The sequence below is a fragment of the Mesorhizobium sp. M0598 genome (genome assembly GCF_040320865.1).
Taxonomy (GTDB): domain Bacteria; phylum Pseudomonadota; class Alphaproteobacteria; order Rhizobiales; family Rhizobiaceae; genus Mesorhizobium.
Map to the genome: position 1 here is coordinate 1 of NZ_JAMYQL010000037.1, position 52,562 is coordinate 52,562.

Genomic DNA, 52,562 nt, shown 5'->3' on the forward strand with positions numbered 1-52,562 from the left:
ATCGGATGCTCCTCTCAAGCTGAAGGTTGACACTTCATGCTCGGAGGCCGATGGCCGTCCGTCACCCCTGATCGATTAAAGCCTCACCGACGCTGCCAACGAACCTCACGCCTCAAACCCCGCGCCCCTCCCGCGAGCGGGTTCGTTCAATGGCGCAAATGTGCCGCCTCGGCCTGTTTGTTCGGATTGTCCGTTTTTAGGATGCGGCATCGGTTTGCTAAACGACCATTATGCACCGCAAAGCGGTCGTCCACGGCCCAAAGTATGGAAGTCGGCTCGGGGTCATGAGCGTGACTTCGGCCACTGGCCAACGAACTTCCGCCAAAGGGTCATCTTCCGCCGTGCCACACCGATACCAGTGTCGGATTTTTCCACTGGCCCACGACCGCAAGGTCAAAGCGCTCCAGCGTCCTTTGCACGTCCAAAGGACGCGCGGCGCTGTTGAGCAACCGCTTTGTCCCCCGAACTGTCCGCTTTGAACGCTTGAAGGGGCACTGTGGCTGTGCGATAGGCACTCCACAAAGCAGACAACCTTGCGGAGAGCGCTGACATGGCGGGTGGACGGGGCCTTATGGCCGGCAAGCGCGGCCTTATCCTTGGCATCGCCAACAATCGCTCGATCGCTTACGGCATCGCCAAGGCCTGTGTCGATCACGGCGCCGAGATCGCGCTGACCTATCAGGGCGAGGCGTTCAAGAAACGCGTCGAGCCGCTTGCCGCGGAACTGGGCGCGCATGTCGCCGGCCATTGCGATGTGACCGACCCGGCCAGCCTCGATGCGGTGTTCGCCGATATCGCCAGCCATTGGGGCAAGCTCGATTTCCTCGTCCACGCCATCGCGTTTTCCGACAAGGACGAGCTGACCGGCCGCTATGTCGAGACGACGCGCGACAATTTCCTGCGTACCATGGATATTTCGGTCTATTCCTTCACCACCATCGCCAAACGTGCCGAGGTGCTGATGACCGATGGTGGGTCGCTGCTGACGCTGACCTATTACGGCGCGGAAAAGGTGATGCCGCACTATAACGTCATGGGTGTTGCCAAGGCGGCACTCGAAGCCAGCGTGCGCTATCTGGCCGTCGATCTCGGCGCCAAGAAGATCCGTGTCAACGCGATCTCCGCCGGCCCGATCAAGACGCTTGCCGCATCCGGCATCGGCGATTTCCGCTATATCCTGAAGTGGAACGAATACAATTCGCCGTTGAAGCAGACGGTCACGCAGGAGGAGGTCGGCGATTCCGGCGTCTATTTCCTGTCCGACCTTTCGCGCGGCGTCACCGGCGAGATCCATCATGTCGATTCCGGCTATCATGTCGTCGGCATGAAGGCGGTCGACGCGCCGGATATTTCGACGGTCAAGGACTGACGCCACCGCCTGACCTCTTCCGGAAGACCTGATGTACCCGCTCGTCTATATCGTGCGCCACGGCCAGACGTCGTGGAACGCCGAGGCCCGGCTGCAGGGGCAGGCCGATACCGACCTCAACGAGCTTGGCCGCGAGCAGGCTAGCCGCAACGGGCGCAGGCTGGCCGAACTCATCGACAAGCCCCAAGATTTCGACTTTGTCGCCAGCCCGATGCGGCGCACGTGCGAGACGATGGAGCGCCTGCGCGCGGCGATGAAGCTCGATCCGCACACCTATCGTACCGAGCCGCTACTCGTAGAATTGAGCTTTGGCGACTGGCAGGGTTTCACCTTTGCCGAACTCGAGGCGAACAATCCCGGTTCGACCAGGCAACGCCGCCTCGATAAATGGAATTTCCAGCCGCCCGGCGAGGGCGCCGAAAGCTACCAGATGTTGCTCGAACGGGTGAAGCCGTGGTTCGACGCGCTCGATCGCCAGACGGTCTGCGTAACCCATGGTGGCATCATGCGCGTAATGTTCCGCTTGGTACTTGGGATGTCCGAACAAGATGCGGTCAGCATGGAAGTGCCGCAGGATCGCGTGCTCAGACTGGACGGCCGGCGCCTGGAGTGGCTCTGAGACCGATGACCTAGCGTATGTTGAGATCAGGTCGGGCCGGCATCAGCTGAATATCGACGCGTCCTACTCGGTCGATCCGGTGTCCGGCAGTTCCATGTCGGTGACGACGTTCTCGCCATTCGTAACGTCGTAGGCGAGGACGATGTCCATGCCTGGCTTCAGCGCATCGAGGTCGGTTTCGGCGTTCAGCTTGTAGGACTTGCCGTCGTCCAGCGTCAGCGTCAGCGCATCCTTGTCGACCTTCTTGATCAGGCCTTCGGTCTGGCCGGCGAAGGCGGCGGTGGAAATCAACAGCGTGGCGGCAACAGCGCCAATCAGGATACGCATCATCGTCCTCTTTAATCATTGCCGGTACAGCGGCTCGGTCCAACGGAACGGAACTGAGCAGAAACCAATCGAATGTGTCAAAACTAAATCCGCGGGATCACAGTTTGACCACTGTGGAAAACGCCAATAGAAGGCAGGCGACAGCGCCGCGCGTCCTCCTGGACGCGCAAGGGGCGCTGTAGCACTTTTGATTTTGTGCATGATCCTTTCCGAAAATCGCTCCGATTTTCGGGGTCATGCGCTGAGCCGGCTCCGACGCCGGCAGGGCTGGTTCCATGTCGCACAACACGTTCGGCCATCTTTTCCGCGTCACCACCTGGGGCGAAAGCCATGGGCCGGCGCTGGGCTGCGTCGTCGACGGCTGTCCGCCCGGCATCCGCTTCACTCGCGACGAGATCCAGGCCGAACTCGACAAGCGCCGCCCGGGCCAGTCACGTTTTGTGACGCAGCGTCGCGAACCTGACGAGGTCAAGGTCCTGTCCGGCTTCATTCTCGATGAGGACGGCGAGACGATGATCACCACCGGCACGCCGGTGTCGATGCTGATCGAGAATGTCGACCAGCGCTCCAAGGATTATGGCGACATCGCCCGTCAGTTCCGGCCGGGCCATGCCGATTACACTTACGAGGTCAAATACGGCCTGCGCGATTACCGCGGCGGCGGCCGCTCCTCGGCGCGTGAGACGGCGGCGCGGGTGGCGGCCGGAGCGCTTGCCCGCAAGGTCGTGCCCGGCATGGTGGTGCGCGGCGCGCTGGTGTCGATGGGCGATAAATCGATCGATCGCGCCAATTGGAACTGGAATTTCGTCGGCGACGCTGAAAACCCGTTCTTCACGCCTGATCCGGCGTCCGTCGCCGTCTTCACCAAATATCTGGACGGCATCCGCAAGGCGGGCTCCTCGGTCGGTGCGGTCATCGAGATCGTCGCCGACGGCGTTCCGGCGGGGCTTGGCGCGCCGATCTATGCCAAGCTCGACCAGGACATCGCCGCCGGCCTGATGTCGATCAACGCCGTCAAGGGCGTCGAGATCGGCAACGGTTTCGAGGCCGCCCGCATCACTGGCGAGGAGAATGCCGATGAGATGCGCATGGGCAATGACGGCAAGCCGGTCTTCCTATCCAACAATGCCGGCGGCATCCTCGGCGGCATCTCGACCGGCCAGGCGATCGTCGCGCGTTTCGCCGTCAAGCCGACCTCGTCGATCCTGACGCCGCGAAAGTCGATCGACAAGGACGGCAACGACGTCGAGATCATGACCAAGGGCCGCCACGATCCATGCGTCGGCATCCGCGCCGTACCGATCGGCGAGGCGATGGTTGCCTGCGCCATTGCCGATCATTATCTGCGTCATCGGGGACAGACAGGTAGGGGAGTAGGGGAGTAGGGGAGTAGGGGAGTAGGTTACGCAACTCCCACGACAGCATTTTTTCCTTTCCCCTACTCCCGTACTGCCCTACTCCCCTATTCCCTGCGAGCGAGCGAGCACTTATGCCTTACGACCAGAAGAAGATCGTTGAAGCCCTGCGCGCCTTCGAGCGCGGCGAGATCGTCGTCGTTATGGACGATGACGGCCGCGAGAACGAGGGCGACCTGATCGTCGCCGCCGTCCATTGCACGCCGGAAAAGATGGCGTTCATCGTTCGCAACACGTCGGGCATCGTCTGCACGCCGATGCCGCGCGAGGAAGCAAAGCGGCTCAACCTGTCGCCGATGGTGGCCGACAATGATTCCGCCCACACCACTGCCTTTACCGTCAGCGTCGACTTCAAGCACGGCACCACGACCGGCATTTCGGCGGACGACCGCACGCTGACGGTGCGCAATCTCGCCAACGGCAATGTCGGCGCGTCCGATTTCGTCCGCCCCGGCCACATCTTTCCGCTGATCGCGCGTGAAGGCGGCGTGCTGATGCGTTCGGGCCATACCGAAGCCGCTGTCGACCTCTGCAAGCTCGCCGGCCTGCCGCCGGTCGGCGTCATTTCCGAGCTGGTCAATGATGACGGCACCGTTATGCGTGGCCCGCAGGTGCAGGCTTTCGCCGAAAAGCACGGGTTGAAGCAGATCTCGGTTGCCGACCTTATCGGCTACCGGCAACGCAAGGAAACGCTGGTCGAGCGCGTCGCCTGTTCCGACATCGAGACGCCCGGCGGCAAGGCACAGGTCTTCACCTACACGCTGCCCTGGGATTCCATGCATCACGTGGCGGTCGTCTTTGGCGATATCCGCGACGGCGTCGAGGTGCCGGTGCGCCTTCATTCTGAAGATGTGGTCAGCGACGTCTTCGGCACCAGCCACCGGCTGGACGCCATCATGAAGGCGATGGGCGAGCGCCAGCGCGGCGTCATCGTCTATCTGCGCGAAGGCTCGGTCGGCGTCGCCCATCAGGAACGCAAGCGCCCGGCTGCCGGCGACCGCGAGGATCATGAAGAGGCGCGCCGGCGCGAGAACGAATGGCGCGAGATCGGCCTCGGCGCGCAAATCCTCAAGGATCTCGGCATTTCCTCGATTAATCTGATCGCCTCGCGCGAGCGCCATTATGTCGGCCTCGAAGGTTTTGGCATCCACATCGCCAAGACCGAGATTCTTTAGGCCATTCTCACGGTGCTGGTATGCGTCCGGCCCGGCGCGGGCCGGACGCACCGGAAACTATTCTGCAGCGACCGCGGCTGCGTCGCATGCAGCCATGTCGCAGCCCGGCGCGGCAAGGCTGCGCTGGCCGGCGAGCACGATGACCAGCGCGATTGTGCCCGATGCCACCGATACCCAGAACCCGTTCTGCGCGCCGAAAGCGTCCACCACCCAGCCGGCGGCGAACGAGCCGAGCGCCATGCCGATGCCGATGCCGGTCATCACCCAGGTCACGCCCTCGGTCAGCACCGCCTCGGGCACGCGCCGCTCGATCAGGCCGAATGCCGTGATGAAGGTCGGCGAGATTGCCACGCCGCTGACAAAGACGGCCAGTGCCAGCAGCGGCACGGTGTCGGCGACGAGCAGCGGCAGCGTGGTAAGCGCAATGATGGCGATTGCGATGGCAAGCTGAATCTGCAGCGGCACTTTCAGGTTCAGGGCGCCGATGATGATGCTGACGACGAACGATCCGAGCGCGTAGACGCCGATGACGAAGCTGGCGGCGCCCGGCTGGGCAAGCTCCTTGGTGATCGCCACGGTGCTCACCTCCGTGGTGGCAAAGGTCGCGCCGATGAAGATCAGGGCCAAGGTGATGATCTGGACCGGCCGCAGGCGGATTGCCGAGCCGCCTGAACCATGTTCCACCGGTCGGGCTCGCGGTTCGGTCGAGCGCTGCAGGATGAAGGCCGTCGAACCGAAGGCGAGGAACAATGTGCTCGCGAGCACTCCCGCTTCCGGGAAAAGCGCGACACTCAGTCCGACCGACAGCGATGCGCCGGCGATGTAGACCAGTTCGTCCGCCGCCGACTCGAAGGCGAACGCCGTGTTCAACTCGGGGCGGTTGCGAAAAATCTCGGTCCAGCGTGCGCGCACCATTGCCGGTATGCTGGGCATGACGGCGGCGAGCAGCGCCGAGACGAATAGCGTCCATATCGGCCAATGCTGATTGGCCGCTGCAGTCAGGATCGCGAAAGCGAGCGTGGAAATGATGGTGGTCGGCACCACAATCCGCGTCTGGCCGAGGCGGTCCACCAGTCGCGATACCTGCGGGGCGACGAAAGCGTTGGCCAGCGCATATGTCGCGGAGACGGCACCGGCCAGCCAGTATTCGCCATCGGTCTGCGACAGCATCGCGACGATCCCGATCGGAGCCATGGCCATCGGCAGCCGGGCAACGAAGCCGGCGGCGGCAAAGCCCTTGGCGCCCGGCGCGCGAAAGATCTGGGAATAGGGATTTTGCATGGTCTGGTTCCTCGACAACGGCCGGTTCGGCGATTACATACGTGGCGTATGAGTTTAAATAGATCATACGCGGCGTATGTCAATTGGCATACGAGACGTATGTTAATAGGGCCAGAGCATGCATAGACCACGCAAGGAGATGATTGCCGAAACCCGCGCCAAGCTGATTGCCGCGGCACGCCACGCCTTCGGTACGCTCGGCTATGCCGAAGCCTCGATGGACGATTTCACGGCATCGGCCGGGCTGACGCGCGGTGCGCTCTATCATCACTTCGGCGACAAGAAGGGCCTTCTCCAGGCGGTCATCGCCGAGATAGATGCCGAAATGTCGGCCCGGCTGAAGGTCGTTTCGGCCAAGCCGGACAATCTCTGGCAGGGCTTTGTCGACGAATGCACCGCCTATATCGAGATGGCGCTGGAGCCGGAGATCCAGCGTATCGTGCTTCGTGACGGGCCGGCGGTGCTCGGCGATCCATCGCAATGGCCAAGCCAGAGCACATGCATCCGCTCGATGACAGAGAGCCTGCAAAGACTGAGCGACGAGGGGACAATTCTCGCCGTCGATCCCGAAGCCGCGGCAAGGCTGGTCAGCGGCGCCTCGTTGCATGCGGCGCAGTGGATCGCAAATTCGAACGATCCCGAAGCGACGTCGAAGAAGGCAGTGAAGGCGTTCAAGGTTCTTCTGGAAGGGCTGCTCAATCGCACCGGCAAGCTGCCTCAGCCTGACCGACCGTCGGCGATGCAGCCCGAGGCTGACCGATCACCGGCCTGAGGTCATTCTTTCGTCGATCCCAGGCAGCTCGCGCCGGGCTCGGCCGAACCTCGGTTGCCTAAACCCTGTTGAACATCGCGTCACCAGCGCGCGAAAACATGGCCAAAGCGGCGAGGCGCGCCTATATCGGGGCATGGTCACGAGACTTTACACCCACCCGATTTTCCTCGAGCACATAACCCCGCCCGGTCATCCGGAGCGGCCGGACCGTTTGCGCGCCATAGAGCGTGTGCTTGACGACGAGGCCTTCGCGGCGCTCGATCGCGTCCAGGCGCCCGAAGGCGACGAGGCAACCATCCTCTACGCGCATCCGCCCGAATTCGTCGAACGTGTCCGCGCAGCGATTCCGGACACCGGCATCGCCCGTATCGACGCCGACACCACCGCCAGCCCAAAGAGCTGGCAGGCGGCCGTGACCGCGATCGGCGCTGCCAACGCCGCTGTCGACGACGTCTTCACCGGCCGTGCCGACAACGTCTTCGTCGCCGCGCGGCCGCCCGGCCATCATGCCGAAAAGACCACCTCCATGGGCTTTTGCCTGTTCAACACCGCGGCGATCGCCGCACGCTACGCGCAGAAGAATCATGGCGCCGACCGCGTCGCCGTCGTCGACTGGGATGTGCATCACGGCAACGGCACGCAGGACATTTTCTGGGACGATCCGTCGGTGCTCTATTGCTCGACACACCAGATGCCGCTTTACCCGGGAACCGGGGCCGTGAGCGAAACCGGCGCCGGCAACATCGTCAACGCGCCGCTGGCGCCGCAGAGCGGCAGCGACAGTTTCCGCGACGCCTTTCTGTCGCGCATCCTGCCGGCGCTCGACAATTTTGCGCCCGATCTCATCATCATCTCCGCCGGTTTCGACGCCCACCACCGCGATCCGCTGGCCGAGATCAACTTGACCGAGGATGATTTCGACTGGGCGACCGGCCAGTTGCTCGAACGAGCCGGTCGCCGTAGCCGCAACCGGCTCGTCAGCGTGCTCGAGGGCGGCTACGATCTGCAGGGACTGGCATTTTCAGTCGCCGCCCATGTCGGGCGGCTGATGAAGGGATAGATGATGGCTGGTGAGACTAACGAGGATGTCAAGGCGATGAGCTTCGAGCAGGCGCTCGAGGCGCTGGAGAGGATCGTCGACGATCTGGAGCGCGGCGACGTTCCGCTCGACCAGTCGATCCGCATCTACGAGCGCGGCGAGGCGCTGAAGGCGCATTGCGACCGGCTGCTGAAGGCGGCCGAGGACAAGGTCGAGAAAATCAGGCTGTCGCGTGACGGCAAGCCGGTGGGGACAGAGCCGTTGGACGCGGATTGAGGCGCGGCCTCGAACGACAATTTTGCTTACCGGCTTTGGACATCATCACGATTGAGGGTAAAACTCATCCCGTTTGAAACGGCTCCAGGACGAGAGGAGATTGCGAACGATGTGCAGAAACATCAAAACCCTGTTCAATTTCGACCCGCCGGCAACCAATGACGAGGTCCGCGATGCCGCGCTTCAGTTCGTCCGCAAGCTGAGCGGAACGACGCGGCCGTCGAAACAGAACCAGCATGCGTTCGACCATGCCGTCGAGGCCATTGCCGCCTCGGCGCGCGAATTGCTCGACAGCCTCGAGACGACGCAGCACCCGCGCAATCGCGAAGAGGTGGCGGCCAAGGCGAAGGCCAAATCTGCACTTCGCTTCGCCTGAGGGGACCGCGTGAGCTTCTTTCCCGGAAACGATCCGCAGATGGGCGATGCCTTCGCCAGCGATCAGATCGAACTGATGGTCATTCCGAACGCCAAAGATATTGGCGGATTTCAGGTTCGCCGCGCCTTGCCGACGGCCAGGCGCCGGCTGGTCGGACCCTTCATCTTCTTCGACCGCATGGGTCCAGCCGTTCTGCGAGCGGGCCAGGCGCTGGACGTGCGTCCGCACCCACATATCGGCCTGTCTACGGTGACTTACCTGTTCGATGGCAAGATCAGGCACCGCGATTCGCTCGGCACCGAGATGGTAATCCAGCCCGGGGACGTGAATTTGATGACCGCCGGCCGTGGCATCGTCCATTCGGAGCGGACGCCGGAAGAACTCCGCGGCGCGCCGATGTCGGTTTCCGGCCTGCAGACATGGCTGGCGCTGCCGGACGGCAAGGAAGAAGTCGCGCCGGTCTTCGAGAACACCCCGGCCCTGCGCCTGCCCGAAATCGATGCGGAGGGGGTTAGCGGCCGTGTGATCATCGGTGCGTTTTCCGGACTGCGCTCCCCGGTCGCCACCGCTTCGGACACGCTTTATGCCGATCTCAGGCTGGCGCCGGGTGCCAGCGTGAAAATCCCGGCCGATGCCGAGGAGCGCGCCATCTATACGCTGGAAGGCCAGGTTTCGATATCCGGTGACCGCTTCCCGGCCGAGCGGCTGCTGGTTTTCCGGCCCGGCGATGAGATCGTTGTCTCATCGGAACGCGGCGCCCATTTCATGCTTTTTGGCGGCGCTTCGCTCGGTTCGAAACGTTATATCTGGTGGAATTTCGTATCGTCCTCAAAGGAACGCATCGAGCAGGCGAAAGAAGAATGGAAGACGGGCCGCTTCGATATCGTTCCTGGAGACGAGCAAGAGTTCATCCCGCTGCCCGAAAGCTGATGCGCGTTACCGCCACATTTACATTCGCCGGCCAGCGGCATATTTCACGATGAACAGAAAATCTGACCAGGCTCGCAAACAGTGAACGCAAAGCCCGATACGCCGCTTCTCGACAAGGTCCGCGTCCCAGCCGATTTGCGCACGCTTGCCGAAGGCGACCTGCCGCAGCTGGCGTCAGAGCTTCGCGCCGAACTGATCGACGTCGTTTCCCACACCGGCGGCCATCTCGGCGCCGGCCTTGGCGTGGTCGAGTTGACCGTCGCGCTGCACTACGTCTTCAACACGCCGGACGACCGGCTGATCTGGGACGTCGGCCACCAGGCCTATCCGCACAAGATCCTGACCGGCCGCCGCGATCGCATCCGCACGCTGCGCCAGGAGGGCGGCCTGTCCGGCTTCACGCGTCGCGTCGAGAGCGAATACGATCCGTTCGGCGCAGCCCACTCCTCGACCTCGATTTCAGCCGGCCTCGGCATGGCGATGGCGCGCGATCTGTCCGATGGCCGCAACAATGTCATTGCCGTCATCGGCGACGGCGCCATGTCGGCCGGCATGGCCTATGAGGCGATGAACAATGCCGGCGCACTCGATGCCCGGCTGATCGTCATCTTGAACGACAACGATATGTCGATCGCTCCGCCGACCGGCGCAATGAGCGCCTATCTGGCCCGTCTGGCGTCGGGCAAGACCTATCTGGGCTTGCGCGATTTCGGCAAGAAGCTGACGTCGTATCTCGGCGAGCGCGCCGATCGCGCCATCAAGCGAGCGGTCGAGCATGCGCGCGGTTACGTCACCGGCGGCACGTTGTTCGAGGAAATGGGGTTCTACCACATCGGCCCGATCGACGGTCACAACCTCGAGCACCTGATCCCGGTGCTGAAGAACGTCCGCGACAATGCCGACGGCCCGGTGCTGATCCATGTCGTGACCCAGAAGGGCAAGGGCTACGCCCCGGCCGAGGCGGCGGCCGACAAATATCATGGCGTCAACAAATTCGACGTCATCACTGGCGCCCAGGCCAAGGCGCCCGCCAATGCGCCGAGCTACACCAAGGTGTTTGCCGAAAGCCTGATCCAGGAGGCCCGAGAGGACGACCGCATCGTCGCTATCACCGCCGCCATGCCGAACGGCACCGGGCTTGATCTGTTCGGCGAAGCGTTTCCGGCGAGGACCTTCGATGTCGGCATCGCCGAGCAACATGCGGTGACCTTCGCCGCCGGCCTTGCCACGGAAGGCTTCAAGCCTTTCGCGGCGATCTACTCGACCTTCCTGCAGCGCGCCTACGATCAGGTCGTCCACGACGTGGCGATCCAGAATTTGCCGGTGCGCTTTCCGATCGACCGCGCCGGCTTCGTCGGCGCCGATGGTGCCACCCATTGCGGCGCCTTCGACACGACCTTCCTGGCGACGCTGCCCGGTTTCGTCGTCATGGCCGCGGCCGATGAGGCCGAGCTGCGCCACATGGTACGCACCGCCGCAAGCTACGATGACGGCCCGATCGCGTTCCGCTACCCGCGCGGCAACGGCGTTGGCGTCGAGATGCCGCAACGTGGCTCGGTATTGGAGATCGGCAAGGGCCGGATCGTCAGGGAAGGCACTAAGGTTGCGCTGCTTTCCTTCGGCACCAGGCTGCAGGATTGCCTGGCCGCAGCCGAGGAGCTTGGCGCGGCCGGGCTTTCGACCACGGTCGCCGATGCCCGTTTTGCCAAGCCGCTCGACGAGGACCTGATCCGGCGGCTGGCCCGTTCACACGAGATACTGGTGACGGTGGAAGAGGGCGCGGTCGGCGGCTTCGCCAGCCATGTGCTGCAGTTCCTGGCCCATGAAGGGCTGCTGGAGAGCGGCTTGAAGGTGCGCCCGCTGGTGCTGCCCGACACATTTGTCGACCATGCCAAGCCGGAAAAGATGTATGCCGATGCCGGGCTGGACAGCGCCGGCATCGTGCGCACCGTGTTCGTGGCGCTGGGGCATACCGCGCAGGCCCAGCGCGCCTAGCTTTTAGACGCATTCCCGCGACGCCGACGCGATTCAACTTGGCTGCAAGATGCCAGTCTGAATCAAATTCTCAACTGCTTGAATAAAATTGCCGGCGGACGGTCGTAAGATGCTGTTTACGCTGCCGTTTGGTGATCTGCTTACCGTGTCCTTTGGCCGTTTTTCAACGCCGCCCTGCTAGAAGGCAACCAGGCAGCGGAAAGAAGACCAATGAGATCGCTTTTGGGCGGCATCGCGCTTGCGGCCATCTTCGTCTTGTCGGCTACAGCCGAAACGCGCTACGACCCCAAACTCGAAAAGGCGGTGATGGGCATCGTCGCCGGCAAGATCGGCGAAATCCGTGGCGGCTTTTCCTACAAGCAGGCGCCGCAATTCGTCGTCGTGCCAGATACCTTGCCGAAGGCGTCCAGTTCCGCTGACCGGCCGCGCACGCAGGTGTCCGGCGACAGCAGCGACGGTCTGACGCCGGCCGTCGAACGGCGGGCTTCGCGGACCATATTCTAACGCACGATCCCGAAGAGACTCTAGAAACTAGAACCACATGTCCCGCACACAGCGACCATCTCTCGGCAAATCCTCGAATGTATCGAGACCATCGAAATGGTCGATCGGGAGATCGGCGACGGCCTCGGGCGGCGCAAGCCTCACATTGACGGCGACGCGGTAGCGCCCAGCCGCATCGGGATGCAAACCGCGCCAGGCCAGGACGCAAGCGCAGGTTGGGCAGAAGAGAATCTCAAGCGAAGGATGAGCCTTTCCGACGCGCCGATAGGCGCTTACGGGCCCGGCAAGGCGGATGCGTTCGTCGACATAGTCGTAAGCCCAGAGCGTGCCGTAGCGACGGCAAAGTGTGCAACTGCAGGCAGTGATCGAACCGGGATCGCCCTCCAGGGTCCAGTGGGCTGCCCCGCAGTGGCAGGTTCCCGTCAGCATGTTCCTCCTCCACGTTTCGACGGCTAAACGGCATCTCTTTCTTAGCATTGCTTCGGGTCTCGTGCGAGGTTCGACAAACAGCGCAGTGGCTTGATGCGTTCACCGCCTTTCCAACTATGCCTTGTCTGATCGCAATCTCCTTGCCATCATCGTTGGCTTTCGCCATGAAGGCCGATGACTTCCCTTCCGCCAGCCAGCATACGCCAGCGGCTCGACGAATTGCTCGTCCAGCGCGGCCTGTTTGCCAGCCGCTCGCGTGCCCGCGACGCGGTCGAGCGCGGCACCGTGACGGTCGATGGCATCGTCGCCCTCAAGCCGGGCCAGGCCGTTCTGCCTGAGTGCAACATCGTCGTTGACGATCCGGCGCAAGGTTACGTGTCGCGCGCTGCACTGAAGCTGAACGCTGGTCTCGACCATTTCGCCCTCGACCCCACCGGCAGCGAAGCGCTCGATGTCGGCGCCTCGACCGGCGGCTTCACGCAGGTGCTGCTCGAACGCGGCGCGGCGCATGTCACGGCGATCGATGTGGGGCACGGCCAGATGCACTCCAACATCGCCGGCGATCCGCGCGTGACGGTAATTGAAGGCCTGAATGCGCGCGAACTGTCGGCCGCCGATCTCGGCGGCCGTGTGCCGGATTTCATCGTCTCGGATGTCAGCTTCATATCGCTGAAACTGGCGCTGCCGCCGGCGCTTGCCTTGGCCAGGAATGGCGCAAAAGCTGTGTTTCTGGTCAAGCCGCAATTCGAGGCCGGCCGCGAGGCGATCGGCAAGGGCGGCCTGCTGAAGGACCCCTATGATGCGGCGCGCATTGCCGGCCTGATGCAGGACTGGCTCGATGCCATTCCCGGCTGGCGCTCGCTGGGGCTTTATCTGTCACCGATAGAGGGCGGCGACGGCAACCGCGAGTTCCTGCTCGGCGGCATCAAGGACGTCGAGACCCAGAAGCGATGAGCACCCGTTTCACGATCGCAAGGTTGGGCTCGCAGGGCGACGGCATCGCCGAGACGGAAACCGGCGAGGTTTTCATTCCGTTCGCGCTGCCGGGAGAGGTCGTCACCGCCGCGCGGGAGAAAGATCGCGCCACCTTGATGTCGGTCCTTCAGGCTTCGCCGTTGCGGGTCGATCCGCCGTGCCGGCATTTCGGCGCGTGCGGCGGCTGCGCCGTCCAGCATCTCGAGACTGAAGCCTATCACCGGTGGAAGCGCGAAAAGGTCGTGCATGCGCTGAAGAGCAAGGGCATCGCTTGCGATCTCGGGGCGCTGGTGCCGTGCGCGCCGCACACGCGCCGCCGTGTCGTCTTCACCGCCCGGCGGAGCGAGGTGGGAATGCAGTTCGGCTTCGTTCGCGCGCTGTCATCCGAGATCATCTCGATCGAGGAATGCCCGATCTCGCTGCCGCAGATCGTCGCTGCGCTCGACCGTTTGAGGATGCTTGCCGGACTGATCTGCACCACGACCAAATCGTTCCACATGGCGGTGACGGTGACCGGTTCCGGCCTCGATGTCGCGGTTCACGATTCCGGCAAGCTCGGCGAGAACCAGCGCCGCGTCGCCTCCAACTTCGTCATCGCCGAGGGGCTAGCCAGACTGTCGGTCGACGGCGAGGTCATTATCGAACCAAAGAAACCGGTCGTCCTGTTTGGCGGCGTCGCCGTCGCAGTGCCTCCGGGCGCTTTCCTGCAGGCGACCGAGGCTGCCGAACAGGCGATGGCCAACATTGTCGGCCAGCATTTCGCGCGCGCCAAAAAGGTCGCCGATCTCTTCGCCGGCTGCGGCAGCTTCGCGCTGCGCCTGGCCGCAAGATCGGAGGTTCATGCGGTGGAAGGCGATGCGGCAGCACTCGCGGCGCTCGACCGGGCATTCCGTTTCGCCAGCGGCCTGAAGCGGGTGACCGGCGAACGTCGCGACCTGTTCCGGAGGCCGCTGACATTCAAGGAGTTGAATGCCTTTGACGGCGTTGTCTTCGACCCGCCTCGCGCCGGCGCCGAGGACCAGTCGAAGCAGATCGCGCGCTCCGACGTGCCGCTCGTCGCCGCGGTGTCTTGCAATCCGGTAACGCTGGCGCGGGACCTACGCATCCTCATGGACGGCGGCTACGCCCTGAAGAGCGTGACGCCGATCGACCAGTTCCTGTGGTCGCCGCATGTCGAGGCCGTGGCGCTGTTGGAGAAGCCGAGACGAAGGCGCTAGCAGCCAGGGCCTGAAACGCGCACCAAAAAAGCACATTTTTAGCGCACGTCGTTCAAACTGTGCCAGGAAATTGCCATGAGCACCGCAGCCTTCGAATTTCGGCATCGCGCTTCGGCGAGGAGCGGGCGCCGTTTCTCTCGCCAAGGCGGGTCGCTGAACTGCTAGGGGTCAATATGACAGAACTGGCGCGGCTGACCGGTCTCGCGCGCAACACGCTTGCCGCCAAGCCCGGTGCGCGCATGGTCGACGCCGCATTGAGTCCCATCGTCCGTATCCTGGCGATGGCCGGCGAGATGGCCGGTGATGAACATCGTGCGGCGATCTGGTTCAAGCATCAGCCGATCCCCGGTTGGGCCGGAAAGACCGCCTACGATCTGGTTCGCGAAGGCAAGACGGACAAGGTGCTTGCCTATCTGGAGGCGGTCCGCTCCGGCATCTATGCCTGAAACCAGGCTGACCCTGTGGCGCGCTTTTGTGCCGCGCTGGGCCGCTGTGAGCTGCTATGCTTCTTGCACGCGTTCGTATCCGGCCGCCTTCGCGGCCCTGACGAACTTGCGGTCAAAAGTCGCGAAGCCAGCGCAGTGAGCGGACTTGCCCAGATGCAGCGCATCAGCGAAATCCAACCCCTGTTCCGAGAGGTCGAGCGCGGACGACACGACCGCCCCGTCTTCCACCTCTACCGTGGGAAGCCCGCTAAACACCCGTAGCGTACGGGCGATTTCAAGAGGCGCAAAACCGTAGGCGCTGCGCAACACCCATTCGACTTCCAGCATCACCGTGACGGCGACAAAGACCGGCTGGCTATCGATCAGCGCCCGGGCGCGGGAAGACTGCGACGGGTGATCGCCCGTCAGGTAGCGGACGATCAGGTTGGTATCAATTGCGAGCATGGCGCCGCCGCGCTTCGGCGAGCACGCCCGCGTCCATTTCTTCCAACGTCTTCGGCCTGCCGCTATAGCGCAGCGATCCAAACACGTCCTCTGGCCGCGTCTCGGCGAAGACTGGCGCAGGCTTCAGTAGCACGCCCTCCGGGGTATCCTCGACCAGAAGGCGTGTGCCGGCATGCCATTCCCTCCGTTTCCGGATCGCGCTGGGCAGGATGACCTGTCCCTTGGTCGAGACCGTAGTTACGAGCTTCTCTGCGGCAGCCATCTCGGCACGTCCTTAGGTGTAAGACGAATGTAAGATAGTCGAAGCTCTCGGCAAATTCAAGGCGCAAGCTACTCCTACTTAAAGCGATGACAAGGCAGTGGGCGGCGGGGATTGGTTGTTCCGGAGCGGCGATAATTCGACATCAACTCCATCAAACCCTGGTGCCGCCGACTGTCATCTGGTTCATCCTGAGATGCGGCTGGCCGACGCCGACCGGCACGCCCTGTCCGGCCTTGCCGCACATGCCGATGCCGGTGTCGAGCTTAATGTCGTTGCCGATCATCGCCACACGATGCATGGCATCCGGCCCGTTGCCGATCAGCATGGCGCCCTTGATCGGTTGCGTCACCTTGCCGTTCTCGATCATGTAGGCTTCGGTGCAGCCGAACACGAACTTGCCCGAAGTGATGTCGACCTGGCCGCCACCGAACGACACGGCATAGATGCCGTTCTTGACCGAGGCGATGATCTCGTCCGGCTCCATGTCGCCTGCTGTCATGTAGGTGTTGGTCATGCGCGGCATAGGCTCGTGCGCGTAACCTTGGCGTCGTCCGTTGCCCGTGGCTTTCATGCCCATCAACCGGGCGTTCTGGCGGTCCTGCATGTAGCCGACCAGCTTGCCATCGTCGATCAGCACGTTATGGGCCGATGGCGTGCCCTCATCGTCGACGGTAAGCGAGCCACGCCGCTCGGGCAGGGTGCCGTCATCAACGACGGTGACGCCTTTCGCTGCCACCTGCTGGCCAAGCAGGCCGGCGAAGGCCGACGTCTTCTTGCGGTTGAAATCGCCTTCCAGCCCGTGGCCGACCGCCTCGTGCAACATGACGCCCGGCCAGCCGCTCGACAGCACGATGTCGAAAGTGCCGGCAGGTGCTGGAACCGCTTCGAGATTGACCAGCGCTTGCCGCAATGCCTCCTTGGCCGCGTGCCGCCAGCTGTCCTCGATCAGGAATTCACCAAAATCCTTGCGGCCTCCCATGCCGTAGGAGCCGCTCTCCTGGCGGTCGCCGTCGCCGACCACCACCGACACGTTGATCCTGACCAGCGGACGGATGTCGCGCACCATCTGGCCGTCGGCGCGCACGATCTCGACATGCTGCCAGGAGGCGGCGAGCGACGCCGTCACCTGCCTGACGCGCGGATCCTCGGCCCGCAGCCATGCATCGATTTCCTGAAGCAGCTTGGCCTTGGCTTCGAAGGAAGGTGAGGGGATAGGGTTTCCGTCGCCGTAGAGATGGCGGTTGGTGCGGGCAGGCGCTGCGGCAAGCGTGCCGGAATAGCCGCTCTTCACCGTCGAAACGGCATCGGCGGCGCGCAGCAGCGAGGCTTCGGAGAGATCGCTGGAATGGGCGTAGCCGCTGGCTTCGCCGGCGACGGCGCGCAGGCCGAAACCCTGGTCGGTGTTGAAATTCGCGGTCTTCAGCTTGCCATTGTCGAACATCAGCGATTCGCTTTCGCTATATTCGAGAAACAGTTCGCCGTCGTCGGCGCCGTTAATAGTCTCGGCAACGATTTGCTTGATGCGATCGTCGGAAATGTCAAATTGGCCGATCAGGCTGTTCATGGCAGGTCCATTCGCAGGAGGATTGTTTCCCACGATGTAGGCGCGAAGGCCCTCACAGACAATCTGAAATGAGATTTGCCCTGACCCGGCCGGTCAACATCACTGGATCGTGCTACAAGACCCAGTCTCAAGGCAGGGCGGCGAAGCCGTCGGCGAAACCCTTGAGGTCGACGGGAATGCCGATGCCCTCTTCCGGCGTCTGGAAGACGATGAAGGTCGCCGACGTACCGGTCTTCAGCGTGTCGAGCAGCGGCTTTTCCAGGATGACCTCGGCATAGCAGCCGTCCTGGAAACAGCGCACGAAATAGGCGCGGCCGATATCCTTGCCGTCGACATTGAGGCCGAGGCCGTTGGGCAACAGCACGCCGAGCGGCGCCAGCACACGCAGGATTTCGGCCTTGTTGTCGGCTGTGCGCAGCACGACGACGGAAAGCCCCATTTCCGGGCGGTCCTCGGCGACGACGTTCTGCATCATCACGCATTGTTCGGATGTAGCACCGGCCGGCGTATCGCAGATGATCGACCACGCCCCATGCGTCGACTTCACCGTGCCGCTTGGCTGCGCGGCATTGGCCAGGCCGGCGCCGGACAAGGCTATTGCGGCGGCAACAAAGATGACCTTCGCCAAGGTTCTCGAAAGCCAAGGGTTCATGACGGCTCCATTGCGAATCACGGCACTTTAAGCCGCACTAAACCCAAGTAAAGGACGAGACCCCGGCGATCTGCCCCGACACAGGCGACAATGCGCTTTTCAGTGCCAATTTCGCCCTAATTGCGACGGCTCCCCACGCCGCGCGGCTCATTCTACCCGGATGCCGCTCTGGTGATTCGCGGCAAGCAGTCACCGCACGAAGCCACAGCCGCGCTTGCGCGCAAAAATGCCGCACGGGTTCCGGCGCTCCTTTCTTGCGGAGGCAAATAGAGTATGGTTTGAACCAGCCTTGAATTGTCCGGGATTCCCGTCCCGGCATTGTTCGACATTCTTGCGGTCCGATCGCGAGGAACTGGGAGATGACGAGGGCGATGAGAAAATTCCTGGCAACCGCCAAAATCGTAGCTAGTGCCGCCGCCACGTTGTTTGCCGCTGCATCCGCTCATGCAGCCCAGCCCCAACCTTGGGAAACCAGTTTTCAGCCTCCGGCGACCGACATTATGCGGCAGATCGAGTGGTTCGGGAACTACTCGTTCGCGTTCATCATTGTGATCACCGCCTTGGTGCTTTTCCTGATTGCCTACTGCATTTTGCGGTTCCGGGCGAGCGTCAACCCGACGCCGTCGCGCACCAGCCACAACACGCTGATCGAGGTCATCTGGACTGTCGGTCCCGTGGTCATCCTGCTCTGTCTCGCCATTCCCTCGTTCCAGCTGCTGACCGCGCAATACACGCCGCCGGAAGAAGCCAAGCTGACCGTCAAGGCGACCGGCAATCAGTGGAACTGGGACTACGAATACCAGGTCGACAACACGCTTTCCTTTAATTCCGCGATCCTTCAGGATGCCGACAGGGCTGCTGCCGGCAAGGAAGATCGCGCCGCGTATCCGCGCCTGCTCGCCGTCGACAATGAGATGGTGGTGCCGGTCAACACCATGACCCGGGTGCTGGTGACGGCGACCGACGTCATTCACGCCTTTGCCATGCCGTCCTTCGGCATCAAGACCGATGCGGTGCCGGGCCGCATCAACGAGGTCTGGTTCAAGGCGGACAAGGAAGGCCTCTATTACGGCCAGTGCTCGGAACTCTGCGGCAAGGACCACGCCTTCATGCCGATCGCCATTCGCGTCGTCTCCGATGCACAATACAAGACCTGGCTGGCGGCAGCCAAGACCGACCTTCCCGGCGCCAACAAAGCGCTGATGGCCGAGGTCGATGGCACGAACAAGGTAGCGGCCGCCGGCAATTGATGCCGCGACCAGAAAAGATTCAGGGAACGGAGCCGACCATGGCGAACGCTGCAGCTCACGACGACCACGACCACAAGCCGTATCATGGCTGGGTCCGGTGGGTGTATTCGACCAACCACAAGGACATCGGTACGCTTTATCTGATCTTCGCGATCATGGCGGGCTGCATCGGTGGCGCCTTGTCGGTCGTCATGCGCATGGAATTGCAGGAGCCGGGCATCCAGATCTTCACTGGCCTGGCGCAGATGGTCTACGGCATGAACGGCGACGCCGCCATCGACGGGGGCAAGAGCATGTACAATGCTTTCACCACCGCGCATGCGCTGATCATGATCTTCTTCATGGTGATGCCGGCGCTGATCGGCGGCTTTGCCAACTGGATGGTGCCGATCATGATCGGCGCGCCGGATATGGCCTTCCCGCGCATGAACAACGTCTCGTTCTGGCTGCTGCCGCCGGCTTTTATCCTGCTGATTTTCTCGGCCTTCGTCCCGAGTGCGCCCGGCGCCTACGGCGTCGGCGGCGGCTGGACGCTTTACCCGCCGCTGTCGACATCGGGCCAGCCTGGACCAGCCATGGATCTGGCGATCCTGTCAATCCACATCGCCGGCGCCTCCTCGATTCTTGGCGCCATCAACTTCATCACCACCATCTTCAACATGCGCGCGCCCGGCATGACCATGCACAAGATGCCGCTTTTCGCCTGGTCGGTGCTGATTACCGCCTTCCTGCTGCTGCTGTCGTTGCCGGTGCTGGCCGGCGGCATCACCATGCTTTTGACCGACCGCAATTTCGGCACCACCTTCTTCGCCCCGGACGGCGGCGGCGATCCGATCCTGTTCCAGCACCTGTTCTGGTTCTTCGGCCATCCGGAGGTCTACATTCTGATCCTGCCGGGTTTCGGTATCATCAGCCATATCATCTCGACCTTTTCGAGGAAGCCGGTGTTTGGCTATCTCGGCATGGCCTATGCGATGGTTGCCATCGGCGCGGTGGGCTTCATCGTCTGGGCCCACCACATGTACACGACGGGCCTATCGCTCGACACCCAGCGCTATTTCGTCTTCGCCACCATGGTCATCGCGGTGCCGACGGGTGTGAAGATCTTCTCGTGGATCGCCACTATGTGGGGCGGGTCGATTTCGCTCAAGACCCCGATGCTGTGGGCGATCGGCTTCATCTTCCTGTTCACTGTTGGCGGCGTCACCGGTGTGCAGCTGGCCAATGCCGGCCTCGACCGCCCGCTGCACGACACCTATTTCGTGGTCGCGCACTTCCACTACGTGCTGTCGCTGGGCGCGGTCTTCGCGATCTTCGCCGGCTGGTACTACTGGTTCCCGAAGATGACCGGCTACATGTATTCGCCGGTGATCGCCAACACCCACTTCTGGGTCACTTTCGTCGGCGTCAACCTGGTCTTTTTCCCGCAGCACTTCCTCGGCCTTTCCGGTATGCCGCGTCGCTATATCGACTATCCGGATGCCTTCGCCGGCTGGAATATGGTGTCGTCCTACGGCTCGTACATCTCGGCTGTCGGCGTCGTCATCTTCCTGTTCGGCGTCTTCGAGGCGTTCCAGAAGAAGCGGGTCGCCGGCGCCAATCCTTGGGGCGAGGGTGCGACCACGCTGGAATGGCAGCTGCCTTCGCCGCCGCCGTTCCACCAGTGGGAACAGTTGCCGAAGATCAAGTAGGCGGTTGCCTCCTTAATACGGAACCGCCGGCCGGCCGGCGGTTTTGGCCAACGGAATGATGGACTTTAAGTACGCATGGCCCTTGCCGAAGACAGACTGATTGACGAGCCGGGCTTCCGCATGTCGGAAGCGACGGCGGGCGATTTCTTCGCCCTGCTGAAGCCGCGCGTCATGTCGCTGGTGGTGTTCACTGCGTTTGTCGGCATGGTCGCCGCCCCGGTGACCATCAATCCGCTGCTGGCGGTGATCGCGATCCTGGCTATTGCCATTGGCGCCGGCGCGTCCGGTGCGCTCAACATGTGGTACGACGCAGACATCGATGCGGTGATGACGCGCACCGCCGGCCGTCCCGTGCCGGCCGGCCGCATCCGGCCAGGCGAGGCATTGAGTTTCGGGTTGGTGCTGTCGGTTCTGTCGGTGATGACGCTCGGCGTGCTGGTCAACTGGTTGGCAGCGTCGCTTCTGGCCTTCACCATCTTTTTCTATGCCGTCATCTATACGATGTGGCTAAAGCGCTGGACGCCTCAGAACATCGTCATCGGCGGGGCTGCCGGTGCCATTCCGCCGGTCATAGGCTGGGCGGCGGTAACCGGATCGGTCAGCCTCGAAAGCTTGGTGCTGTTCCTGGTCATCTTCCTGTGGACGCCGCCACATTTCTGGGCGCTCGCGCTCTTCAAGTCGGAGGACTATGCGAAGGCAGGCATTCCGATGATGCCGAATGTCGCCGGCCAGGCCTCGACCAGACGCCAGATCTTTGCCTATGCGCTGGTCCTCGCGCCGGTTGGCGTGCTGCCCTGGGTTCTCGGGTTCACCACGCCGGCCTATGGCATCGTTGCATTGCTGCTCGGCGCCGGCTTCGTCTGGTATGCGTGGAAGGTGCTGCAAATGGCCGATGACGACCGGGCGATGAAGCCGGCCAAGGCCTTGTTCGGCTATTCGCTGCTCTATCTCTTCGCCATCTTCGCCGCCTACCTTGGCGATTGCGTCGTCGCGCGCGCGCTGACCATCGGTGGAGCATGAGCATGATCGAAAAGAAGCTTGAACTGGTCACGCTGACCGAACGTCAGCAGAAGGCCCGCCGCAATCGCTCGGCCGCAATCGGTTTCGCGCTGGCGGCGCTGGTCGTCATATTCTACGTCGCGACCATCGTGAAATTTGGTCACAGTTTCCCCGGCTCGATGTGAGCTCACAATGACCAGGCAAACAGTCACCGATCCTAAGAAGAAGAATACGAACCGCGTCGTCGCCGGCGTCTGCATCGCGTTCTTCGGCGGCATGATCGGCATGGCCTACGCCGCGGTACCGCTCTACGCGATGTTCTGCCAGGCGACAGGCTACGGCGGTACCGTCAAACGGGCGACCCAGCAATATGCCGATCGGGTGCTCGATCGCGACATCACCATCCGCTTCGACGCCAACACCGCCGGCGTTCCCTGGCAATTCCAGCCGGTCGCCCGCTCGATCACCATCAAGATCGGCGAGACCGCCGAAGCGCATTTCAGCGCGACGAACAAATTCAGCCGGCCCATTACCGGACGCGCCACCTTCAATGTACAGCCTGAACTGGCCGGACCTTACTTCAACAAGGTCGAGTGTTTCTGCTTCACCGACACGACACTGAAGCCGGGGGAGACACTGGACATGCCGGTCGTGTTCTATGTCGATCCCGATATCGTCAACGCGCCGGAACTGAAGGATTTGAGGACGATTACCCTGTCCTACACGATGTTCCCGGTCGACAAGACCAAGCCGGTCGCATCATCGGTGCCGGCCGACGGCCGCCGCAACAAGATTTCAGATACCGAAGCAAGCCTCGGGGGTTGATATGGCAGACGCACACGCAAAACCACAACATGACTACCACCTCGTCGACCCGAGCCCGTGGCCTTTCCTGGGCTCCGTCGGGGCGCTGGTGACCGCGTTCGGCGGCGTCTGTTACATGCAATATCTCAAGGGCGGCGATTTCCCGATCTTCGGTTTCAACATCGCTAATCCATGGTTGTTCTTCATCGGCCTGCTGATCGTCATCTACACGATGTTCGCCTGGTGGTCGGATACGATCAAGGAGGCGCATGAGGGACACCACACCCGTGTCGTGTCGCTGCATCTGCGCTACGGCATGATCATGTTCATCGCCTCCGAGGTGATGTTCTTCGTCGCCTGGTTCTGGGCCTTCTTCGACGCCAGCCTGTTTCCGGGCGAGGTCCATCAATACGCCCGTACCGCCTTCACCGGCGGCGTCTGGCCACCCAAGGGCCTCGAAGTTCTCGACCCCTTCCATCTGCCGCTCTACAACACCGTCATCCTGCTTCTGTCGGGTACCACGGTGACCTGGGCGCACCACTCGCTCATCCACGGCGACCGCAAGGGCCTGATCAATGGCTTGGTGCTGACCGTCGGCCTCGGCATGCTGTTCACCATGGTGCAGGCCTACGAGTACATGCATGCGCCGTTCGGCTTCAGGGATTCCATCTACGGCGCCACCTTCTTCATGGCGACCGGCTTCCATGGTTTCCACGTCATCATCGGCACGATCTTCCTGCTGGTCTGCCTGATCCGCGCCATGAAGGGCGACTTCACGCCCAAGCAGCATTTCGGCTTCGAGGCCGCCGCCTGGTATTGGCACTTCGTCGACGTGGTGTGGCTGTTCCTGTTTGCCTCGATCTACGTCTGGGCGTCGAACGGTGCGATGATCGAACCACACTGACATTCGCCTCAGGAAATTGAGGCCCGAGGAATTGGGGTCTCAGGAAATCGACAAGGCGGCTGCGGCGACGTGGCCGCCTTATCTTTTGCGGCAAATGCTCCTAGGATGACCTCATGAGCGACGACAAGGCGATCTGGCCACCAATCGATCCGATCTCGGCCGGCCTGCATGGCCGCTGCCCCCGCTGTGGCGAGGGCAAGCTGTTCTCCGGGTTCCTCACGGTCGGTGATCGCTGCTCCAATTGCGGCCTCGATTATTCCTTCGCCGATGCCGGCGACGGGCCGGCGGTGTTCGTTATCCTAATCATCGGCTTTATCGTCGTTGGCCTGGCGTTGTGGATGGAGGTGACGCTCAATCCGCCGCTCTGGCTGCATCTGCTGCTGTGGATTCCGCTGACGCTGGTGCTTTGCCTGGCGGCGCTCCGGCTGATCAAGGGCGTGCTGCTGACGCTGCAATACCGCAACAAGGCGGCCGAGGGCCGGCTGGACCGCGGCGAATGAGCGAGGCATCCGGTTCGGTGGCCGGCCGGTCGCGGCCGAAGCGCGCATTGGCACTCGGCCTGGGTATCGTCGTGTTTTTGATCCTGCTGGCGCTCGGCACCTGGCAGGTTCAGCGCCTGCACTGGAAAGAGGGCCTTCTCCAGACGATAGACCAGCGCACGCATTCGGCGCCTGTGCCATTGGCCGAGCTCGAAAAGCGGTTTGCTGCCGCCGGCGACGTGGACTACACGCCGGTGATAGTGACCGGCACTTTCCTGCATCAAGACGAGCGGCATTTCCTCGCCACCTGGGAAGGCCAGTCCGGTTTCGACGTCTTCACGCCGCTACGGCTCGACGATGGCCGTTTCGTGCTGATCAACCGCGGCTTCGTGCCTTACGATTTCAAGGATCCAGCCAAGCGGCCGCAGGGACAGGTAACGGGCAAAGTGACGGTGACGGGGCTCGCCCGCAACCCGCTGCCGGCCAAGCCCTCGATGATGCTTCCCGACAACGATCCGCAGAAGAATATCTTCTACTGGAAAGATCGTGACGCGATGGCCTCGAGCGCCGGCCTGCCGACAGGTGCGGCGCTGGTGCCGATCTTCATCGATGCGAACGCCACCCCCAACCCCGGCGGGCTGCCGGTTGGCGGTGTCACCGTCATCGACCTGCCGAACAGCCATCTGCAATATGCGATAACCTGGTACGGCCTTGCCGCCGCCCTTGCCGGCGTCCTGATCTCCTGGCTCCGCCGCCCGGCGAAAGACCAATGATCGCCGCCACTACCCTTGACAGGGCAGGGCCGCGCACCTCATTTCCCGCCTTGAGCTCAGAAGTCATAGTCCGATCAACCGGCCTACAATCAGCGTAAGATGCAATCATGCTTCACACAAAGCCGCCGCTGACCATCCGGCTCTGCCAGCCCCGCGGTTTCTGTGCGGGCGTTGACCGTGCCATCCAGATCGTCGTGCTGGCGCTGAAGAAATACGGCGCGCCGGTCTATGTCCGCCACGAGATCGTGCACAACCGCTACGTCGTCGAAGGGCTGCAAAGCCTCGGCGCGGTGTTCATCGAGGAGCTCTCCGAGATCCCGCCCGAGCATCGCCAGAGCCCGGTCGTCTTTTCGGCGCATGGCGTGCCGAAATCGGTGCCGGCCGACGCCCAGTCCCGCAACCTGTTCTATCTCGACGCGACTTGCCCGCTGGTCTCGAAAGTCCATAAGCAGGCGATGCGCCATCAGCGGCTTGGCCGCCACGTGCTCTTGATCGGCCATGCCGGGCATCCGGAGGTCATCGGCACAATGGGCCAGTTGCCGGACGGCGCGGTCACTCTGATCGAGACCGAGGCCGACGCCGCAAGCTTCGTGCCTGCAGACCCGCAAGCGCTCGGCTTCGTCACCCAGACGACGCTGTCGGTCGAGGACACCGCCGGTATCATCCGCGCCCTGCAGCAGCGTTTTCCCGAGCTGCACGCGCCGGCGGCGGAATCGATCTGTTATGCCACCACCAATCGCCAGGAAGCGGTCAAGGAAACAGCGGCCGGCGCCGATCTCTTCCTGGTTGTCGGCGCACCTAACTCCTCCAACTCGCGGCGCCTGGTCGAAGTGGCCGAGCGCGCCGGCGCCTCGATGTCGCTTCTCGTGCAGCGCGCCTCCGAAATTCCGTGGGATGAGATTGCCGGCATTTCGACGCTCGGCCTGTCGGCGGGCGCCTCGGCGCCGGAGATCATCGTCGACGAGATCGTCGATGCGTTCAGGCAGCGCTTCGACGTGACCATCGAGCTGGCCGTGACGGCGACGGAGACGGAGGACTTTCCGGTGATGCGGGTGTTGCGCGATGTCGAACTGACGGCTGCCGACATGGCCTTCGTCAACGGGGCCGCGTAGCAACGATGGCGGTCTACACCGACGTCAACGAGGGCGAGCTCGGCGCATTCCTCAGGAACTATCCGGTCGGCGACCTCTTGTCCTACAAGGGCATCGCCGAAGGCACCGAAAACTCGAATTTTCTGCTGCACACCAGCAGCGGCTCCTACATACTGACGCTTTACGAGAAGCGCGTCGACAAGGCTGACCTGCCGTTCTTTCTCGGCCTTATGGCCCACCTCGCCAGAAAGGGCATTTCGTGCCCGCTCCCGGTCACCGCACATGATGGTGGTGTGATCGGAACACTTGCCGGCCGGCCGGCGGTCATCATCACCTTTCTCGAAGGCCTGTCGCTGAGGCGGCCGACGGCTGCGCATTGCGGCGAGGTCGGCAAGGCGCTGGCGGCACTGCATCTCGCCGGCGCGGATTTTCCGATGACCCGCCCCAACGCCCTTGCCATCGATGGCTGGCGCAAGCTGTGGAATGCCGCCCGCGCCCGCGCCGACGAGGTCGAGCCGGGACTGGCGGCCGAGGTCGATGCCGATTTCGCCGATTTCGAGCGGAACTGGCCGAACGGTCTGCCGCAAGGCATCATCCATGCCGATCTTTTCCCGGACAATGTGTTCTTCCTCGGCGAGAAACTGTCCGGGCTGATCGACTTCTATTTCGCCTGCAACGACCTCTACGCCTATGACGTTGCCACGTGCCTGAACGCCTGGTGCTTCGAGAAGGACTTTTCCTTCAATCTGACCAAGGGCACGGTGCTGCTTGCCGGCTACCAAAGCGTGCGGCCGTTGAGCAGTGAAGAGAAAGCTGCGCTGCCGATGCTGGCGCGCGGCTCTGCGCTGCGCTTCATGCTGACCCGGCTCTACGACTGGCTGACGGTCCCGGACGGCGGGCTGGTGATGAAACGCGACCCGACCGAGTATATCCGCCGGATGCGCTTCCACCGGGCGATCAACTCTCCTTCCGAATATGGACTGACATGACCAAGCGCGTTGAAATCTTCACCGATGGTGCCTGTTCGGGCAATCCCGGGCCTGGCGGCTGGGGCGCAATCCTGCGCTTCAACGGCGCAATCAAGGAGCTCCATGGTGGCGAGGCTCTGACCACCAACAACCGCATGGAGTTGTTGGCGGCCATCTCGGCGCTCAATGCGCTCAAGGAGCCTTGCGTCGTCGACCTTTATACCGACAGCAACTACGTCAAGGACGGCATTTTCGGCTGGATTGATGGCTGGAAACGCAACGGCTGGAAGACCGCCGCCCGGCAGCCGGTGAAGAATGCCGAGCTGTGGCAGCAGCTCGACGCGGCGCGTAACCGCCATCAGGTCACCTGGCATTGGGTCAAGGGCCATGCCGGCCATCCCGAGAACGAGCGCGCCGACGAATTGGCGCGGCTCGGCATGGCGCCATTCAAGACTAAGTCGGCGAAACCCGTGCTCGCGTCCGTGCCGCCGAAGGAAGGCACCCAGTCCAGGCAATCGGCGGCCAAGAAGGTTCGGCGCTCGACCCAGAGTTATTGATCCGGTTGAACTGGCGTGTCAGCGGATCAGAAGGGCGGTGCCGAACAGTCCGATGGCAAACACCGTATGCGACACAAGATTGAGGGCGCGGACCTGCATGGGATTGGGGCGCCTCGAAGCGGCCCAGCCGGCGCCCATGCCGGGCGCCAGCAGAAACCACCCGGCGCCGACAGTGACGATGCCGAGCATAAAAGCCGGCAGAAAGGTCGGCGCGGTGAGCCAGGCCGTTCCGGCCAGCACGACCAGCATGACGCCGTAGACAATGCCGACAGCATAATGAAAGGCCCAGCCAAGTACTGATTCATGCGCGTAGGGCGAGGCCTCGCCAATGTCGTCATGGAAGACCTTGCCTTCCCTGAGATGCCAGACCCAGCGGCCGACCAGCCCCCAGTTCGGTCGCGGTTGGGCAAAGGCCTTGTTCAGGAAAATCGCCCAGACATCCATAAGCGCGGTTGCGCCGATGCCGATCGCGACGCTGCGCCACAAGATGTCGGACATAATCGAGGTCCCCAAAAGCAAGCAGTCCCGAAGGGCCGACACATGGCCCCGAAAACCGGGTCGGCTTTCGGAAGGATCATGCGCCGATGCAAAAGTCAGCGTCCTTTGGACGTTGAGCGCTCGAAGGCGCCCTTTGCCGTCCCTGGCCTATGCTGTCGCCAGGACGGAAAGCTGTCCGAGAATGTGAGCAGCGCCGGATTCGTCGACGCCGGGCTTTGTCTCGACATTGAGCGCGGTGACCTTGCCGTCATCGACGATCATCGAAAAACGCCTCGAGCGCAGCCCCATGCCGCCGCCGGAGAGGTCGGCGTCGAGACCGACCGATTTGGCGAAATCGCCATTGCCATCGGCAAGATAAAGGATTTTGCCTTCACCGCCGCTGAAGCGGGCCCAGGCCCCCATGACGTGAACATCGTTGACCGAGACGACGGCGATAGTGTCGACGCCGCGCGCCAGGATGGCGTCGTAATTATCCAGGTAGCCCGGCAGATGATTGTTGCTGCAGGTCGGCGTGAAGGCGCCTGGAACGCCAAACAGCACGACCTTCTTTCCTGAGAATATCTCGCCCGTCGTGATCGGCCTTGCACCGTCGGCGGTCATTGTCTTGAAGGTCGCATCGGGCAGTTTATCGCCAACGGAGATCGTCATGATGGTCCTCGCTTGAGAATGGAAAGGGAGTGTCCTTGCGATAGCGAACTAAGGCGCGCCCGGCAACCGTCCAGACGTTGGCATCACGGAAAAGGCAGCAGGCCTTCGACCGCGCCAGCGGCACTTGTCAGTGTGTAGTGCAGGCCGCCATCGGTTGGCGTTGTCGACGGCCTGTCGAGGATCGGCACAGTAAAGATCAGCTTGCCATCCTTTTCGCTGCGTGCCGGGGCACCGAACATGTAGTCGCGTTCGCCGGCAACGAAGAAGTCGGCGCCCTCGGGGCTGCCCGGAAAGCTCGCTTCGACAATCAGCGTTTCGTGGTCGCCCGGCAGTACGTTTATGCCGAAATCGGGCGTTGCCGTGGCGGGCAGGGTGGCAAGGCCTGCCTTGACCAGTGCCGCGTCCTCGGCGTTGTCCGGATCGGCGCCGGGATCGACGGTCAGCCTTGTCTGCACCGGGATGCAGATAGTTTCGCAAATGCCGAGGAAGATGTCCGCATCGATGACGGCCGGCTGGCCGGGCGCGGCAAGCGTGAACGTCACCGGCAACGAAACCGGGTGGTTGTAGCCGGCCCATTTGCCATAACCGTCATCGTGGCGCTGCGGCGGCGGAAACGAAAGCGTCGCGTCGGCAATGTTGGTGCTGGCCGAGACGTCGATCTGTGGCGGCACGCCCGCATCGCCCGGATCGCGCCAATAGGTCTTCCAGCCGGGCTTCAGCGCAATGTCGAGGACGCCCTGGAGACGCCCGGCCTCATCGGCCTTGCCGCTCGTCACCAGCCGCACCCTGCCGCCTTCGCTATTGTACCAGGCCGATGAGGAGGCTGAGGCGGGGAGGCCGGTCGCCGATCCAATGGCCACGCTAAGCAGCAGGATTTTCAAGCTTTGCATGCCGGTGATTTGATCGTCCGTTGATGGCGGCACAATGATTTCATGACGCCGCCGGCATCATATTTGCGTGACCTTCGATTTACGAGCCTGATCAAATCGGGCGCCGCCCATCTTTTCGACGCCCCGGAAACGCGTTACGCTGTGGCCATGGATTTGTTGCGCCATAAAAGGACGGCCGCAGGACCCGGCTTTCTCGACGACCAGTTCCTGATTGCCATGCCCGGCATGAAGGACGACCGCTTCACGCGCTCCGTCATCTACATTTGCGCGCACAGCGACGAAGGCGCGATGGGGCTGATCATCAACCAGACGCAGCAGATGCTGTTTCCGGACCTGCTCGTGCAACTCGGCATCATGAACGAGCTGGAGGCAATTCGCCTGCCGCCGCCGGCGCGCGACTTCGTCGTGCGCAATGGCGGACCGGTGGATCGTAGCCGCGGCTTCGTTCTGCATTCGGGCGACTACCGGGTGGAATCCTCGCTCGCCGTGTCCGACGATGTCTGTCTGACCGCGACCGTCGACATATTGCGCGCCATCTCCTCCGGCCGCGGACCCCGGCGGGCTCTGATGGCGCTCGGCTATGCCGGCTGGGGTGCGGGCCAGCTTGAAAACGAGATCGTCGAGAATGGCTGGCTGACTTGCCCGGCAAGTGCCGAGCTTCTGTTCGACGCCGACATCGATCGCAAATATGACCGGATCCTCGCCTCGATCGGCATCGATCTCGCGCATCTCAGCCTAGCTGCCGGTCACGCCTGAACTCATTACGTCCTGAAACTTGTCACGCTTGGGTCAACGGATACTGTTCCTTCAGCGTCTTCAGCACCTGGTCGCCCGGCATCGGCGCGCCGAACATGAAGCTCTGCACGTATTCGCAGCCCATCTGCCGCAACTCCAGCGCATCGCTCTCGTCCGAAATGCCTTCGGCAACGACCGACAGGCCGAGCTCATGTGCCATGTTGACCATTGATTTGAGCAGCACCGCGCGTTTCGGCGTCGCGTCGTCGACGAAGCTCTTGTCGATCTTGATGGTGTCGAACGGAAAGCGCGTCAGATAGGCCAGCGATGAATAGCCGGTGCCGAAATCATCCAGCGACAGGCCGATGCCAAGCTGCTTCAGCTTGGTCAGCACATGGGCGGTCTGCTCGGGATTGTCCATCACCAGCGATTCGGTGAGTTCAAGCCGGAAGCAGCGCGGTTTCAGATTGGCCCGTGCGATCACCGAGCGGACGTCGCTGACCAGGTCGCGGCGGATGAGCTGACGGCTGGACAAATTGACCGAGACCGACAGCGGCGCATCGCCGATCTGCTTTTGCCATCCCGCCAGGTCTTCGGCAGCCTGTTGCATGGCAAACAGGCCAAGCTGCACGATCAGGCCGCAGTTTTCGGCGACCGGAATGAAATCCGCCGGCGGGATCATGCCGCGACGCGGATGGTCCCAGCGCAGCAGCGCTTCGAAGCCTGCGACGCTGCCGTCCTCCAGCCGCACGATCGGCTGGTAGGCAAGCGTGAATTCGCGTCGTTCGATGGCGCGGCGCAGATCGGACTCGAACTGCAGCCGGTCGGTGCCGACGGTGCGGAAGGCGGGACGGAATGGCTCGATCCGGTCGCCGCCGAAGCGCTTGGCCTGATGCATGGCAAGCTCGGCATCCTTGACCATGTCCTCGGCCGAGGTCTGCGTGGCGGTCCAGGTGATCAGCCCGATCGAGGCCGTCAGCACGATCTCGCGCTTGGCGAAGGTGATCGGGTTGTTGATGGCGTGCTTGATGGCATCGGCAATGCCCGCGATGCGGGCCGGATCCTGCTCCGACAAAAGCATCAGCGCGAACTGGTCGCCGGCAAAGCGCGACAGCGAATCCTTCGGCTTGAGCAGTCGGTGCAGCCGCCGCGCGATAGTCAAAAGGATGGTATCGCCGGCCGAGATGCCGAGCCCGTCATTGACCTGCTTGAACCGGTCTATGTCGATGACGAAGACGGTCGGGCGCACCTTCTCTTCGGTGCGGGCAATCGAAATGATCGCCTCCAGCCGGTTCATGAACAGCTCGCGGTTGGGCAGGCCGGTCAGATTGTCGTGCACGGCGTCGTGCAGCAGCCGTTCCTCGGATTTCTTCTGCTCCGTCACGTCGACCATGGTGCCGACGCAGCGGATGACCTCGCCGTCCGAGCCGATCACCGGCCGGGCGCGCAATGAAAACCAGTGATAGTGCCCGTCGGCGCCGCGCAGGCGGAAGTTTTGCGACACCCGGCCGCGCCGGTGCTCGAGCACCACGTCGAGTGTCGTGCGAAACGTGTCGCGGTCGTCGGCATGCAGCACCGGCAGCCAGTTGCGGGCAGGGCCGCCGAGGCTGTTGGGGGCAAGACCGAGCTGAATGCTGACGTCGGGACGAGTGACGACGCGGTCGCGCAGCACGTCCCAGTCCCACACAGTATCGCCAGATCCGGCAACCGCCAGCGCCTGCCGCTCGAGATCGGAGAACAGGCCCTGATGCAGCGCGCCGCCGGCAAAAGCGTGCTGCATCACGGTGAAGCCGATCAGCAGGATGATGAGGATCAGCCCACCGCCCAGCGCCGGCTGGGCGATATCGTTGTCCAGCATGCCGGTGATTGCCATCCACGATCCGCATAGCCAGAGCAGAACCATCACCCAACTGGGCACCAGCATGATCGCGCGGTCGTAACCGCGGATACCGAGGAAGATGATCAGGCCGAGCCCGGTCAGCGCGGTGGCGGCGAAGGACAGCCTGGCAATGCCGGCGGCAACCGCCGGATCGATGATGGCGACACCGGCGATCAGCACCAGCCCGAGGATCCAGACCAGTGCGCCGTAGCTGAAATGGCCGTGCCACCGGTTGAGGTTGAGATAGGCAAACAGGAACACCACGAAGGTCGCCCCAAGCGCCACCTCCGTTCCGGCGCGCCACATCTGCTCGTTGCCCGGTGAGATTTCTATGATCTTGTTGAGAAAGCCGAAATCGACGCAGATATAGGCAAGCACCGCCCACGCTAGGGCCGCCGTTGCCGGGAACATCGATGTCCCCTTGACGACGAAAAGAATGGTCAGGAACAGCGCCAGCAGGCCGGCAATGCCGATGACGATGCCACGAAACAGCGTGTAGGAATTGACCGAATCCTTGTAGGATTCAGGGTCCCACAGATAGACCTGCGGCAGCTTGGGCGAGGCGAGCTCGGCGATGAAGGTAATCACCGTTCCGGGGTTCAACGTCACCCGGAACACGTCGGCGTCGGGGCTGGTCTGACGGTCGAGCGCAAAGCCTTCGCTGGGCGTGATCGCAGCGATACGGGTCGAGCCGAGATCCGGCCAGAACAGGCCGGAATTCACCAGCCGGAAATGCGGTGCGACAATCAGCCTGTCGAGCTGCTGGTCGGTGGTATTGGCCAGCGCGAACACCGCCCAGTCACCGGTCGAGCGCGCATCATTTGCCTCGACCTCGATGCGCCGTACGATGCCGTCCGAGCCGGGTGCCGTCGAGACCTGGAAATTCTCGCCCTGGTTCCGGTAGATCAAGACGGCCCCCGAAAGATCGAGCGCAACGTCGTCGCGGGCGATCTTGATCGGTTCTACGGCAAACGCCGAGGATGCCGCGCAGAGCGTGACGATTGCCGCCAGCATAAAGGCAAGCAGCGACCCGTTGCGCAGAAAATTCGTCAAAATCAGCCCTTTGTTCCAACGCCCGGCGGATCGTCCGCGATTCGGGCGTATAGGTAATGGTCCTGCCAGATGCCATTGATCCTGAGATAGGATCGTAGCAGTCCTTCGCGCCGGAATCCGGCTTTTTCAAGCACGCGGATCGACCGGGCGTTATCGGGGATACAGGCAGCTTCGATCCGGTGCAATCGCAGCGTTTCGAAGGCGAAACGCGTCACCACTTTGACGGTATCGGTCATCAGGCCGCGTCCGCTGAAGCGCTCGCCGATCCAATAGCCGATATGGCCGCTTTGGGCGACCCCGTGGCGGATATTGCCGAGGGTGATACCGCCGGCAAGCTTGCCGCTGCTTTTCTCGAAGATGAAGAAGGCGATCGCCGTCCCCTGCGCGTAGTCCTCGCGGTAGCGCCCGATACGATGCCGCCACGCCGTGCGGTCGAGTTCGTCAGGGGTCCATCGCGGCTCCCACGGCTCAAGAAAAGCGCGGCTTTCACTGCGCAGCACCGACCACTCGCGATAGTCGTTGGTCAGCGGTACGCGCAGCGTGACAAGCTCGCCCTTCAGTGCCGGCAGGTCGCGGCGAAAGAAAGGGAGCGCGAACACGACGCCCGAATAGGCTTAGACGGCAAGCTTACGGGCAGTGGTCTGCGTGCCCGAAAGCGAATCGAGGATTGCCTCATAGGGCGCGAGCGTACCCACCGGCCCGACGGCTGTAAGCGTCGGCTTGGTCGAAAAAAGCCGGGACGACAGATCCGTCAGCCGCTCGACAGTCAACGCCGCCAGCCGCTCCATCAGCTCTTCCTTGGCGATCGGCCTGCCGAACAGAAGCAACTGCCTGGCGATCTGCGAGGCGCGGCTGGCCGGGCTCTCGGCCGACATGATGAGCCCGGCGCGGTATTGGGCACGCGCGCGGTCAAGCTCCTCCTGCAGGATGTTTTCACCGGCCTTTTGCAGCTCGTCGATGATCACAGGCACCAGCTCGGCAATATCGCTTTGTCCGGTCGCCGCATGGACCCCGAAGACGCCGGTGTCGGAAAAACCCCAATGGAAGGCATAGACCGAATAGCACAGGCCGCGTTTTTCGCGGACTTCCTGGAAAAGTCGCGACGACATGCCGCCGCCCAGGATCATCGACAGGACCTGGGAGGCATAGAAATCGCGGACGTGATAGGCGCGGCCCTCGAAACCCAGCACGATCTGCGCGTCCATCAGGTCGCGGTCCTCGCGAAAATCGCCGCCGACATATTGCGCATATTGCGGGACGGTGCCGTCGGCCTTGCCGCGGAAGCCGCCGAGACGCTTTTCGACCTCGCGCACGAAATCGTCGTGCTTGATATCGCCGGCCGCCACCATCACCATGTTCTCGGCGCCGTACTGTCGTTCGATGAAGTCGTGCAGCTGCTTCGAAGTGAAGGATTTGACGGTTTCCGGCGTGCCAAGAATCGAGCGGCCGATAGTCTGGTGGCGGAAGGCGGTCTCGGTAAAGTGATCGAAAACGACGTCGTCGGGCGTATCGTGCGCGGCGCCGATCTCCTGCAGAATCACATGCTGCTCTCGTTCCAACTCCTGCGGATCGAATTCGGATTCCTGCAGGATGTCGGAAAGGATATCGACGGCCAGCGGCACGTCGTCGCTCAGAACCCTTGCATAATAGGAGGTCGTCTCGACGCTGGTGGCGGCATTGATCTCGCCGCCGACGTCCTCGATCTCCGAGGCAATCTCGAAGGCGCTTCGCCGCCTGGTGCCCTTGAAAGCCATGTGCTCGAGCAAGTGCGCCATTCCGTGCTCTTCGTCACGCTCGTTGCGTGCGCCCGACTTGACCCAGGCGCCAAGGGCAACAGATTCGAGGCTTGGAAGGGTTTCGGTGGCGACTGTCAGGCCGTTCGACAGACGGCTTACCTCAACACCCATATGGCAATTACTCCCTAACGCGCCGCCCGCGTGTGGCGGCCGAGATAATCTTCCACCATTTTCAGGTCGGATGGAAGTACCGTGTATTTTTCCTCGGCGCTCATCAACCCGCCTAGCCATGCAGGCAGGGCAGGCGACACGCCGCTGGCGGCTTCGACGGCGGCAGGAAACTTTGCCGGGTGCGCAGTGCCCAGCACCACCATCGGCACCTCACCCGCGGCCTTGCCGGCGGCCACATGCACGGCCGCGGCCGTATGCGGGTCGAGCAGATAGCCGCTCGCCGCAAGTGTGGTGCGGATGGTGGCGGCGACCTCGTCCATGGTGGCGCGGCCGGCGTCGAATTCGGAGCGGATCTTGGCGATTTCGCCGGCCTCGATGGTGAAGGCGCCGGACTGCTTGAGCCCGTTCGTGTAGCGCCGCACGGTCGAGGCATCGCGGCCGGACGCTTCGAACAGCAAGCGTTCGAAGTTCGAAGACACCTGGATGTCCATCGAGGGCGACGTGGTCGAAAAGACCCCCTTCATGCGGTATTCGCCGGTCGCCAGCGTGCGCGCCAGAATATCGTTGTCGTTGGTGGCGATGATCAGCCGTTCGATCGGCAGCCCCATCTTCTTGGCGGCATAGCCGGCGAAGATGTCGCCGAAATTGCCGGTCGGCACGGTGAAGGAAACCGGCCTGTCGGGCGCGCCGAGCGACAGCGCGGAGGAGAAATAATAGACGATCTGGGCCATGATGCGGGCCCAGTTGATCGAGTTGACGCCGGACAGCGATACCCGGTCGCGAAAACCGTGGTCGTTGAACATGTCCTTTACCAGGCCCTGGCAGTCGTCGAAATTGCCTTCGATCGCCAACGCATGGACGTTTGCGGCGGTCGAGGTCGTAATCTGCCGCTGCTGTACCGGCGAGACGCGGCCGTGCGGGAAAAGCACGAAGATGTCGGTGCGGTTGCGCCCGGCAAAGGCATCGATGGCTGCCCCTCCGGTGTCGCCGGAGGTGGCACCGACAATGGTGGCGCGCTGGTCGCGCTCGGCCAGCACATGGTCCATCAGCCGCGCAAGAAGCTGCATCGCCACGTCCTTGAACGCGAGCGTCGGGCCGTGGAACAGCTCGAGCACGAAGCTGTTGGGCCCGGTCTGCACCAGCGGGCAGACGGCCTCATGGCGGAAGGTCGCATAGGCTTCGCGCACCAGCCGTTCGAACACCGGCGCCGCGATCTCGCCGCCGAGGAACGGCGACAGCACACGGATGGCAAGATCGGGATAGGCAAGGCCGCGCATGGCGCGGATCTCGGCTGCGGAAAAATGCGGCCAGGCGCTCGGCAGGTAGAGCCCGCCGTCGCGCGCCAGTCCGGCCAGCACAGCGTCGGAAAATCCAAGCGCGGGCGCTTCCCCGCGGGTACTCACATATTGCATCGTCACGTTTCCATTGCTGCCGGGAATTTTCGCCCGCCGCGAGGTGGTGGATTTCTGCGCAGGCTCAGTCGCATTTTTGCCGCGCGGTTGATATACGTCACCGGCTTTGCGAGAGGGAAGTGCAGTTCATGGCGTTTCATTCATTCAACGGTCGTTTTGTCGCGGGTCTGGCGCTCGCCGGCTTTATGCTTGCCGCCGCAGGTTGCCAATCGAGCGACAATGGAATTCTCGGCTTCGGCAAAAAGGATGCGACACCGCCACCGCCACCCGAACCCAAGGTGCTTTCCAGCCAGCTGCAGGCCTATTGCCCGAAAGTGACGTTGCGGGACGGCACCGCCTTCTTCAATACCTACGCCAAGAGCGGTCCGAAGCCGAAGAAAAAAACCGATGTTGGCGCCGAGGAAGCCGCCCAGCCGGCAGCGGACGCGGCTGGCGCCGATCAGCCGGACGATTCCGCCAAGATCATCTATCAGGCCTCGATCACCGATGTGACCCGCGACTGCAGCCGCGCCAACGGCTCCTTGTCGATGAAGATAGCCGTCGCCGGCAAGGTCGTGCCTGGCCCGATGTTCACCCCCGGGACCATCACCATGCCGATCCGCATCGCGGTGATGCACGGCACCGAAGTTCTCTATTCGCAGCTTCACTCCTATCAGGTCCAGGTTACCGATCCTTCGAGTGCCACGCAGTTCGTCTTCACCGATTCCAACGTCGTCGTTCCGGAGCCGACGGCGAAGGACTACCAGGCATATGCCGGGTATGACGAGGGCGCTCCGAAAGTAGCGACAGACAAGCCGAGGAAGAAGAAAGCCGCCGCGACCAACTAAGCCGCTGCATTCGCGCCACGGCGGTTGGAGGCGGCCTCTCAGGCGTCCGCCGACCATTCCGACAGCGCGGCGATCACGCTTTTCAGTTCCGCCCAGCGGCGGATGACCGTTTCCGCGCCGGCCTCGGTCAGCGCATCGGCGTGGCCGGGATAGCTGTGCGCCGCGCCGGTGAAGCCGATGACGCGCATTCCCGCCGTCTTGGCGCCGGTGACGCCATGCACCGAATCCTCGATGACAAAGGTGTTCGGAGGATCGGCCTTGAGCTTTTCCGCGGCGAACCGAAACACGTCCGGCGCCGGCTTGGATTTCCCGGTCGGGGTTTCCAGCGAGGAAAAGATACGGCCGGCAAAGAACGGCAAAAGCTGCACCTTCTCCAGCATGAATTCGATTCGCTCCGAACGCGAATTCGAACAGACGCAGCGCGGCACTGCTACCGCGGCGACAGCCTCGAGCGCCCCGTCGATGGCACGCACGTCGCTGCGCAGACGGCGATCGACCAGCTGTTCCTCCTTGTCGATCAGCGAGGCCTGGAACGGGATCCGGGACTTTTCCTCGACCCGCATCATGATGTCCTTGAAAGTCAACCCGGCATAGACCTCGGAAATCTCCTCGGCCGATATCTCGTAGCCGGCCGAGGTCAACAGCTCGGCATCGATCCGCGCGGCGATGATTTCGGAATCGACGAGCACGCCGTCGCAATCGAAGATGACAAGGTCTGGCTGGGGCATGGTGATCCGGAAAGCGGGATGAGGGGAATGCCGAGGGCCCTTTGGTCCAAACGGCTCAGGCGGCGCGGCATACACCAACAGGCCGGGCTTCGCAAATTCGGCGGGCTGCTTCACTGAATATTTACGCTGATCGGTAACCATAACGGACAGTAAACAGTAACGCGTGCCTTGGGTGTCACAATGTCTGCCGTGCGTCTTCTCGACGAGCTTTCCGATGCTCCCCAGCAATCCGAGTGGCTGGATACGATCCTGAAGGGCGACTGCGTCGCCGCGCTCGAACGGCTGCCGGAAAAGTCGATCGACGTGATCTTCGCCGATCCGCCCTATAATTTGCAGCTCGATGGCGATCTGCACCGGCCCGACCAATCCAAGGTCGATGCCGTCGACGACCATTGGGACCAGTTCGACAGTTTTGAGGCCTACGACGCCTTCACCCGCGCCTGGCTGCTGGCGGCGCGCCGTGTGTTGAAGCCCAACGGCACGATCTGGGTTATCGGCTCCTACCACAATATTTTCCGGGTCGGGGCAAAGATGCAGGACCTGGGTTTCTGGATCCTCAATGACGTCGTCTGGCGCAAGACCAATCCAATGCCTAATTTCCGTGGCCGCCGTTTCCAGAACGCGCATGAGACGATGATCTGGGCATCGCGCGACCAGAAGGGCAAGGGCTACACTTTCAACTACGAGGCGCTGAAGGCATCGAACGACGACGTCCAGATGCGCTCGGACTGGCTGTTTCCGATCTGCACCGGCGGCGAGCGCCTGAAGAACGACAATGGTGACAAATTGCATCCGACGCAGAAGCCGGAAGCGTTGCTTGCCCGCGTCATGACGGCATCGACCAGGCCGGGCGACATCGTGCTCGACCCGTTCTTCGGCTCAGGTACCACCGGGGCTGTCGCCAAGCGGCTTGGCCGCCACTTCGTCGGCATCGAGCGCGAACAAACCTATATTGATGCCGCCATGGAACGTATCGATGCGGTCCGGCCGCTGGAAGGCGCCAATTTGACGGTACTGACCGGCAAGCGGGCTGAGCCGCGCGTCGCCTTCGTCACGCTTCTCGACAATGGCTTGGTGGCGCCAGGCGCCACGCTCTACGACGCCAAGAAGCGCTGGGCGGCAAAAGTGCGCGCCGATGGCACGCTGGCCATCGGCGACAGGGCCGGGTCGATCCACAAGATCGGCGCCGAGGTGCAGGGGCTGGACGCCTGCAACGGATGGACCTTCTGGCATTATGAGCGCAGCGGCGGCCTGACCCCGATCGACGAGCTTCGCCGCATTGCTCGGCTAGGCATGGAGCGGGCGGGCGCCTGACGGCTTCCGAGTTGCGACAGATCGGTTAATGCGAAGGCTCAACCAACTCCTGTAACCGAATTCAAATCACGCTTTGATCCCCAGACGTTCAAGGTCCGCCCTGAGCGTCTTGGCATCGGTGAACAGCACCGACTGCCAGCCCGCCGCCTTGGCGCCGTCGACGTTCTTCTGGCTGTCGTCGATGAACAGCGTCGCTGACGGTTCGAGGCTGAACGCGGCGACGTGGTGGTCATAGATGGCGCGATCCGGCTTGATCTGGCGGATGTCGCCGGAAACGGTGACGCCGCGCGGCCGATTGAGGAAATCGAAGCGCTCGCGGGCCTCGGCGAGCGTATCCGCAGCGAAATTGGTGAGCATCGTCACGTCATGGCCGCTGTCGATCAGGCCGATCATGATGGCGACGCTGTCCTCATAGGCGTGAGGCACCATCTCGTGCCAGTGCCGGCGGAAATTGCGGATATTTTCGGCGTGCTCGGGATATTGCGCGATCGCCAGCGCTTCGGCCTCTTCCCAACTGCGGCCGCGATCCTGCTCGATGTTCCAATCATGCGTGCAGACATTGTCGAAGAACCATTTCCGTTCGTCGGGATCGGGGATCAAGCGACTGAAGGGCAGGTCCGGATCATAGTGGATCAGCACTTTGCCGATGTCGAAAACGATGTGGCGGATTTCAGTCATTCTTCTCTCTTTCAACGCGGCCGCTGCTTTTTCGTCGCGCCCGGTATCGCCGCTTCGATTACCTTTTTCATGACGCTCGGCAGCGCTTCCCCGGAAATTTCATGCGCCAGCGACCAGAAATGCCCGGCGGGGGCGACGCTGTCGGTGTCCGCCTTGAACACGTAGAGTTCAAGCGCAAAATGAGTAAAGACATGGCCGATGCGTCCGGCCCGCCGCCAGTCGCCGGGGAACGGGGCTGCCGCTTCCGTGGTGGCGCCGTCTATGCGCGCCGTCCAGCCGGTCGTCGGCACCTCAGTCATGCCGCCGAGCAGGCCTTTGTCCGCGCGCTTGCGCAGAAGGATGGCGCCGTCGCGCCTGACGGCAACGAAGGCGGCACCGCGGCGTAAGGGTCTTTCGGCCTTGGGCAGGCGGACCGGAAAGCGTTCGGGGTCGCCCGAGGTCGTGGCGCTGCAGTCCTCGTGAACGGGGCACAGCGTGCAGCGGGGCCGGCGCGGCGTGCAGATCGTCGCGCCCAGGTCCATCATCGCCTGCGCGAAGTCGCCGGGCCTTGTCGGGGGAACCATGCGTTCGACCTGGCCGCGTATCTCGCCCTTGGCTTCGCCCAGCGGCGTGGCGATCGAAAACAGCCGTGAGACGACCCGTTCGACATTGCCGTCGACGACCGCGGCTGGTCGGTCGAAGGCGATCGCTGCGATCGCCGCCGCCGTATAGGCGCCGATGCCGGGCAGTTCCTTCAAGCCGGACTCGCTGTCCGGAAAGCGGCCGCCTTGCCGCGCGACGAGATCGGCACAGGCTTTGAGGTTACGGGCGCGGGAATAATAGCCGAGCCCGGCCCAGGCCTTCATGACGTCTTCGGTCGGTGCCGCCGCCAGCGCCTGGACCGTTGGCCATTTCTGCACGAACGCCCGGAAATAGGATTTTACCGCCTCGACCGTGGTTTGCTGCAGCATCACCTCCGAAAGCCAGACCAGATAGGGATCGGGCCGCGCCCCGCCCGCCAGCGTGCGCGGCGAAACGCGCCAGGGCAGGTCGCGGTGATGCGCGTCGTACCAGCCAAGCAGCCGGGAGGCGATCTCGACATTGTCTCCGGATACGGCCTTGCGGGTCTGGTCGAGCAGTGCCATTGATCGAGGGTCGGCCCTAATCCATCGGTGCTGAAGCTGGAGAACGCACATGGCAGGGAAAAGGCCCTTCGGCAATCCCGTTCCGGTGAGCGATCTCGCAACCGAGATCCTCGACCCGGTGCTGCGCAAGCGGGCCGGTATGTCGATCGGACTGGTCCAGTCATGGGAAGAAATTGCCGGGCCGCGGCTTGCCGGCCGCTCGCGCCCGGAAAAGATCCAGTGGCCGCGCCGCATGCATGAGGACGATCCTTTCGAACCGGCGGTGCTGGTGATTGCCTGCGAGGGTGTAGCGGCACTGCATCTGCAGCACGAGACCGGCGAGATCATCAACCGGGTCAATGCCTTCCTCGGTTTCAATGCGATCGGCCGGATCAGGATCGTGCAGAAGCCGGTAATGGCGGGCAAGGACAAGCCGAAACCCAGTTTGCGGCCGCTGACTGCGGCCGAGAAAGCGAAGCTGTCGGGCACCGTTGGTTTGATCGAGGACGGCGGGCTGCGCGCCTCGCTGGAGCGGCTTGGCGCCACCATTCTCGGTCAAAAGAAACCGTGATCTCGCGCTATCGTGATGGTATGCCCCGATATGGCGATTGGAATAGGGACGGTAATGCCTTAATTCCCGCCAACTCTCGCTTTTTGTAGACTTTCCATTGCAAAATCCAACTATTGCCAGGTGATTCGTATGATCCGTTCCTTGTCCCGCAGAAACCTTTTGACTTCGCTGGCCGCAATACCAGCGGTGGCGCTGCTTGCCGCCTGCAGCGACTCGGGCGAGAAAGCCGAGGCGCAGGATGTGAAGCCTGCGGCTCCGGAACCTGCGAAGCCGGCCGCTCCGGCCGCCGCGGCGCCGGAGGCTCAGGGCACGGTCGATATGGCGGCACTGCTGAAGCCCGGCGCATTGCCCGACATGCAGCTCGGCAAGGACGATGCAAAGGTCACTATCGTCGAATATGCATCGATGACCTGCCCGCATTGCGCGCATTTCGCCGAGACCACTTTTCCGGAGCTGAAGACGAAATATATCGACACCGGCAAGGCCCGTTACATACTGCGCGAGTTTCCGTTCGATCCCAGCGCCGAGGCCGGTTTCATGCTGGCGCGCTGCTCCAAGGACAACTATTTCCCGATGGTCGACGTGCTGTTCAGGCAGCAGGCGAACTGGGTTGGTGTGAACAATACCAAGGACGCGCTGCTGCAAATCGCCAAGCTTGCCGGTTTTACACAGGAGTCCTTCGAGGCCTGCTTGACGGACCAGAAACTTCTGGACGATGTGAGATCTGTCCAGAAGCGCGGCGCCGACGAATTCAAGGTCGATTCCACACCGACCTTTTTCATCAACGGAAAGACCTACAAAGGGGCGATGTCGATTGCGGAAATGTCGGCCATCATCGACCCTCTGCTCTGACGTTTCGGCAGCGCCGAAGCGGCGTAGCTTCGGCGTGCGCACTACTTTGTCTTGCCGCGGGTTCTCCTTGCAAAACAGCGGCACAGTTTTGCGAAACTTGGCTATGGGCCGGCGCGAATGAAGTTCTCGCGCCTTCGCCTCCTCGGCTTCAAATCCTTCGTCGAACCCGGCGAGTTCGTCATCGAACGCGGTCTGACCGGCATCGTCGGGCCGAACGGCTGCGGCAAGTCGAACCTGGTCGAGGCGCTGCGCTGGGTCATGGGCGAAAGCTCCTACAAGAACATGCGTGCGTCCGGCATGGACGACGTCATCTTTTCCGGCTCGGGAACGCGTCCGGCCCGCAACACCGCCGAAGTCACGCTGTTCCTCGACAATAGCAACCGCACCGCGCCGTCCGCCTTCAACGACGCCGATGAGTTGCAGGTCTCGCGCCGCATCGAGCGCGAGGCCGGCTCGCTCTACCGCATCAACGGCAAGGAGGCTCGCGCCAAGGACGTTCAGCTGCTGTTCGCTGACCAGTCGACCGGCGCCCGCTCGCCCTCGATGGTCGGCCAGGGCCGCATCGGCGAGCTGATCCAGGCAAAGCCGCAGGCGCGCCGCGCGCTGCTGGAGGAGGCGGCCGGCATTTCCGGCTTGCACACACGGCGCCACGAAGCCGAGCTGCGGCTGAAGGCGGCGGAACAGAACCTCGAAAGGCTTGACGACGTCGTCGGCGAGCTGGAGGGTCAGATCGAAAGCCTGAAACGCCAGGCCCGCCAGGCCTCGCGCTTCAAGAACCTGTCGGCCGACATCCGCAAGGCCGAAGCGACGCTGCTGCATCTGCGCTGGACGCTGGCCAAGACGCAGGAAGGCGAAGCGCGTTCGGCGCTGGCGATTGCCACCGCGCTGGTCGGCGACCGTGCCGCCGCCCAGATGGCTGCCGCCAGGGAACAAGGCATCAACGCCCACCGGCTGCCGGACCTGCGCGATGCGGAAGCCGCTGCCGCCGCCGCCTTCCAGCGTCTATCGATCGCCAAGGCGCAGATCGAGGAAGAGGCAGGCCGCATCCGCGCCCGCCAGGCTGAGCTCGACCGCCGACTGCAACAGCTCGATGGCGACCTTGCCCGCGAGGAGCGCATGGTCCGCGACAATGCGGATATCCTCGAACGCCTCGCCGCCGAAGAAGCCGCGCTCAACGCCGAAAACGCCGGCGCCGCCGAGCGCGAGGCCAGCACCCGCGCGGCTTTCGAGCAGGCGGCATCGACGCTTGCCTCGAGCGAGGCCAGGCTCGCCGCGCTGACCGCCGAACGGGCGGAGGCTGCCGCCTCGCGCAACCAGATCGAACGGACGCTGCGCGAGACCGCTGAGCGCCGCGACCGCTTTGCCCGCCAGCTTGCCGATGTCGACCGCGAACTGTCGGAGATCGTCTCCAGGGTCGCCGGCCTGCCCGATCCCGCCGAGAAGCGGCTACTGGTCGATCAGGCGCTGGCGCTGCTCGAAAAGGCCGAGGCAGCCGCCATTGCCGCCGAACAGGCGGTCGCCGAGGCGCGTGCAGACGAAAGCGCTGCCCGCCCACCGGTTCAGGACGCAAAGGCCGAGCTGGCGCGGATCGAAACCGAGGCCCGCACGCTGGCCAAGATCCTCAACGCCGCCAGCGGCGATCTATTTCCCTCAGTGCTGGAGCAGATCAGCGTCGAGCGTGGCTACGAGACGGCGCTGGGTGCCGCGCTTGGCGAAGATCTCGACGTGCCGCTCGACCGCAGTGCGCCGGTGCATTGGGGCCAGAGCGAAATCCAGCCTGCCGACGCCGCATTGCCCGAAGGCATAAAGAGCCTCGCCAGCGTTGTGCGTGCGCCGGCACAGCTGGCCCGCAGGCTGGCCCAGATCGGCATTGTCGAAGCCGCCGACGGAAGACGGCTGCAGACGCTGCTTGCTCCCGGTCAACGGCTGGTCAGCCGCGAAGGCGCGCTCTGGCGTTGGGACGGCTTCACCGCCAGCGCCGATGCCCCGACCGCCGCCGCGCAGCGGCTGGCGCAGAAAAACCGGCTGGCCGAGCTCGATGCCGAAGCAGTCCATGCCACGCGCACCCTGCGCGAAGCTGAACAAGCCCTTGCCCAGGCCGAACAGGCGCTTGCCCAGGCGAGCGAGGCCGAACGCAACGCCCGACAGGCCGGGCGCGACGCCCAGCACGGGCTCGACGCTGCCCGCAATACGCTGGCCGAGGCCGAAAAAGCCGGCGGCGAGCTGTCGAGCCGGCGTGCAGCACTTGACGAGGCGCGCGCACGCATTGTCGACAGCCATGAGGAAACGGCGGCGGCATTCGTCGAGGCGGAAATGCTGCTGCAGGACGCGCCCGATCTCGGCGATCTGCAATTGCAGCTCGAGCAGTCGGCCGCCAACGTCGCCCGCGACCGCGCCGCCCTTGCCGATGCGCGTGCCGTTCACGAGGGCCTGAGGCGGGAAGCCGAGGCACGTGCGCGCCGGCTCGACGCCATCAGCGTTGAACGGCGCAACTGGGTCGAGCGCGCCGAAAACGCCTCGACGCAGATCGCGGCGCTCGGCGAACGCAAGGCAGAGGCCGAGGCCGAGCGCGAGCAACTGGCCGACGCCCCCGACGAGATCGACGCCAAGCGGCGCGCCCTGCTGTCGCAGCTCGCCGAGGCCGAAAGCTTGCGCAAGGCGGCGGGCGACCGTTTGCAGGAAGCGGAGAACCGCCAGTCCGAGCTGGACAAGGCTGCGACTGCTGCCATCCAGTCGCTGGCCGAGGCGCGCGAATCCCGCGTTCGCGCCGAAGAGCGGCTGACCGCCGCCGACGAGCGTCGGCTGGAAGTCGAGGCGCGCATCCAGGAAACGCTGAACACGCCGCCGCATCTGGTGATCCGCCACACCGGCCTCGAATCCGACAGCCCGATGCCCGAAATGGCCGAGATCGAGCGTCAGCTCGACCGGCTGAAGGTCGAACGCGAACGGCTCGGTGCCGTCAATCTGCGCGCCGAGGAGGAGCAGAAGGAACTGTCGGACCGGCTGGAGACCATCGTCTCCGAGCGCGACGACATCATCGAGGCGATCCGCAAGCTGCGGCAGGCGATCCATAGCCTGAACCGCGAAGGTCGCGAGCGGCTGCTCGCCGCCTTCGAGGTGGTCAACGGCCATTTTCAACGGCTGTTTTCGCATCTGTTCGGCGGCGGCACCGCCGAGCTGCAACTGATCGAGTCCGACGATCCGCTCGAAGCGGGGCTCGAGATCCTGGCGCGCCCGCCCGGCAAGAAGCCGCAGACGATGACGCTGCTGTCCGGCGGCGAGCAGGCGTTGACGGCGATGTCGCTGATCTTCGCCGTGTTCCTGACCAACCCGGCGCCGATCTGCGTGCTCGACGAAGTCGACGCGCCGCTCGACGACCACAATGTCGAGCGTTTCTGCAATCTGATGGACGAAATGGCCGCAACCACCGAAACGCGCTTCGTCATCATCACACACAACCCGATCACCATGGCGCGCATGGACCGGCTGTTTGGGGTGACCATGGCCGAGCAAGGCGTCAGCCAGCTGGTGTCGGTTGACCTGCAGGCAGCCGAAGCCATGCGCGAGGCAAGCTGACGCATCAGCTTAATGGTGGTCTCCACCTCGGCTTTCGACTATAGCACGACAAAATGGGACGGATCTGCCGCTTCAGATACCGGCCCGGCTATGCGCGTGGAGAAGCTTGTTGCCTATACTTGTCACCGGAGCCGCGGGGTTCATTGGCAGCCACGTTTGCCACCATCTGCTCGACCGGGGAGAAGCGGTCGTCGGCGTCGACAACATGAACGACTATTACGACCTGGCGCTCAAAAAGGGGCGGCTTGCCCGCCTTCTGCCCCATAAGGATTTTTCGTTCCACCAGATCGATATTGCCGAACAGGGCGCGCTTGCAGCCGCTTTGGCCGGGCAAGGCATCGTTAGGATCGTGCACCTTGCAGCGCAGGCGGGCGTGCGCCACTCACTCGACAATCCGCGGCTCTATATCCGCTCCAATGTCATGGGCCACCTCGAAGTGCTCGAATTCTGTCGCGCCGAACCGGCATTCGAGCATCTGGTCTATGCCTCGTCGAGCTCGGTGTATGGCGGCAACCGCAGCGTGCCGTTCAGCGAAGCCGATCAGGTCGACAAGCCCGTTTCGCTTTACGCTGCCACCAAGAAAACCGATGAGTTGATGAGCCACACCTACGCCCATCTGTTCGGCATACCGCAGACCGGCCTGCGGTTTTTCACGGTCTACGGTCCCTGGGGCCGTCCCGACATGGCCTATTGGATGTTCACGCAGGCGATGCTCGAGGGCAAGCCGATCCGAATCTTCAACAATGGCGAAATGTGGCGCGATTTCACCTACATAGACGATGTTGTGAAGGCGGTTGTCGCCGTGCTCGACAAGCCGCCGTCGGCTGACATTCCGCCGAACAGGCTCTACAATGTCGGCAACAACCGGCCGGTACGGCTGGGCGACTTCATCGACATTCTGGAAAGGCTGCTCAAGGTCAAGGCAATCCGCCACAACGAGCCGATGCAGGCGAGCGACGTCGAGAAGACTTACGCCGACATGACCGCGCTGGAGCGGGATTTCGGCTTCAGGCCTAGCGTTTCGATAGAGGACGGGCTGAAGAAGTTTGTTGACTGGTACCGGCCGTACTCGAAGCAGTGATTTGCATCGCTCGCCGTGACGCCTTCAAGCGTGACACCTGGAGTGGGGCGCAAGTCGGTCCGCAAAAGCATCGTTTTGTCCTAACATCCTGTTAACCACATGCTTGCTGAAAAGTATCCGATTAACCTTTGAGGCGCTTATGACCGCTATGTTTCGTGGCTTGCTGTTCAGTATGAGCTGTGTGGATGTGCGGATTCGGGGGCTATTTCGGTTCAGTCCGGGATGCGGAAGCTTTGCTTGCGCGCATGACGTCTGCGATCGCCCATCGCGGGCCGGATGAACAAGGGAAATTCGTAGCGCCCGATGCTGGACTTGGGCATGCGCGGCTGTCGGTGATTGGAATTGGTGATGGCCAGCAGCCGATGTCCGACGAAACCGGCAATTTGACGATTGCGTTCAACGGCGAGATCTTCAACTACGTGGAATTGCGCGAAGGGCTGCTGGCCAAAGGTCGACGCTTCCGCACGTCGAGCGATACCGAAGTTCTCCTGCAGCTGTATGACGAGATGGGCGAAGACTGCCTGTCGCTCCTGAACGGTGATTTCGCCTTCGCGATTTGGGATAACCGGCGGCGGCGGATGGTGCTTGCAAGAGACCGCATGGGTGTTCGGCCGCTGTTCTACACCAGCAAGGACGGGGTGCTCTACTTTGCGTCGGAGATAAAGGCCCTGCTGAAGATACCCGGCGTCTCGGCCGAAATCGATCCGATTGCACTCGACCAGATCTTTACGCTGTGGGCACCGATCGCTCCACGCACGGCTTTCCGCAACATCCACGAGCTGGAGCCGGCAAGCGTGATGATCGCGACACAGGGGCAAGTCACGGTCAAACCATATTGGCACCTAGACTACCCGTATCCGGATACGCCATCGAAGATCACCAATGAGGACGACGCGGCCGAGGAACTGCAGGCCCTGTTGACCGACGCGGTGAGGCTTCGCATGCGCGCCGACGTGCCGGTCGGTTCTTACCTTTCGGGCGGGCTCGATTCATCCCTCGTTTCGGCACTCGCGGCCGGCATGACTCCTCTTAAGCTGCAGACATTTTCCGTGACGTTCGACAGCGCCGAGCATGACGAAAGCGCCTTCCAGACCGAAATGGCGTCAGCACTTGGCACGCGCCATCGAACCATTGCGTGTCGTGCCGGCGATATCGCCGGTGTGTTTCCCGAAGTCATCCGCTTTACCGAGCGGCCGATCATCCGCACGGCCCCGGCCCCCCTATATCAACTGTCCGGCCTCGTTCGCCAGGCCGGTTTGAAAGTGGTGCTGACAGGCGAAGGCGCCGACGAGGTCTTTGCCGGTTATGATGTCTTCAAGGAAGCGCGGGTTCGCCGTTTCTGCGCGCGACAGCCGGCATCGCGCATAAGGCCACAACTGTTCCGCAAGCTTTATCCCTATCTGCCGGGCCTGCAACAGCAGTCCGTGGAGTACCTGGCTGCGTTCTTCGGAACCGGTAGCGCTGCCCTGGACGATCCGCTGTTCTCGCATCGGCCGCGTTTCAAGACCACATCAGCGGCGAAGATGTTCTTTTCCGGTGACCTGCGCGCGACATTGAAGGGGTATGACGCAGCCGAGGACCTGGCCAGCCGGTTGCCTGAGGCATTTTCCCGGTGGCATCCGCTGCATCAGGCGCAATATCTCGAAACCCGCTTTCTCCTGCCAGGCTACATCCTCTCCAGCCAGGGCGATCGCATGGCCATGGCGCACGGTATCGAAGGGCGTTTCCCCTTCCTTGACCATCGCTTGGTAGAGTTTGCGGCCAGACTTCCGCCGGAGATGAAGCTGAAGGGACTGGTGGAAAAACACATATTGCGCAAAGCTGCCAAGCACCTGCTTCCGACGGCCATCCGCGAGCGCACCAAACAGCCTTACCGGGCACCGGAAGCCCGCTCCTTCGTTGGAGCGGGAGAACTGGACTACGTACGCGATTCACTGAGCGAGGCGAGCATCGCCGCCGGAGGACTATTCAACGCCAAGGCGGTGGCGAACCTGCACGAGAAATGCCGCTTGCAGCCAGCGTCCGGATTCCGCGACAATGCGGCTTTCGTCGGCATTTTGTCGACGCAACTGTGGCAGAAGATTTTCACTGGCGAAAAGGTCGGTGCAGCACGAGCGGCCTGAGAAATCGAGGGAATGAAAAATCATGGTAGCAATCAAGGACAAGGTCAAAACCTTTATCGTCGACAACTTCCTGTTCGGGGACACGTCCTACGAGCTTGCAGACTCCGTATCACTGATCGAGAACGGCATCATCGACTCGACGGCCGTGTTGGAGCTCGTGGCATTCATAGAGGATGATTTCGGCATAGCGATGGTCGATGCCGACATCGTACCGGCCAATCTGGATTCGATTGACCGCATCTCAGCCTTCATCAAGGCAAAGGCAGAAGCGCTGGCAGCGTAGGCGCCATCGGCGAGGAGGGTCCGTGCGGATCGAACATTTTCTGACGGCGAAGGCCGCTGCCCATCCAGCCAAAACGGCATTGATCACCGAGCACAAAAGGCTGTGCTATGAAGAGCTGGACGATCTTTCGAGCCGTCTGGCCGCCGCCCTTTTCATGAATGGCGTCAGTCGCGACGACCGGGTCCTGATCTTCATGGACAATTGCTGGGAGGCTGCGGTTTCGATTTTCGCAGTTCTTAAAGCAGGCGCGACTTTCAGTCCGATCAATGCATCCACCAAGGCCGAAAAGCTGGCCTACATCATCGCCGATTGCGACGCAGCTGCGATCCTCACGCAAGCAAAACTGATGCCCGTGGTCGCCGAGGCGTGCGGATCGTCCGGCAAGACGTCCTCCGGCAAGACCGGCATCTTCGTGGCCTCCACCGTTGCTGCCGATAACCAATGCCCGGCAGGGGCCACATCCCTGGCGGATTGCTTGACGCTCCAAGCCAGGGAGATTGACCACCGCGGCGTTGACGTCGATCTTGCGATGTTGATCTACACCTCGGGCTCGACCGGCCGGCCCAAGGGCGTGATGATGACGCACCGCAATTGTGACGCGGCGGCCGACTCCATCACCACCTACCTGCGCAACTCGCCCGACGACATCATCTTGAATGTTCTGCCCCTCGCTTTCGACTACGGCCTCTATCAGTTGCTGATGGCTGTCAGGCTCGGCGCCACGCTCGTGCTCGAGAAGTCCTTCGCTTTTCCCCAGGCGGTCTTTGAACGCATCCGCCAGGAAGGCGTCACCGGGCTTCCGCTCGTGCCCACGATGGCAGCGATGATCCTGCAGATGCGTGATCTGGCGCCGGGCTTCCTGCCCAGCCTTCGCTATATTTCCAACACGGCGGCTGCCTTGCCGACGGCTCACATAGAACGCTTGCGGTTCCTTTTTCCCGGAGTCAGGCTCTATTCGATGTATGGCCTGACGGAATGCAAGCGCTGCACCTATCTGCCGCCCGAGGAGCTCGACCGCCGGCCGGGGTCGGTCGGAATAGCCATTCCAAACACCGAAGCCTTTATCGTCGACGACCACGGGCAACGAGTGCCGCCGGGCATAGCAGGTGAATTGGTCATTCGCGGGCCGCACGTCATGCAGGGTTATTGGCGAAACGAAGCTGCGACGAAACAAACCCTGCGCCCAGGCCCGAACCCTTGGGAGAAGGTTCTCTACACCGGCGATCTGTTCAGGGCCGATGAGGACGGCTTTCTCTATTTCGTCGGCCGCAAGGACGACATCATAAAGACACGGGGAGAGAAGGTGGCGCCCAAGGAAGTGGAAGCCGTGCTTCACGCTCATCCGGGCATCGCGGAAGCGGTTGTCTTCGGCGTGCCGGATCCTGTGCTTGGGCATGCGATCGGCGCATGTGTCGTACGGTCCGACCCAGCGCTTGGCGAAAAAGATGTCGTTCGTCACTGTGCACGTCATCTTGAGGACTTCATGGTGCCCAAGATCGTCGAGTTTCGCCGCGAGCTGCCCAAGACGGATACCGGCAAGGTCAGCCGTCGGCTTGCGGCAGAGATGATGGAGGCCGCGCAATGAATGTTCGCCCGACCGAGGACGCGCGGACCTTTGTGGCGAAGGCTCTGGCGATCGACCCAGCCGCTGAAACGGACCGTATCGTAACGGCCTTGCGCCAGCAGTTGCGCGAGCTCCGCAAGCGGGGCCTTGTGCTCGGTCTTTCGGGCGGGATCGATTCGAGCGTGTCGGTCGCGTTGGCCGCACGTGCCGTCGGTCCGCGGAATGTGCTTTGCCTGTTCATGCCGGAAAGCGATTCTGATCCCGAAAGCCTGCGGCTCGGCCGCCTCGTCGCCGAAACTTTTGGTGTCGAGGCTGTGACGGAGGATATCGGGCCGGCCTTGCGCGCGATGGGCTGCTACCAGCGCCGCGACGCCTTCATCCGCGAATTGGTCCCGGAATACGGCGAAGGCTGGGCCTCGAAGATCGTGATCGCGAACGCGCTCGAGGGCCAAGGCTATAATATCTCGTCGCTGGTGGTGCAGGATCCCGAAGGCAAGCAGACGAAACTGAGAATGCCGTTGCCTGTCTATCTCGGCGTCGTCGCCGCTACCAATATGAAGCAGCGCACCCGCAAGCAGATCGAATACTATCATGCTGATCGTCTGAACTTCGCCGTTCTTGGAACACCGAACCGGCTGGAATATGATCAGGGATTCTTCGTGAAGAACGGTGACGGCGCCGCGGACGTGAAGCCGATCGCCCACCTCTATAAAACGCAGGTCTATGCGCTGGCGCCCCATCTCGGTGTTCCGGAGGAAATCCGGAACCGGCCGCCGACCACCGATACCTACTCGCTGGCGCAGACACAGGAGGAGTTCTATTTCTCGCTTCCATATGACCGTATGGATATTTGCCTTTACGGTCTCAACAACGGCATGGCGGCCGAAGTGGTGGGGCAGGCGGCGGGGTTGGCCGCCTCACAAGTGGAACGCGTCTGGGCCGATATCATCGCCAAGCGCAAGGCGACGCGTTATCTGCACCAGCGTCCGCAACTCGTCGAGGAAGTCGAAGAACTCGGTACCTGACCTGCTTCGACCGGCCACGTCCCAAAAAGCGCCTTAGGGTCAAAACTCAATCAGCAGGCTGCCGCCAATGGCCGAGATGGGCGGGAAGTTGCCGTTCGTCTCATCTGCCAGACGAGCACGTTGCGCCAATGAACGAACCCGCTCGCGGGAGGGGCGCGGGGTTTGAGGCGTGAGCTTCGTTGGCAGCGTCGGTGAGGCTTTAATCGATCAGGGGTGACGGACGGCCATCGGC

General features: G+C 62.8%; 53 protein-coding genes. 36 read left to right on the forward strand and 17 right to left on the reverse strand.

All coding sequences use genetic code 11. From position 1 onward, the window contains the following. Positions 1 to 550 precede the first annotated feature (550 nt). Both fabI and NKI59_RS29485 read left to right on the forward strand, forming a co-directional pair. Positions 551 to 1,369: an enoyl-ACP reductase FabI gene (gene fabI / locus NKI59_RS29480; RefSeq protein WP_352708192.1), complete on the forward strand. Its 819-nt coding sequence runs from the start codon at positions 551 to 553 to the stop codon at positions 1,367 to 1,369. A 31-nt stretch (positions 1,370 to 1,400) separates the two neighbouring features. After that, positions 1,401 to 1,988 (forward strand): histidine phosphatase family protein, encoded by a 588-nt coding sequence (locus NKI59_RS29485; RefSeq protein ID WP_352708193.1) that lies wholly within the window; start codon positions 1,401 to 1,403, stop codon positions 1,986 to 1,988. Between the two features lie 63 nt (positions 1,989 to 2,051). On the opposite strand, the gene NKI59_RS29490 is transcribed toward NKI59_RS29485, so the two are convergent. Further along, positions 2,052 to 2,315 carry a DUF1344 domain-containing protein gene (locus NKI59_RS29490; protein ID WP_023716902.1) on the reverse strand — a complete coding sequence of 88 codons (264 nt, stop codon included), beginning with the start codon at positions 2,313 to 2,315 and terminating at the stop codon, positions 2,052 to 2,054. A gap of 275 nt (positions 2,316 to 2,590) precedes the next feature. Between NKI59_RS29490 and aroC the strand changes: the two genes are divergently transcribed. Then, entirely contained in the window at positions 2,591 to 3,700 is a 1,110-nt protein-coding gene (aroC, locus tag NKI59_RS29495; protein WP_352708195.1) for a chorismate synthase, read from the forward strand. A 104-nt stretch (positions 3,701 to 3,804) separates the two neighbouring features. Further along, a complete protein-coding gene (gene ribB / locus NKI59_RS29500; RefSeq protein ID WP_352449900.1) occupies positions 3,805 to 4,905 on the forward strand; it encodes a 3,4-dihydroxy-2-butanone-4-phosphate synthase in 1,101 nt (366 codons plus the stop codon). A gap of 57 nt (positions 4,906 to 4,962) precedes the next feature. Here ribB and NKI59_RS29505 read toward each other — a convergent pair whose 3' ends face one another. After that, positions 4,963 to 6,186, reverse strand: coding sequence for an MFS transporter (locus NKI59_RS29505; RefSeq protein ID WP_352708197.1), 1,224 nt, complete (start codon positions 6,184 to 6,186; stop codon positions 4,963 to 4,965). Positions 6,187 to 6,304: 118 nt separating this feature from the next. On the opposite strand from NKI59_RS29505, the gene NKI59_RS29510 reads away from it, so the two are divergent. The 7 genes from NKI59_RS29510 (at position 6,305) to NKI59_RS29540 (ending at position 12,078) form a co-directional block, all read left to right on the forward strand. Next, entirely contained in the window at positions 6,305 to 6,958 is a 654-nt protein-coding gene (locus NKI59_RS29510) for a TetR/AcrR family transcriptional regulator (RefSeq protein WP_352708198.1), read from the forward strand. 133 nt (positions 6,959 to 7,091) lie between these two features. Continuing rightward, positions 7,092 to 8,018, forward strand: coding sequence for a histone deacetylase family protein (locus NKI59_RS29515; RefSeq protein WP_352578618.1), 927 nt, complete (start codon positions 7,092 to 7,094; stop codon positions 8,016 to 8,018). 3 nt (positions 8,019 to 8,021) lie between these two features. Beyond that, positions 8,022 to 8,273, forward strand: coding sequence for an exodeoxyribonuclease VII small subunit (locus tag NKI59_RS29520; protein WP_031211056.1), 252 nt, complete (start codon positions 8,022 to 8,024; stop codon positions 8,271 to 8,273). Between the two features lie 109 nt (positions 8,274 to 8,382). Next, positions 8,383 to 8,649 carry a DUF2277 domain-containing protein gene (locus NKI59_RS29525; protein ID WP_023716908.1) on the forward strand — a complete coding sequence of 89 codons (267 nt, stop codon included), beginning with the start codon at positions 8,383 to 8,385 and terminating at the stop codon, positions 8,647 to 8,649. Positions 8,650 to 8,658: 9 nt separating this feature from the next. Beyond that, positions 8,659 to 9,579 (forward strand): pirin family protein, encoded by a 921-nt coding sequence (locus NKI59_RS29530; protein ID WP_352593341.1) that lies wholly within the window; start codon positions 8,659 to 8,661, stop codon positions 9,577 to 9,579. Between the two features lie 81 nt (positions 9,580 to 9,660). Continuing rightward, positions 9,661 to 11,574 carry a 1-deoxy-D-xylulose-5-phosphate synthase gene (dxs, locus tag NKI59_RS29535; protein ID WP_352593344.1) on the forward strand — a complete coding sequence of 638 codons (1,914 nt, stop codon included), beginning with the start codon at positions 9,661 to 9,663 and terminating at the stop codon, positions 11,572 to 11,574. Positions 11,575 to 11,784: 210 nt separating this feature from the next. Further along, positions 11,785 to 12,078, forward strand: a complete 294-nt coding sequence (locus NKI59_RS29540) for a hypothetical protein (protein ID WP_352708199.1) — start codon at positions 11,785 to 11,787, stop codon at positions 12,076 to 12,078. 27 nt (positions 12,079 to 12,105) lie between these two features. On the opposite strand, the gene NKI59_RS29545 is transcribed toward NKI59_RS29540, so the two are convergent. Beyond that, positions 12,106 to 12,507, reverse strand: coding sequence for a GFA family protein (locus NKI59_RS29545; protein WP_352622973.1), 402 nt, complete (start codon positions 12,505 to 12,507; stop codon positions 12,106 to 12,108). A gap of 174 nt (positions 12,508 to 12,681) precedes the next feature. Between NKI59_RS29545 and NKI59_RS29550 the strand changes: the two genes are divergently transcribed. The 3 genes from NKI59_RS29550 to NKI59_RS29560 are packed head-to-tail and all read left to right on the forward strand — an operon-like array spanning position 12,682 to position 15,145. After that, the gene (locus NKI59_RS29550; protein WP_352708201.1) at positions 12,682 to 13,461 is read left to right on the forward strand and encodes a TlyA family RNA methyltransferase; all 780 of its coding nucleotides are present in this window, start codon (positions 12,682 to 12,684) and stop codon (positions 13,459 to 13,461) included. Then, the gene (locus NKI59_RS29555; RefSeq protein ID WP_352708203.1) at positions 13,458 to 14,699 is read left to right on the forward strand and encodes a class I SAM-dependent RNA methyltransferase; all 1,242 of its coding nucleotides are present in this window, start codon (positions 13,458 to 13,460) and stop codon (positions 14,697 to 14,699) included. Before NKI59_RS29550 ends, NKI59_RS29555 begins: the two co-directional genes overlap by 4 nt. A gap of 59 nt (positions 14,700 to 14,758) precedes the next feature. Further along, entirely contained in the window at positions 14,759 to 15,145 is a 387-nt protein-coding gene (locus NKI59_RS29560; protein ID WP_352708205.1) for an antitoxin Xre/MbcA/ParS toxin-binding domain-containing protein, read from the forward strand. Between the two features lie 54 nt (positions 15,146 to 15,199). Here the strand turns inward: NKI59_RS29560 and NKI59_RS29565 are convergent, their stop codons facing one another. The 4 genes from NKI59_RS29565 to NKI59_RS29580 all read right to left on the reverse strand — a co-directional run bounded on the left by NKI59_RS29565 (position 15,200) and on the right by NKI59_RS29580 (position 18,067). Beyond that, on the reverse strand, positions 15,200 to 15,589 hold the full coding sequence (locus NKI59_RS29565; RefSeq protein ID WP_023674128.1) for a type II toxin-antitoxin system VapC family toxin: 390 nt from the start codon (positions 15,587 to 15,589) through the stop codon (positions 15,200 to 15,202). Further along, positions 15,576 to 15,851 (reverse strand): AbrB/MazE/SpoVT family DNA-binding domain-containing protein, encoded by a 276-nt coding sequence (locus NKI59_RS29570; protein ID WP_023674129.1) that lies wholly within the window; start codon positions 15,849 to 15,851, stop codon positions 15,576 to 15,578. The genes NKI59_RS29565 and NKI59_RS29570 overlap by 14 nt, the downstream gene beginning before the upstream one ends. Before the next feature lie 151 nt (positions 15,852 to 16,002). Further along, positions 16,003 to 17,415, reverse strand: coding sequence for a metalloprotease TldD (tldD, locus tag NKI59_RS29575; RefSeq protein ID WP_352708207.1), 1,413 nt, complete (start codon positions 17,413 to 17,415; stop codon positions 16,003 to 16,005). 127 nt (positions 17,416 to 17,542) lie between these two features. After that, the gene (locus NKI59_RS29580) at positions 17,543 to 18,067 is read right to left on the reverse strand and encodes an invasion associated locus B family protein (protein ID WP_023674131.1); all 525 of its coding nucleotides are present in this window, start codon (positions 18,065 to 18,067) and stop codon (positions 17,543 to 17,545) included. A gap of 359 nt (positions 18,068 to 18,426) precedes the next feature. On the opposite strand from NKI59_RS29580, the gene coxB reads away from it, so the two are divergent. The 11 genes from coxB (at position 18,427) to rnhA (ending at position 27,583) form a co-directional block, all read left to right on the forward strand. Beyond that, positions 18,427 to 19,317: a cytochrome c oxidase subunit II gene (coxB, locus tag NKI59_RS29585; RefSeq protein ID WP_352622968.1), complete on the forward strand. Its 891-nt coding sequence runs from the start codon at positions 18,427 to 18,429 to the stop codon at positions 19,315 to 19,317. Positions 19,318 to 19,355: 38 nt separating this feature from the next. Then, positions 19,356 to 21,008, forward strand: coding sequence for a cytochrome c oxidase subunit I (gene ctaD, locus NKI59_RS29590; RefSeq protein WP_352622967.1), 1,653 nt, complete (start codon positions 19,356 to 19,358; stop codon positions 21,006 to 21,008). A 75-nt stretch (positions 21,009 to 21,083) separates the two neighbouring features. Continuing rightward, positions 21,084 to 22,028 carry a heme o synthase gene (locus NKI59_RS29595; protein WP_352622966.1) on the forward strand — a complete coding sequence of 315 codons (945 nt, stop codon included), beginning with the start codon at positions 21,084 to 21,086 and terminating at the stop codon, positions 22,026 to 22,028. Then, the gene (locus NKI59_RS29600) at positions 22,025 to 22,192 is read left to right on the forward strand and encodes a cytochrome c oxidase system small membrane protein (RefSeq protein ID WP_502894815.1); all 168 of its coding nucleotides are present in this window, start codon (positions 22,025 to 22,027) and stop codon (positions 22,190 to 22,192) included. The genes NKI59_RS29595 and NKI59_RS29600 overlap by 4 nt, the downstream gene beginning before the upstream one ends. A gap of 7 nt (positions 22,193 to 22,199) precedes the next feature. Beyond that, positions 22,200 to 22,832 carry a cytochrome c oxidase assembly protein gene (locus NKI59_RS29605; RefSeq protein WP_352622965.1) on the forward strand — a complete coding sequence of 211 codons (633 nt, stop codon included), beginning with the start codon at positions 22,200 to 22,202 and terminating at the stop codon, positions 22,830 to 22,832. Position 22,833: 1 nt separating this feature from the next. After that, entirely contained in the window at positions 22,834 to 23,715 is an 882-nt protein-coding gene (locus tag NKI59_RS29610) for a cytochrome c oxidase subunit 3 (protein WP_352578608.1), read from the forward strand. A 113-nt stretch (positions 23,716 to 23,828) separates the two neighbouring features. Next, the gene (locus NKI59_RS29615) at positions 23,829 to 24,215 is read left to right on the forward strand and encodes a DUF983 domain-containing protein (protein ID WP_352621654.1); all 387 of its coding nucleotides are present in this window, start codon (positions 23,829 to 23,831) and stop codon (positions 24,213 to 24,215) included. Further along, positions 24,212 to 24,967, forward strand: a complete 756-nt coding sequence (locus NKI59_RS29620; protein WP_352622964.1) for an SURF1 family protein — start codon at positions 24,212 to 24,214, stop codon at positions 24,965 to 24,967. The genes NKI59_RS29615 and NKI59_RS29620 overlap by 4 nt, the downstream gene beginning before the upstream one ends. Positions 24,968 to 25,074: 107 nt before the next feature. Continuing rightward, a complete protein-coding gene (gene ispH / locus NKI59_RS29625; protein ID WP_352476675.1) occupies positions 25,075 to 26,079 on the forward strand; it encodes a 4-hydroxy-3-methylbut-2-enyl diphosphate reductase in 1,005 nt (334 codons plus the stop codon). A 5-nt stretch (positions 26,080 to 26,084) separates the two neighbouring features. Beyond that, positions 26,085 to 27,047, forward strand: a complete 963-nt coding sequence (locus NKI59_RS29630) for a homoserine kinase (RefSeq protein WP_352622963.1) — start codon at positions 26,085 to 26,087, stop codon at positions 27,045 to 27,047. Then, the gene (rnhA, locus tag NKI59_RS29635) at positions 27,044 to 27,583 is read left to right on the forward strand and encodes a ribonuclease HI (protein WP_352476676.1); all 540 of its coding nucleotides are present in this window, start codon (positions 27,044 to 27,046) and stop codon (positions 27,581 to 27,583) included. The genes NKI59_RS29630 and rnhA overlap by 4 nt, the downstream gene beginning before the upstream one ends. A gap of 18 nt (positions 27,584 to 27,601) precedes the next feature. Here the strand turns inward: rnhA and NKI59_RS29640 are convergent, their stop codons facing one another. From NKI59_RS29640 to NKI59_RS29650, 3 genes are all read right to left on the reverse strand, one after another. After that, positions 27,602 to 28,081, reverse strand: coding sequence for a DUF2938 domain-containing protein (locus NKI59_RS29640; protein ID WP_352622962.1), 480 nt, complete (start codon positions 28,079 to 28,081; stop codon positions 27,602 to 27,604). Between the two features lie 147 nt (positions 28,082 to 28,228). Then, positions 28,229 to 28,729 (reverse strand): peroxiredoxin, encoded by a 501-nt coding sequence (locus NKI59_RS29645; RefSeq protein WP_352622961.1) that lies wholly within the window; start codon positions 28,727 to 28,729, stop codon positions 28,229 to 28,231. An 83-nt stretch (positions 28,730 to 28,812) separates the two neighbouring features. After that, a complete protein-coding gene (locus tag NKI59_RS29650) occupies positions 28,813 to 29,619 on the reverse strand; it encodes a protein-disulfide reductase DsbD domain-containing protein (RefSeq protein ID WP_352622960.1) in 807 nt (268 codons plus the stop codon). A 147-nt stretch (positions 29,620 to 29,766) separates the two neighbouring features. Between NKI59_RS29650 and NKI59_RS29655 the strand changes: the two genes are divergently transcribed. After that, positions 29,767 to 30,375, forward strand: a complete 609-nt coding sequence (locus NKI59_RS29655) for a YqgE/AlgH family protein (protein WP_031211061.1) — start codon at positions 29,767 to 29,769, stop codon at positions 30,373 to 30,375. 22 nt (positions 30,376 to 30,397) lie between these two features. Here the strand turns inward: NKI59_RS29655 and NKI59_RS29660 are convergent, their stop codons facing one another. From NKI59_RS29660 to thrC, 4 genes are read right to left on the reverse strand one after another with little or no spacing between them, the layout of a single operon-like run. Then, on the reverse strand, positions 30,398 to 33,286 hold the full coding sequence (locus NKI59_RS29660) for an EAL domain-containing protein (protein WP_352708209.1): 2,889 nt from the start codon (positions 33,284 to 33,286) through the stop codon (positions 30,398 to 30,400). Between the two features lie 2 nt (positions 33,287 to 33,288). Beyond that, on the reverse strand, positions 33,289 to 33,885 hold the full coding sequence (locus NKI59_RS29665) for a GNAT family N-acetyltransferase (RefSeq protein WP_352622958.1): 597 nt from the start codon (positions 33,883 to 33,885) through the stop codon (positions 33,289 to 33,291). Positions 33,886 to 33,900: 15 nt separating this feature from the next. Beyond that, positions 33,901 to 35,193: a M16 family metallopeptidase gene (locus tag NKI59_RS29670; RefSeq protein ID WP_352456896.1), complete on the reverse strand. Its 1,293-nt coding sequence runs from the start codon at positions 35,191 to 35,193 to the stop codon at positions 33,901 to 33,903. 14 nt (positions 35,194 to 35,207) lie between these two features. Then, on the reverse strand, positions 35,208 to 36,605 hold the full coding sequence (thrC, locus tag NKI59_RS29675) for a threonine synthase (protein WP_352622957.1): 1,398 nt from the start codon (positions 36,603 to 36,605) through the stop codon (positions 35,208 to 35,210). A 128-nt stretch (positions 36,606 to 36,733) separates the two neighbouring features. Here thrC and NKI59_RS29680 point away from each other — a divergent pair, with 128 nt between their 5' ends. Continuing rightward, positions 36,734 to 37,432 (forward strand): hypothetical protein, encoded by a 699-nt coding sequence (locus tag NKI59_RS29680; RefSeq protein ID WP_352708211.1) that lies wholly within the window; start codon positions 36,734 to 36,736, stop codon positions 37,430 to 37,432. Positions 37,433 to 37,470: 38 nt separating this feature from the next. Here the strand turns inward: NKI59_RS29680 and NKI59_RS29685 are convergent, their stop codons facing one another. Beyond that, complete coding sequence (locus NKI59_RS29685) at positions 37,471 to 38,160, reverse strand: HAD family hydrolase (RefSeq protein WP_352708213.1); 690 nt, start codon at positions 38,158 to 38,160, stop codon at positions 37,471 to 37,473. A 180-nt stretch (positions 38,161 to 38,340) separates the two neighbouring features. Between NKI59_RS29685 and NKI59_RS29690 the strand changes: the two genes are divergently transcribed. Then, positions 38,341 to 39,474, forward strand: coding sequence for a site-specific DNA-methyltransferase (locus tag NKI59_RS29690; protein ID WP_352622954.1), 1,134 nt, complete (start codon positions 38,341 to 38,343; stop codon positions 39,472 to 39,474). Between the two features lie 66 nt (positions 39,475 to 39,540). On the opposite strand, the gene NKI59_RS29695 is transcribed toward NKI59_RS29690, so the two are convergent. Further along, positions 39,541 to 40,152 (reverse strand): HAD family hydrolase, encoded by a 612-nt coding sequence (locus NKI59_RS29695; protein ID WP_352622953.1) that lies wholly within the window; start codon positions 40,150 to 40,152, stop codon positions 39,541 to 39,543. Positions 40,153 to 40,163: 11 nt separating this feature from the next. After that, on the reverse strand, positions 40,164 to 41,276 hold the full coding sequence (gene mutY / locus NKI59_RS29700; protein WP_352708215.1) for an A/G-specific adenine glycosylase: 1,113 nt from the start codon (positions 41,274 to 41,276) through the stop codon (positions 40,164 to 40,166). A 49-nt stretch (positions 41,277 to 41,325) separates the two neighbouring features. Here mutY and NKI59_RS29705 point away from each other — a divergent pair, with 49 nt between their 5' ends. From NKI59_RS29705 to nadE, 8 genes are all read left to right on the forward strand, one after another. After that, entirely contained in the window at positions 41,326 to 41,826 is a 501-nt protein-coding gene (locus NKI59_RS29705; RefSeq protein WP_023674157.1) for a DUF721 domain-containing protein, read from the forward strand. A 129-nt stretch (positions 41,827 to 41,955) separates the two neighbouring features. Further along, positions 41,956 to 42,678 (forward strand): DsbA family protein, encoded by a 723-nt coding sequence (locus tag NKI59_RS29710; protein ID WP_352622951.1) that lies wholly within the window; start codon positions 41,956 to 41,958, stop codon positions 42,676 to 42,678. Between the two features lie 117 nt (positions 42,679 to 42,795). After that, positions 42,796 to 46,254, forward strand: coding sequence for a chromosome segregation protein SMC (gene smc, locus NKI59_RS29715; protein WP_352622950.1), 3,459 nt, complete (start codon positions 42,796 to 42,798; stop codon positions 46,252 to 46,254). Positions 46,255 to 46,363: 109 nt separating this feature from the next. Then, positions 46,364 to 47,335 (forward strand): NAD-dependent epimerase/dehydratase family protein, encoded by a 972-nt coding sequence (locus tag NKI59_RS29720; protein ID WP_352708216.1) that lies wholly within the window; start codon positions 46,364 to 46,366, stop codon positions 47,333 to 47,335. 185 nt (positions 47,336 to 47,520) lie between these two features. Further along, positions 47,521 to 49,458 (forward strand): asparagine synthase (glutamine-hydrolyzing), encoded by a 1,938-nt coding sequence (asnB, locus tag NKI59_RS29725; protein WP_352622948.1) that lies wholly within the window; start codon positions 47,521 to 47,523, stop codon positions 49,456 to 49,458. A 19-nt stretch (positions 49,459 to 49,477) separates the two neighbouring features. After that, a complete protein-coding gene (locus NKI59_RS29730; RefSeq protein WP_352449958.1) occupies positions 49,478 to 49,741 on the forward strand; it encodes an acyl carrier protein in 264 nt (87 codons plus the stop codon). Positions 49,742 to 49,763: 22 nt separating this feature from the next. Then, positions 49,764 to 51,326: a class I adenylate-forming enzyme family protein gene (locus NKI59_RS29735; protein WP_352708218.1), complete on the forward strand. Its 1,563-nt coding sequence runs from the start codon at positions 49,764 to 49,766 to the stop codon at positions 51,324 to 51,326. Continuing rightward, the gene (nadE, locus tag NKI59_RS29740) at positions 51,323 to 52,330 is read left to right on the forward strand and encodes an NAD(+) synthase (RefSeq protein ID WP_352708219.1); all 1,008 of its coding nucleotides are present in this window, start codon (positions 51,323 to 51,325) and stop codon (positions 52,328 to 52,330) included. Before NKI59_RS29735 ends, nadE begins: the two co-directional genes overlap by 4 nt. Positions 52,331 to 52,562: the final 232 nt, after the last annotated feature.

What these genes read in the sequence shown, in the direction of transcription:
- ribB (WP_352449900.1), top strand. Translation starts at nt 3,805, where the DNA reads ATGCCTTACGACCAGAAGAAGATCGTTGAAGCCCTGCGCGCCTTCGAG.
- aroC (WP_352708195.1), top strand. Translation starts at nt 2,591, where the DNA reads ATGTCGCACAACACGTTCGGCCATCTTTTCCGCGTCACCACCTGGGGC.
- nadE (WP_352708219.1), top strand. Translation starts at nt 51,323, where the DNA reads ATGAATGTTCGCCCGACCGAGGACGCGCGGACCTTTGTGGCGAAGGCT.
- NKI59_RS29525 (WP_023716908.1), top strand. Translation starts at nt 8,383, where the DNA reads ATGTGCAGAAACATCAAAACCCTGTTCAATTTCGACCCGCCGGCAACC.
- NKI59_RS29690 (WP_352622954.1), top strand. Translation starts at nt 38,341, where the DNA reads ATGTCTGCCGTGCGTCTTCTCGACGAGCTTTCCGATGCTCCCCAGCAA.
- NKI59_RS29705 (WP_023674157.1), top strand. Translation starts at nt 41,326, where the DNA reads ATGGCAGGGAAAAGGCCCTTCGGCAATCCCGTTCCGGTGAGCGATCTC.
- NKI59_RS29680 (WP_352708211.1), top strand. Translation starts at nt 36,734, where the DNA reads ATGGCGTTTCATTCATTCAACGGTCGTTTTGTCGCGGGTCTGGCGCTC.
- NKI59_RS29555 (WP_352708203.1), top strand. Translation starts at nt 13,458, where the DNA reads ATGAGCACCCGTTTCACGATCGCAAGGTTGGGCTCGCAGGGCGACGGC.
- tldD (WP_352708207.1), bottom strand. Translation starts at nt 17,415, where the DNA reads ATGAACAGCCTGATCGGCCAATTTGACATTTCCGACGATCGCATCAAG.
- thrC (WP_352622957.1), bottom strand. Translation starts at nt 36,605, where the DNA reads ATGCAATATGTGAGTACCCGCGGGGAAGCGCCCGCGCTTGGATTTTCC.
- NKI59_RS29670 (WP_352456896.1), bottom strand. Translation starts at nt 35,193, where the DNA reads ATGGGTGTTGAGGTAAGCCGTCTGTCGAACGGCCTGACAGTCGCCACC.
- coxB (WP_352622968.1), top strand. Translation starts at nt 18,427, where the DNA reads ATGACGAGGGCGATGAGAAAATTCCTGGCAACCGCCAAAATCGTAGCT.
- NKI59_RS29600 (WP_502894815.1), top strand. Translation starts at nt 22,025, where the DNA reads ATGAGCATGATCGAAAAGAAGCTTGAACTGGTCACGCTGACCGAACGT.
- fabI (WP_352708192.1), top strand. Translation starts at nt 551, where the DNA reads ATGGCGGGTGGACGGGGCCTTATGGCCGGCAAGCGCGGCCTTATCCTT.
- NKI59_RS29640 (WP_352622962.1), bottom strand. Translation starts at nt 28,081, where the DNA reads ATGTCCGACATCTTGTGGCGCAGCGTCGCGATCGGCATCGGCGCAACC.
- mutY (WP_352708215.1), bottom strand. Translation starts at nt 41,276, where the DNA reads ATGGCACTGCTCGACCAGACCCGCAAGGCCGTATCCGGAGACAATGTC.
- NKI59_RS29545 (WP_352622973.1), bottom strand. Translation starts at nt 12,507, where the DNA reads ATGCTGACGGGAACCTGCCACTGCGGGGCAGCCCACTGGACCCTGGAG.
- NKI59_RS29710 (WP_352622951.1), top strand. Translation starts at nt 41,956, where the DNA reads ATGATCCGTTCCTTGTCCCGCAGAAACCTTTTGACTTCGCTGGCCGCA.
- ispH (WP_352476675.1), top strand. Translation starts at nt 25,075, where the DNA reads ATGCTTCACACAAAGCCGCCGCTGACCATCCGGCTCTGCCAGCCCCGC.
- ctaD (WP_352622967.1), top strand. Translation starts at nt 19,356, where the DNA reads ATGGCGAACGCTGCAGCTCACGACGACCACGACCACAAGCCGTATCAT.
- NKI59_RS29565 (WP_023674128.1), bottom strand. Translation starts at nt 15,589, where the DNA reads ATGCTCGCAATTGATACCAACCTGATCGTCCGCTACCTGACGGGCGAT.
- NKI59_RS29485 (WP_352708193.1), top strand. Translation starts at nt 1,401, where the DNA reads ATGTACCCGCTCGTCTATATCGTGCGCCACGGCCAGACGTCGTGGAAC.
- NKI59_RS29645 (WP_352622961.1), bottom strand. Translation starts at nt 28,729, where the DNA reads ATGACGATCTCCGTTGGCGATAAACTGCCCGATGCGACCTTCAAGACA.
- NKI59_RS29510 (WP_352708198.1), top strand. Translation starts at nt 6,305, where the DNA reads ATGCATAGACCACGCAAGGAGATGATTGCCGAAACCCGCGCCAAGCTG.
- NKI59_RS29490 (WP_023716902.1), bottom strand. Translation starts at nt 2,315, where the DNA reads ATGCGTATCCTGATTGGCGCTGTTGCCGCCACGCTGTTGATTTCCACC.
- rnhA (WP_352476676.1), top strand. Translation starts at nt 27,044, where the DNA reads ATGACCAAGCGCGTTGAAATCTTCACCGATGGTGCCTGTTCGGGCAAT.
- NKI59_RS29505 (WP_352708197.1), bottom strand. Translation starts at nt 6,186, where the DNA reads ATGCAAAATCCCTATTCCCAGATCTTTCGCGCGCCGGGCGCCAAGGGC.
- NKI59_RS29550 (WP_352708201.1), top strand. Translation starts at nt 12,682, where the DNA reads ATGACTTCCCTTCCGCCAGCCAGCATACGCCAGCGGCTCGACGAATTG.
- asnB (WP_352622948.1), top strand. Translation starts at nt 47,521, where the DNA reads ATGTGCGGATTCGGGGGCTATTTCGGTTCAGTCCGGGATGCGGAAGCT.
- NKI59_RS29580 (WP_023674131.1), bottom strand. Translation starts at nt 18,067, where the DNA reads ATGAACCCTTGGCTTTCGAGAACCTTGGCGAAGGTCATCTTTGTTGCC.
- NKI59_RS29595 (WP_352622966.1), top strand. Translation starts at nt 21,084, where the DNA reads ATGGCCCTTGCCGAAGACAGACTGATTGACGAGCCGGGCTTCCGCATG.
- NKI59_RS29655 (WP_031211061.1), top strand. Translation starts at nt 29,767, where the DNA reads ATGGATTTGTTGCGCCATAAAAGGACGGCCGCAGGACCCGGCTTTCTC.
- NKI59_RS29615 (WP_352621654.1), top strand. Translation starts at nt 23,829, where the DNA reads ATGAGCGACGACAAGGCGATCTGGCCACCAATCGATCCGATCTCGGCC.
- NKI59_RS29610 (WP_352578608.1), top strand. Translation starts at nt 22,834, where the DNA reads ATGGCAGACGCACACGCAAAACCACAACATGACTACCACCTCGTCGAC.
- NKI59_RS29605 (WP_352622965.1), top strand. Translation starts at nt 22,200, where the DNA reads ATGACCAGGCAAACAGTCACCGATCCTAAGAAGAAGAATACGAACCGC.
- NKI59_RS29570 (WP_023674129.1), bottom strand. Translation starts at nt 15,851, where the DNA reads ATGGCTGCCGCAGAGAAGCTCGTAACTACGGTCTCGACCAAGGGACAG.
- NKI59_RS29695 (WP_352622953.1), bottom strand. Translation starts at nt 40,152, where the DNA reads ATGACTGAAATCCGCCACATCGTTTTCGACATCGGCAAAGTGCTGATC.
- NKI59_RS29540 (WP_352708199.1), top strand. Translation starts at nt 11,785, where the DNA reads ATGAGATCGCTTTTGGGCGGCATCGCGCTTGCGGCCATCTTCGTCTTG.
- NKI59_RS29630 (WP_352622963.1), top strand. Translation starts at nt 26,085, where the DNA reads ATGGCGGTCTACACCGACGTCAACGAGGGCGAGCTCGGCGCATTCCTC.
- NKI59_RS29685 (WP_352708213.1), bottom strand. Translation starts at nt 38,160, where the DNA reads ATGCCCCAGCCAGACCTTGTCATCTTCGATTGCGACGGCGTGCTCGTC.
- NKI59_RS29520 (WP_031211056.1), top strand. Translation starts at nt 8,022, where the DNA reads ATGGCTGGTGAGACTAACGAGGATGTCAAGGCGATGAGCTTCGAGCAG.
- NKI59_RS29650 (WP_352622960.1), bottom strand. Translation starts at nt 29,619, where the DNA reads ATGCAAAGCTTGAAAATCCTGCTGCTTAGCGTGGCCATTGGATCGGCG.
- NKI59_RS29515 (WP_352578618.1), top strand. Translation starts at nt 7,092, where the DNA reads ATGGTCACGAGACTTTACACCCACCCGATTTTCCTCGAGCACATAACC.
- smc (WP_352622950.1), top strand. Translation starts at nt 42,796, where the DNA reads ATGAAGTTCTCGCGCCTTCGCCTCCTCGGCTTCAAATCCTTCGTCGAA.
- NKI59_RS29620 (WP_352622964.1), top strand. Translation starts at nt 24,212, where the DNA reads ATGAGCGAGGCATCCGGTTCGGTGGCCGGCCGGTCGCGGCCGAAGCGC.